General features: G+C 59.8%; 46 protein-coding genes and 2 tRNA genes (1 of these 48 running past the window's edge). 13 read left to right on the forward strand and 35 right to left on the reverse strand.

The window, feature by feature from the left end:
- Window positions 1-186: 186 nt before the first annotated feature.
- From lon to ACOYNB_RS06790, 7 genes are all read right to left on the reverse strand, one after another.
- Window positions 187-2,607 (reverse strand): endopeptidase La, encoded by a 2,421-nt coding sequence (gene lon / locus ACOYNB_RS06760; protein WP_422838355.1) that lies wholly within the window; start codon window positions 2,605-2,607, stop codon window positions 187-189.
- A 114-nt stretch (window positions 2,608-2,721) separates the two neighbouring features.
- Entirely contained in the window at window positions 2,722-3,999 is a 1,278-nt protein-coding gene (clpX, locus tag ACOYNB_RS06765) for an ATP-dependent Clp protease ATP-binding subunit ClpX (RefSeq protein ID WP_422838356.1), read from the reverse strand.
- 136 nt (window positions 4,000-4,135) lie between these two features.
- A complete protein-coding gene (clpP, locus tag ACOYNB_RS06770) occupies window positions 4,136-4,744 on the reverse strand; it encodes an ATP-dependent Clp endopeptidase proteolytic subunit ClpP (RefSeq protein WP_422838357.1) in 609 nt (202 codons plus the stop codon).
- A gap of 240 nt (window positions 4,745-4,984) precedes the next feature.
- Window positions 4,985-6,301 (reverse strand): trigger factor, encoded by a 1,317-nt coding sequence (gene tig / locus ACOYNB_RS06775; protein WP_422838358.1) that lies wholly within the window; start codon window positions 6,299-6,301, stop codon window positions 4,985-4,987.
- Window positions 6,302-6,340: 39 nt separating this feature from the next.
- Window positions 6,341-6,427, reverse strand: a tRNA-Leu gene (locus tag ACOYNB_RS06780).
- 106 nt (window positions 6,428-6,533) lie between these two features.
- A complete protein-coding gene (locus ACOYNB_RS06785) occupies window positions 6,534-9,677 on the reverse strand; it encodes an efflux RND transporter permease subunit (protein WP_422838359.1) in 3,144 nt (1,047 codons plus the stop codon).
- A gap of 21 nt (window positions 9,678-9,698) precedes the next feature.
- Window positions 9,699-10,829 (reverse strand): efflux RND transporter periplasmic adaptor subunit, encoded by a 1,131-nt coding sequence (locus tag ACOYNB_RS06790; RefSeq protein WP_422838360.1) that lies wholly within the window; start codon window positions 10,827-10,829, stop codon window positions 9,699-9,701.
- A gap of 186 nt (window positions 10,830-11,015) precedes the next feature.
- Between ACOYNB_RS06790 and ACOYNB_RS06795 the strand changes: the two genes are divergently transcribed.
- Window positions 11,016-11,945 carry a squalene/phytoene synthase family protein gene (locus ACOYNB_RS06795; protein ID WP_422838361.1) on the forward strand — a complete coding sequence of 310 codons (930 nt, stop codon included), beginning with the start codon at window positions 11,016-11,018 and terminating at the stop codon, window positions 11,943-11,945.
- Here the strand turns inward: ACOYNB_RS06795 and ACOYNB_RS06800 are convergent.
- Entirely contained in the window at window positions 11,911-13,092 is a 1,182-nt protein-coding gene (locus tag ACOYNB_RS06800; protein ID WP_422838362.1) for a TIGR03790 family protein, read from the reverse strand. The two genes, ACOYNB_RS06795 and ACOYNB_RS06800, sit on opposite strands and share 35 nt — an antisense overlap.
- A 127-nt stretch (window positions 13,093-13,219) precedes the next feature.
- Here ACOYNB_RS06800 and ACOYNB_RS06805 point away from each other — a divergent pair, with 127 nt between their 5' ends.
- Window positions 13,220-13,960 (forward strand): IclR family transcriptional regulator, encoded by a 741-nt coding sequence (locus ACOYNB_RS06805; protein WP_422838363.1) that lies wholly within the window; start codon window positions 13,220-13,222, stop codon window positions 13,958-13,960.
- 104 nt (window positions 13,961-14,064) lie between these two features.
- On the opposite strand, the gene pbpG is transcribed toward ACOYNB_RS06805, so the two are convergent.
- The 5 genes from pbpG to ACOYNB_RS06830 form a co-directional block, all read right to left on the reverse strand.
- On the reverse strand, window positions 14,065-15,324 hold the full coding sequence (gene pbpG / locus ACOYNB_RS06810; protein WP_422838364.1) for a D-alanyl-D-alanine endopeptidase: 1,260 nt from the start codon (window positions 15,322-15,324) through the stop codon (window positions 14,065-14,067).
- Between the two features lie 109 nt (window positions 15,325-15,433).
- On the reverse strand, window positions 15,434-16,975 hold the full coding sequence (locus ACOYNB_RS06815; RefSeq protein ID WP_422838365.1) for a 2-isopropylmalate synthase: 1,542 nt from the start codon (window positions 16,973-16,975) through the stop codon (window positions 15,434-15,436).
- 42 nt (window positions 16,976-17,017) lie between these two features.
- Window positions 17,018-17,866, reverse strand: a complete 849-nt coding sequence (gene pssA, locus ACOYNB_RS06820) for a CDP-diacylglycerol--serine O-phosphatidyltransferase (RefSeq protein WP_422838366.1) — start codon at window positions 17,864-17,866, stop codon at window positions 17,018-17,020.
- A gap of 33 nt (window positions 17,867-17,899) precedes the next feature.
- On the reverse strand, window positions 17,900-19,222 hold the full coding sequence (locus tag ACOYNB_RS06825) for a mechanosensitive ion channel family protein (RefSeq protein ID WP_422838367.1): 1,323 nt from the start codon (window positions 19,220-19,222) through the stop codon (window positions 17,900-17,902).
- Window positions 19,222-20,157: a histone deacetylase family protein gene (locus ACOYNB_RS06830; RefSeq protein WP_422838368.1), complete on the reverse strand. Its 936-nt coding sequence runs from the start codon at window positions 20,155-20,157 to the stop codon at window positions 19,222-19,224. The genes ACOYNB_RS06825 and ACOYNB_RS06830 overlap by 1 nt, the downstream gene beginning before the upstream one ends.
- Before the next feature lie 49 nt (window positions 20,158-20,206).
- Here ACOYNB_RS06830 and ACOYNB_RS06835 point away from each other — a divergent pair, with 49 nt between their 5' ends.
- The 5 genes from ACOYNB_RS06835 (at window position 20,207) to ACOYNB_RS06855 (ending at window position 26,147) form a co-directional block, all read left to right on the forward strand.
- The gene (locus tag ACOYNB_RS06835) at window positions 20,207-21,178 is read left to right on the forward strand and encodes an AAA family ATPase (RefSeq protein WP_422838369.1); all 972 of its coding nucleotides are present in this window, start codon (window positions 20,207-20,209) and stop codon (window positions 21,176-21,178) included.
- A complete protein-coding gene (locus tag ACOYNB_RS06840) occupies window positions 21,175-22,239 on the forward strand; it encodes a DUF58 domain-containing protein (protein WP_422838370.1) in 1,065 nt (354 codons plus the stop codon). Before ACOYNB_RS06835 ends, ACOYNB_RS06840 begins: the two co-directional genes overlap by 4 nt.
- Entirely contained in the window at window positions 22,236-24,398 is a 2,163-nt protein-coding gene (locus ACOYNB_RS06845) for a transglutaminaseTgpA domain-containing protein (RefSeq protein WP_422838371.1), read from the forward strand. The genes ACOYNB_RS06840 and ACOYNB_RS06845 overlap by 4 nt, the downstream gene beginning before the upstream one ends.
- Window positions 24,399-24,447: 49 nt before the next feature.
- Window positions 24,448-25,611, forward strand: coding sequence for a lytic murein transglycosylase B (gene mltB, locus ACOYNB_RS06850; RefSeq protein ID WP_422838372.1), 1,164 nt, complete (start codon window positions 24,448-24,450; stop codon window positions 25,609-25,611).
- 203 nt (window positions 25,612-25,814) lie between these two features.
- Window positions 25,815-26,147, forward strand: coding sequence for an H-NS family nucleoid-associated regulatory protein (locus tag ACOYNB_RS06855; protein WP_422838373.1), 333 nt, complete (start codon window positions 25,815-25,817; stop codon window positions 26,145-26,147).
- Window positions 26,148-26,211: 64 nt separating this feature from the next.
- On the opposite strand, the gene ACOYNB_RS06860 is transcribed toward ACOYNB_RS06855, so the two are convergent.
- The gene (locus ACOYNB_RS06860; protein WP_422838374.1) at window positions 26,212-28,983 is read right to left on the reverse strand and encodes a M16 family metallopeptidase; all 2,772 of its coding nucleotides are present in this window, start codon (window positions 28,981-28,983) and stop codon (window positions 26,212-26,214) included.
- A 182-nt stretch (window positions 28,984-29,165) separates the two neighbouring features.
- Here ACOYNB_RS06860 and ACOYNB_RS06865 point away from each other — a divergent pair, with 182 nt between their 5' ends.
- Genes ACOYNB_RS06865 through ACOYNB_RS06875 form a run of 3 tightly spaced genes read left to right on the forward strand, consistent with a single transcriptional unit; the run spans window position 29,166 to window position 34,173 of the window.
- On the forward strand, window positions 29,166-30,278 hold the full coding sequence (locus tag ACOYNB_RS06865; protein ID WP_422838375.1) for an HlyD family secretion protein: 1,113 nt from the start codon (window positions 29,166-29,168) through the stop codon (window positions 30,276-30,278).
- Window positions 30,275-33,034, forward strand: coding sequence for a ribosome-associated ATPase/putative transporter RbbA (gene rbbA, locus ACOYNB_RS06870; protein WP_422838376.1), 2,760 nt, complete (start codon window positions 30,275-30,277; stop codon window positions 33,032-33,034). The genes ACOYNB_RS06865 and rbbA overlap by 4 nt, the downstream gene beginning before the upstream one ends.
- Complete coding sequence (locus tag ACOYNB_RS06875; protein ID WP_422838377.1) at window positions 33,031-34,173, forward strand: ABC transporter permease; 1,143 nt, start codon at window positions 33,031-33,033, stop codon at window positions 34,171-34,173. The genes rbbA and ACOYNB_RS06875 overlap by 4 nt, the downstream gene beginning before the upstream one ends.
- Window positions 34,174-34,178: 5 nt before the next feature.
- Here the strand turns inward: ACOYNB_RS06875 and ACOYNB_RS06880 are convergent, their stop codons facing one another.
- From ACOYNB_RS06880 to ACOYNB_RS06915, 8 genes are all read right to left on the reverse strand, one after another.
- Window positions 34,179-34,667, reverse strand: coding sequence for a hypothetical protein (locus ACOYNB_RS06880; RefSeq protein ID WP_422838378.1), 489 nt, complete (start codon window positions 34,665-34,667; stop codon window positions 34,179-34,181).
- Between the two features lie 101 nt (window positions 34,668-34,768).
- Window positions 34,769-36,313, reverse strand: coding sequence for a nitrogen regulation protein NR(I) (gene ntrC / locus ACOYNB_RS06885; RefSeq protein WP_422838379.1), 1,545 nt, complete (start codon window positions 36,311-36,313; stop codon window positions 34,769-34,771).
- Window positions 36,314-36,364: 51 nt separating this feature from the next.
- Window positions 36,365-37,450: a nitrogen regulation protein NR(II) gene (gene glnL, locus ACOYNB_RS06890; RefSeq protein WP_422838380.1), complete on the reverse strand. Its 1,086-nt coding sequence runs from the start codon at window positions 37,448-37,450 to the stop codon at window positions 36,365-36,367.
- Window positions 37,451-37,517: 67 nt separating this feature from the next.
- The gene (locus ACOYNB_RS06895; protein WP_422838381.1) at window positions 37,518-38,036 is read right to left on the reverse strand and encodes a hypothetical protein; all 519 of its coding nucleotides are present in this window, start codon (window positions 38,034-38,036) and stop codon (window positions 37,518-37,520) included.
- 168 nt (window positions 38,037-38,204) lie between these two features.
- Entirely contained in the window at window positions 38,205-39,623 is a 1,419-nt protein-coding gene (glnA, locus tag ACOYNB_RS06900) for a type I glutamate--ammonia ligase (RefSeq protein WP_420817544.1), read from the reverse strand.
- A gap of 203 nt (window positions 39,624-39,826) precedes the next feature.
- Complete coding sequence (locus ACOYNB_RS06905; protein WP_422838382.1) at window positions 39,827-40,612, reverse strand: competence/damage-inducible protein A; 786 nt, start codon at window positions 40,610-40,612, stop codon at window positions 39,827-39,829.
- Complete coding sequence (locus tag ACOYNB_RS06910) at window positions 40,609-41,472, reverse strand: EI24 domain-containing protein (protein ID WP_422838383.1); 864 nt, start codon at window positions 41,470-41,472, stop codon at window positions 40,609-40,611. The genes ACOYNB_RS06905 and ACOYNB_RS06910 overlap by 4 nt, the downstream gene beginning before the upstream one ends.
- Window positions 41,473-41,482: 10 nt before the next feature.
- Window positions 41,483-42,298, reverse strand: coding sequence for a TIGR00266 family protein (locus tag ACOYNB_RS06915; RefSeq protein WP_422838384.1), 816 nt, complete (start codon window positions 42,296-42,298; stop codon window positions 41,483-41,485).
- 169 nt (window positions 42,299-42,467) lie between these two features.
- Between ACOYNB_RS06915 and ACOYNB_RS06920 the strand changes: the two genes are divergently transcribed.
- Both ACOYNB_RS06920 and ubiE read left to right on the forward strand, forming a co-directional pair.
- Window positions 42,468-43,757 carry an NAD(P)/FAD-dependent oxidoreductase gene (locus tag ACOYNB_RS06920; protein WP_422838385.1) on the forward strand — a complete coding sequence of 430 codons (1,290 nt, stop codon included), beginning with the start codon at window positions 42,468-42,470 and terminating at the stop codon, window positions 43,755-43,757.
- A gap of 19 nt (window positions 43,758-43,776) precedes the next feature.
- Window positions 43,777-44,508: a bifunctional demethylmenaquinone methyltransferase/2-methoxy-6-polyprenyl-1,4-benzoquinol methylase UbiE gene (gene ubiE, locus ACOYNB_RS06925; RefSeq protein ID WP_422838386.1), complete on the forward strand. Its 732-nt coding sequence runs from the start codon at window positions 43,777-43,779 to the stop codon at window positions 44,506-44,508.
- Between the two features lie 81 nt (window positions 44,509-44,589).
- Here the strand turns inward: ubiE and ACOYNB_RS06930 are convergent, their stop codons facing one another.
- Window positions 44,590-45,171: a chalcone isomerase family protein gene (locus tag ACOYNB_RS06930; RefSeq protein WP_422838387.1), complete on the reverse strand. Its 582-nt coding sequence runs from the start codon at window positions 45,169-45,171 to the stop codon at window positions 44,590-44,592.
- 14 nt (window positions 45,172-45,185) lie between these two features.
- On the reverse strand, window positions 45,186-46,871 hold the full coding sequence (locus tag ACOYNB_RS06935) for a long-chain-fatty-acid--CoA ligase (RefSeq protein ID WP_422838388.1): 1,686 nt from the start codon (window positions 46,869-46,871) through the stop codon (window positions 45,186-45,188).
- A gap of 120 nt (window positions 46,872-46,991) precedes the next feature.
- On the opposite strand from ACOYNB_RS06935, the gene ACOYNB_RS06940 reads away from it, so the two are divergent.
- Window positions 46,992-47,807 (forward strand): MerR family transcriptional regulator, encoded by an 816-nt coding sequence (locus ACOYNB_RS06940; RefSeq protein ID WP_422838389.1) that lies wholly within the window; start codon window positions 46,992-46,994, stop codon window positions 47,805-47,807.
- Window positions 47,808-47,822: 15 nt separating this feature from the next.
- On the opposite strand, the gene ACOYNB_RS06945 is transcribed toward ACOYNB_RS06940, so the two are convergent.
- The 11 genes from ACOYNB_RS06945 to thrS all read right to left on the reverse strand — a co-directional run.
- Window positions 47,823-48,416, reverse strand: a complete 594-nt coding sequence (locus ACOYNB_RS06945) for a flavin reductase family protein (protein WP_422838452.1) — start codon at window positions 48,414-48,416, stop codon at window positions 47,823-47,825.
- Between the two features lie 86 nt (window positions 48,417-48,502).
- Window positions 48,503-48,579: transfer RNA gene (locus ACOYNB_RS06950), tRNA-Pro, on the reverse strand.
- 63 nt (window positions 48,580-48,642) lie between these two features.
- Window positions 48,643-49,182: a MerR family transcriptional regulator gene (locus ACOYNB_RS06955; protein WP_422838390.1), complete on the reverse strand. Its 540-nt coding sequence runs from the start codon at window positions 49,180-49,182 to the stop codon at window positions 48,643-48,645.
- Window positions 49,183-49,311: 129 nt separating this feature from the next.
- Entirely contained in the window at window positions 49,312-49,671 is a 360-nt protein-coding gene (locus ACOYNB_RS06960) for an integration host factor subunit alpha (protein ID WP_422838391.1), read from the reverse strand.
- A gap of 23 nt (window positions 49,672-49,694) precedes the next feature.
- Window positions 49,695-52,124 (reverse strand): phenylalanine--tRNA ligase subunit beta, encoded by a 2,430-nt coding sequence (gene pheT / locus ACOYNB_RS06965; protein ID WP_422838392.1) that lies wholly within the window; start codon window positions 52,122-52,124, stop codon window positions 49,695-49,697.
- A 45-nt stretch (window positions 52,125-52,169) separates the two neighbouring features.
- The gene (ahr, locus tag ACOYNB_RS06970) at window positions 52,170-53,201 is read right to left on the reverse strand and encodes an NADPH-dependent aldehyde reductase Ahr (RefSeq protein ID WP_422838393.1); all 1,032 of its coding nucleotides are present in this window, start codon (window positions 53,199-53,201) and stop codon (window positions 52,170-52,172) included.
- A gap of 32 nt (window positions 53,202-53,233) precedes the next feature.
- Window positions 53,234-54,271 (reverse strand): phenylalanine--tRNA ligase subunit alpha, encoded by a 1,038-nt coding sequence (gene pheS, locus ACOYNB_RS06975; protein ID WP_422838394.1) that lies wholly within the window; start codon window positions 54,269-54,271, stop codon window positions 53,234-53,236.
- Between the two features lie 115 nt (window positions 54,272-54,386).
- Entirely contained in the window at window positions 54,387-54,746 is a 360-nt protein-coding gene (rplT, locus tag ACOYNB_RS06980; protein ID WP_374256462.1) for a 50S ribosomal protein L20, read from the reverse strand.
- 66 nt (window positions 54,747-54,812) lie between these two features.
- Window positions 54,813-55,016 carry a 50S ribosomal protein L35 gene (gene rpmI / locus ACOYNB_RS06985; RefSeq protein ID WP_028601240.1) on the reverse strand — a complete coding sequence of 68 codons (204 nt, stop codon included), beginning with the start codon at window positions 55,014-55,016 and terminating at the stop codon, window positions 54,813-54,815.
- Between the two features lie 152 nt (window positions 55,017-55,168).
- A complete protein-coding gene (infC, locus tag ACOYNB_RS06990) occupies window positions 55,169-55,717 on the reverse strand; it encodes a translation initiation factor IF-3 (RefSeq protein ID WP_422838453.1) in 549 nt (182 codons plus the stop codon).
- 122 nt (window positions 55,718-55,839) lie between these two features.
- On the reverse strand, window positions 55,840-57,671 hold the 3' portion of the coding sequence (thrS, locus tag ACOYNB_RS06995; protein ID WP_422838395.1) for a threonine--tRNA ligase. 88 nt of this gene lie beyond the right edge of the window; only the last 1,832 of its 1,920 coding nucleotides appear in the window; the start codon falls outside the window, past its right edge — the gene reads right to left on this strand; it ends in the stop codon at window positions 55,840-55,842.

Genomic DNA, 57,671 nt, shown 5'->3' on the forward strand with positions numbered 1-57,671 from the left:
TCTCGACCTATACCTTGGCAAGGTATCGCTCTACCAACTGAGCTAATCCCGCATTGATTCGCTTTACGCAGATGCTCTGGCATTGCTGCCTGCTTTGCTGCGTCGATCACCACCGGAAGCAGTGATCAGCGAAGAATTGAACTATAGCGCATTTTTGCCAGCTTCGTCAATGCGCTCGAACTTTTTTCAGTGTTTCAGCGTCTCGTTGTTCGATGCCGACACTGCTGCCGCCTCGGGCTGAGCCTCCACCTTGGCCTCTTCCTCTGGCAGGGCCTCAGGCTGACGCTCCAAGGCGACTTCCAGCACCTTATCGATCCATTTGACGGGCACGATCTCAATCGACCCCTTCACGTTTTCAGGGATCTCAGCCAGATCCTTGACGTTTTCTTCAGGGATCAGCACGGTCTTGATACCACCACGGTGCGCGGCCAGCAGCTTCTCCTTCAGGCCACCGATCGCCGTGACCTCGCCACGCAGGGTGATTTCACCCGTCATGGCCACGTCCGCACGCACCGGAATGCCTGTCAAGGCCGACACAAAGGCCGTCGTCATGGCCGCCCCCGCAGACGGACCGTCTTTGGGTGTGGCGCCATCCGGCACGTGGATGTGGATGTCGCGCTTCTCGAACAACTCGTCCTTGATGCCCAGACGGCGTGCACGGCTGCGCACCACCGAGCGAGCGGCTTCCACCGATTCCTTCATCACGTCGCCCAGTTGCCCGGTACGGATGATGTTGCCCTTGCCGGGCATGATCGCGGCTTCGATGGTCAGCAGATCGCCACCCACTTCGGTCCATGCCAAGCCCACGACCTGACCCACCTGGTTCTCCTTCGTGGCTTCGCCATAGCTGTACTTGCGCACACCCAGGAAATCATTCAGGTTCTCGTCTGTCACAACCACCTTGTCGGTGTACTGCTTGAGCGCAAAGCCCTTGACCGTCTTGCGACAGATCTTGGAAACCTCGCGTTCCAGCGAACGCACCCCTGCCTCGCGGGTGTAGTAGCGGATGATGCCGCGGATGGCGCTTTCCGCCACTTCCAACTCGCCATCCTTCACGCCGTTGTTCTTGATCTGCTTGGGCAGCAAATACGTCTGAACGATGTGCACCTTCTCGTCCTCGGTGTACCCAGCCAGACGAATCACCTCCATCCGGTCCAGCAGCGCGGGCGGGATGTTCAGCGAGTTCGATGTGGCGACGAACATCACGTCCGACAGGTCGAAATCCACTTCGATGTAGTGATCACCAAAGGTGTGGTTCTGCTCAGGGTCGAGCACCTCCAGCAGTGCCGACGAAGGGTCACCACGGAAGTCCATGCCGAGCTTGTCGATTTCGTCCAGCAAGAACAAAGGGTTACGCACACCCACCTTGCTCAGGCTCTGCAACACCTTGCCAGGCATCGAGCCGATGTAGGTGCGACGGTGACCACGGATTTCAGCCTCGTCACGCACACCACCCAAGGCCATGCGAACGAACTTTCGCCCCGTGGCGCGGGCAATCGACTGCCCCAGCGAGGTCTTGCCGACGCCGGGTGGCCCCACCAGGCACAGGATGGGCGCCTTCACCTTGTCCACGCGCTGCTGGACTGCGAGGTACTCAAGGATGCGCTCCTTGACCTTGTCGAGGCCATAGTGCTCTTCGTTCAGCACCGATTCGGCATGTGCCAGATCGTGCTTCACCTTGGACTTCTTGCTCCATGGCAGGCTCACCAAGGTGTCGATGTAGTTGCGCACCACGGTAGCCTCTGCTGACATCGGCGACATCAGCTTGAGCTTCTTCAGTTCGGCTTCAGCCTTCTTGCGTGCTTCCTTGGGCATGCGCGCGGCTTCGACCTTTTTGGTCAGCTCTTCGAGGTCTGCACCCTCTTCGCCTTCGCCCAACTCCTTCTGAATGGCCTTGACCTGTTCGTTCAGGTAGTACTCGCGCTGCGACTTCTCCATCTGGCGCTTCACGCGACCACGGATGCGCTTTTCCACTTGCAGGATGTCGACTTCGTGCTCCAGTTGCTCCAGCAACTTTTCGAGACGCTGCGACACCGAGAACAGATCCAGCACCGACTGCTTGGCTTCCAGCTTCAGAGGCAGGTGTGCCGCAATGGTGTCAGCCAGACGACCGGGATCATCAATGCCCGAAATCGACGTCAGGATTTCAGGCGGAATTTTCTTGTTGAGCTTGACGTACTGGTCAAACTGCTGCGTAACCGCACGGCGCAGGGCCTCAACCTCTGGGGTCACATCGCCTTCGGGCTGGATGGGCGACACCTCGGCGGTGAAATACTCGCCGGTGTCATCGATCGACAGTGTGTTGGCACGCTGAACGCCTTCCACGAGCACCTTGACGGTCCCGTCGGGCAGTTTCAGCAATTGCAGGATGCTGGACACGCAACCGATATCGAACATGTCCTCGGCTTTGGGCTCGTCCTTGCCTGCAGCCTTTTGAGCCACCAGCATGATCTGTCGACCCGCTTCCATCGCAGCTTCCAGGGCCTTGATGGACTTGGGGCGCCCCACGAACAGCGGGATCACCATGTGCGGGAAGACCACCACATCGCGCAGCGGCAGCAGCGGCAGCTTAATGGGGTCAGATGGAAGAATCGGATGTCCAGACATATAGGGCTCACTTTCTCTGACGCCCACTTGGGGCCTCATCGACAAAACACAAGGGCACCGCGAAAACCAAAAGACAGGTTTTCAGCGATGCCCCCTCGAGCGCTTCACGCGCGCTCAGGCACTGGCCTTGGCCTGTTCCCGATACACCAACAACGGCTTGGCGTTCTCTTCAATGGTGGACTCATCAATGACCACCTTCTGCACGCCCTCCTGTGCGGGCAGTTCGAACATCGTATCCAGCAATGACTGTTCCAGAATAGAGCGCAATCCACGAGCCCCGGTCTTGCGGGCGAGCGCCTTGCGGGCGATGGCATGCAAGGCGGCCGGGCGGATTTCGAGTTCCACACCATCCATATCCAGCAGTTGCTGGTACTGCTTGACGAGCGCATTTTTCGGCTCGGTCAGGATCTGGATCAACGCATCTTCGGTCAACTCGCCCAGGGTGGCCACGACCGGCATCCGACCGATCAGTTCGGGGATGATGCCGAACTTGATCAGGTCTTCGGGTTCCACTTCGCGGAATACCTCGGACACCTTGCGCTCTTCCTTGCTCTGGACTTCTGCTGCAAAACCGATGCCGGACTTCACGGAGCGGGCCTGAATGATCTTTTCCAGACCATCGAACGCGCCACCGCAGATGAACAAGATGTTCGTCGTGTCGATCTGCAAGAAATCCTGGTTCGGATGCTTGCGACCACCTTGGGGTGGCACCGACGCCATCGTGCCCTCGATCAGCTTGAGCAGGGCCTGCTGCACACCCTCACCCGACACGTCGCGGGTGATGGAGGGGTTGTCAGACTTGCGAGAAATCTTGTCGATTTCGTCGATGTACACAATGCCGCGCTGCGCCTTCTCCACCTCGTAGTTGCAGTTCTGGAGCAACTTCTGGATGATGTTTTCGACGTCTTCACCCACATAGCCGGCTTCGGTCAGTGTGGTCGCATCGGCGATCACAAACGGTACGTTCAGCAGGCGAGCCAGGGTCTGAGCCAGCAAGGTCTTACCCGAGCCGGTAGGGCCGATCAGCAAAATATTGCTCTTGGCCAACTCGACGTCGGGCTTCTTGCCATCGCCCTGCCCCATGTGCTTGAGGCGCTTGTAGTGGTTGTACACCGCCACCGACAGAGTACGCTTGGCAATGTCCTGCCCGATCACATACTGGTCCAGGCTGGACTTGATTTCGGAGGGCGTCGGCAGGTCACTGCGTGCGGGGCGGGAGGCCTCGGCTTCGGCCGCCACCTCGTCACGGATGATGTCATTGCACAAGTCAATGCATTCATCGCAAATGAAGACGGACGGGCCGGCGATGAGCTTTTTCACCTCATGCTGACTCTTTCCGCAGAAAGAGCAGTAAAGGATTTTTTCGCTAGAGGAGCCTTTTTTATCGGGCATAGAGCAGGCCTGTCAGAGAGTCGGCAAGAAAATCAAGGGCATCATAAGTCAAGAGCCCCCACGTCTAATCCACCAAATTGGTGCGCTGTGGCACTACTTTTACCGGACACCATTTGATGTGGTGAGGGCGAGCAACTTACTGACGCTTCTCGATCACCTTGTCGATGAGTCCGTAAGTGGCAGCTTCGGCTGCCGACATGTAGTAATCGCGTTCAGTGTCATTCTGGATCTTGTCCAGAGGCTGGCCGGAACGCTCCGCCAGAATCTTGTTGAGTTGCTCACGCGTCTTGAGAATCTCACGTGCGTGAATTTCGATGTCCGTGGCTTGACCTTGCGCACCGCCCAAAGGTTGGTGGATCATGATCTTGCTGTTCGGCAGCGCAAAGCGCTTGCCCTTGGCGCCTGCCGCCAGCAGGAAGGCCCCCATCGAAGCCGCCATGCCCATGCACAGTGTCGACACATCGGGTTTGATGAACTGCATGGTGTCGAAAATCGACATGCCAGCGCTCACACTGCCACCGGGCGAATTGATGTACAGCGAGATGTCCTTGTCAGGATTTTCGCTTTCCAGGAACAGCAACTGTGCGACGACCAAGTTGGCCGTTTGATCGTTCACCGGCCCCACCAGGAAGATCACACGCTCACGCAACAGACGGCTGTAGATGTCGTAGGCGCGCTCGCCACGACCCGATTGCTCGATCACCATGGGGACCATGCCCAGGTTCTGAATATCCAGTGCGCTCATAAGCTTCCTTCGGTGCAGCCCTGCCTGAGGGGCAAGACCCGTTTATTGAGTTTCGGACGATTATGACGTGCGAAAAGGCCGACTCTAAGGCGGGAAAAGCCGCCCTGCGCCGGCCCACGTCATTCCGTTGTATGCATGCATACAAAAGATTCGCACAAAACAAAAGGCACCTGCCCCTGAAGGGGATGCAGGTGCCTTGTCAGGCGCAACCTGTTGGCTACGCCCTGGTGCGAGACCCAATTAGCCTTGTTGGCCCATCAGTTCTTCGAAGCTCATCGGCTTGTCGGTGACCTTGGCCTTCGACAGGATGAAGTCAGCCACGTTGCCTTCGATGACAACAGCTTCCACTTCCGCCATGCGCTGACGGTCGCTCATGTACCAAGCAACGACTTGAGCGGGTTGCTCGTAGCTTTGTGCCAGTTCGTTGATGTGAGCTTGCAGTTGCTCAGGCTTGGCAGCCAGGTCATTGGCCTTCACCAGTTCAGCCACAGTCAGGCCCAAGCGCACGCGACGCTCAGCTTGAGGCTTGAACATTTCGGCAGGAATCGGAGCCTTGTCCGCGTCAGGAATGCCACGAGCCTTCAAGTCAGCGCGAGCACCTTCCAGCAGACGCTCGGTTTCAGCATCAACCAGGGCCTTAGGCAGGTCGAAGTCGACCAGCTTCAGCAGGGCTTCCATGGCGGCAGCCTTGTTGCGGGCAGCGATGCGGAACTTGACTTCGCGCTCGAGGTTGCGCTTGATGTCGGAACGCAGGGTATCGATGGAGCCATCGGCCAGGCCCAGGCTCTTGATGAACTCTTCGTTGAGTTCGGGCAGGTTCTGGGCTTCAACCTTCTTGACGGTGACCAGGAAATCCGCTTCCTTGCCAGCGACATCCTTGCCGTGGTAGTCCTCGGGGAAGGCCAGAGGGAAAGTCTTGGACTCACCAGCCTTCATGCCGCGGACAGCCTTCTCGAACGCTTCGAGCATTTGGCCTTCGCCCACCAGGAACTGGAAGCCTTCAGCCTTGCCGCCGTCGAAAGGCACGCCGTCGATCTTGCCTTCGAAGTCGATGGTCACGCGGTCGCCGTCAGCAGCGCCTTCGGAGGCCGGACGCTGAGCGAACGTGCGACGTTGCTTGCGCAGGATCTCAACGGTACGGTCGATGGCAGCGTCGTTGACTTCAGCAGTCGCGCGCTCGACTTCGGCCGAAGCCAGATCGCCGATGGCCACTTCAGGATAGACCTCGAAGGTGGCGTCGAACTGCAGTTGACCTTCAGCTGCATCACCCTCCTTCTCGGAGATGGTGGGCTGACCAGCCACGCGCAAACCGGCTTCGTGAGCAGCCTTGGCGAAGGCAACGCCCAGTTGGTCGTTCACGACTTCGTACTGCACGGAATAGCCGTAGCGCTGGGCCACAACATTCATCGGCACCTTGCCAGGGCGGAAGCCGTCGGCCTTGGTGGTGCGCTGCAGCTTCTTGAGGCGAGCGTCGACTTCGTTTTTGAGGGCGTCGGCTGCCAGCGACAGCGTGATGCGGCGCTCCAGCTTGTCGAGGGTCTCCACGGTGATAGCCATGTTTTGAACTCGCAGAATGAGTATTTAAGAAAAATCGTCTGGTGCGCGGGGGGGGACTCGAACCCCCACACCATTGCTGGCGTCAGGACCTAAACCTGGTGCGTCTACCAATTTCGCCACCCGCGCGCTGACTTAGAAAGTTTGCCCGGCGAGCCGGACGAGCCGACCACCGAACATAGCAATTTGGTCCAAACCGTAGATTCTAGCGCGGCTCAGACCAAGTTTTGAGCACTCAAGCGGGTGTCGAACCCTCTCGTCGCACTCGGAACCAAGCCGCGTACATGGCCGGCAATGCCAGCAGGGTCAGCGCCGTCGCCACGATCAGGCCACCCATGATGGCCACAGCCATCGGGCCCCAGAAGGTGCTGCGGCTCAGCGGAATCATGGCGAGGACTGCCGCAGCTGCCGTCAGGACGATGGGGCGGAAACGACGCACCGCAGCATCCACGATGGCATCCCAAGCGGCCACGCCCAGCGCACGATCCTGCTCGATCTGGTCGATCAGGATCACCGAGTTGCGCATGATCATGCCCATCAAGGCGATCACGCCGAGCAGTGCCACGAAGCCGAAGGGGCGATCCAAAGCCAGCAAGGCCATCGCCACGCCCGCGATCCCCATGGGCCCGGTCAGGAAGACCAACAGCGCGCGCGAGAAGCTCTGCAACTGCAGCATCAGCAGCGTGAAGATGATGAACAGCATGGTGGGAAGGTTGGCCATGATCGAGCCCTGCCCCTTGCTGCTCTCTTCGGTCGTCCCCGCGACCGCTACGCGATAGCCTGCCGGCATGCGTTGCTGCAGTTCCTGCATCTTGGGCCACAAGGCAGTGGTCACTGTCGGGCCTTGCACGCCATCGCGCACGTCCCCTTGCACGGTGACGGCAAACAAGCGGCCTTCACGCCACAGCACGCCGGGCTCCCAAACCAGCTGAGGCTTGGCCACCTGCAACAAGGGAATCATGCGACCGGTGGCAGAAGGCACATAGGCGCTGTCCAGCGACTCCAGGGTCACACGCTCGGATTGCGGCGCACGCAACTCGATGTCGATCAGGCGATCGCTCTCGCGATATTGGCCCACGATCGTGCCGGAGGTCTGCGTGCGCAAAGCCTGGGAAATCGACTGCGTGGTCACACCCAAGGCACGGGCCTTGTCCTGATCCACTTCCAGACGCAGGGATTTGACCGACTCGTTCCAGTTGTCGTTGATGCCATGCATGTCTTTGTGAGCCCGCATGATGGCCTTGGCCTCGTCTGCAAAGCGGCGCAAGGTCACAACGTCAGGCCCCTCCAGGCGGAACTGAACCGGATAGGCCACTGGTGGCCCGTTCGGCAACAGCTTTACCCGGGCACGCAACTCCGGAAACTCCTCAGCCATCACCGTCACCAAGCGATGACGCAACGCCTCACGAGCCGCAAAACTTTCCGGCAACACGACCGCCTGGCTGACGTTGGTTTGCGGGAAGATTTGATCCAGCGGCAGATAGAAGCGCGGCAGACCTGAGCCCACCCAGGTGCTGACCGACTTGACGCCCGGCTCCTTCAGGAGACGTGCCTCAAATCGCCGAGCCATGTCTTCGGTAGCCTGGAAGCTGCTGCCTTCCGGCAGCCACAGATCCACCAGAATTTCCGGACGGTTGGAGTCCGGGAAAAACTGCTGCTGCACCTTCCCCATCCCCATGACACCCAGAACCAATGCCCCGATCGTCAAGCCAATGGTGATCCAGCGGTGTTCCACACACCAGTTCACCAGCTTTTTGAAACGGCTGTAGAACGGGGTGTCGTACAGATCTTCGTCGCTGCCATGCGCGATCTTGGGCTTGGTTCGCAGCAGTTGCTGCCCCAAGTAAGGCACAAAGTACACCGACACCAGCCAGGAGATGACCAAGGCCGCAGCAGTCACCGCAAAAATGGCAAAGGTGTATTCACCTGTCGCTGAATTGGCCATCCCGATGGGGAGAAAACCAGCGGCGGTGATCAACGTGCCGGTCAGCATGGGCATGGCCGTCAGGTTGTAAGCCGCCGTCGCGGCGTGCACCTTGTCATAGCCTTCTTCCAGCTTGTGGACCATCATTTCCACGGCGATGATGGCGTCATCCACGAGCAGGCCCAGCGCGATGATGAGCGCCCCAAGCGAGATCTTGTGCAGCCCCACGCCCCAGAACTTCATCACCAGGAAGGTCAAGGCGAGCACCAAAGGAATGGTGATGGCCACGATCAACCCAGGCCACACGTCCAGGCGCCAGGGCTTGGTATGCAGGCCCAGACTGAGGAAGCTCACACCCAGCACCACCACCACAGCCTCAATCAGCACTTTGACAAACTCGCCCACCGAACTCGACACTGTGGCGGGCTGGTTTTGAATCTGATCCAGTTCGATACCGGCGGGCAGATCGTGGCGAATGTGTTCAGTCGCTTCGGACAAACTCTTGCCCAGCGCAATGATGTCCCCGCCCTTGGCCATGGAAACACCCAGCGCGATCACTTCTTTGCCTTGATGGCGAACCTTGGTCGCTGGCGGATCCTGGTAGGCACGCGTAACCGTTGCGATGTCACCCAGCTTGACGCTGCGAGCTTGGCCAGTAACCGGATTCATCACGCGGATCGGCAACACACGCAGTTGATCGACCGACTGGAATGCGCCATTGACGCGCATCTGCACATTGGCCTGCTCGCCAGCATAGACCCCACCGCCTTCGACGGCGTTTTGAGCATTCAGCTGCGCAATCACCTGGTTCATGTCGATGCCCAGCTCAGCCAGGCGGCGCTGAGGAATCTCGATGAAAACCTTTTCCGGCTGCACGCCCCACAACTCGACCTTCGCGACGTTGGGAATACGCAGCATGTCGGAGCGCACACGCTCGGCAAATTGACGCAACTCTTCATGCGAGAAGCCGTCTGCCGAGATCGCATAAATCGACCCGTACACATCCCCGAATTCGTCATTGAAGAACGGCCCCATCACGCCTTGCGGCAAGGTGTAGCGCATGTCGCCGACCTTCTTTCGCACCTGATACCAAAGATTGGGAATCTCCTTGGGGGGCGAACTGTCCTTGACCATCATGATGGTCAAGGATTCACCCGGCTTGGTGTAAGAGCGGATTTTGTCGGCGTACGGCACTTCCTGGAGCGTGCGCTCGATCTTGTCCGTCACCTGCTCAGCCACTTGCTGAGCGGTGGCGCCGGGCCAGTAGGTTCGCACCACCATGGCGCGAAACGCAAAGGGAGGATCTTCGTCCTGACCCAAAGTAAAGTAAGCCGCAACCCCCAAAACCATCAGAACGATCATCAGATAGCGGGTCAGCGCCGGGTGTTCCAACGCCCACAACGAGATGTTGAAGCGCTGCTTGCCAGACCAGGACGTGTTCGTACCGTTACTCACCGGTGTTTCTCCGTGCGCTGGTTATTTGGATGCCGCAGAAGCTGGCACCGAAGCGGGCGTGACAGCATCTGGTTGGTAGCGGCGCACCTTTTGACCCTCGGTCAACACATGCACGCCGGCGGTCACCACTTCCTGACCAGGATTCAGGCCTTTGCTCACCAGAATCACATTGCCGCTGATGTCTGCAGTCACCACGGGCACGGTCTTCACGGTCATGGATTGCCCATCAAGCACCCACACCGCTGAATGTCCGCCCTTCTCGACCAGTGCGTTGAGGGGAACACGCAAGCCACCGTTGGCTCGCACCGTGGTGTTGAGCATGACCGTCGCCGTCTGACCCAGGCCGAAATGATCGCTGCCCACATCCGCCTTCGCCAGGTAGGTGCGTGTGACCGGATCCGCTGCGGCCGCCATTTCCCGCAGGGTCACCGGCGCCCAATCGGCGCTGCCCCAACGGCGAACTTTCAAGGCACCGGGCTTGCCAATCAGCGCGCGCACCGCTGCCCCCATGTCTTCCGGCACGGAAAACACCGCATCACGGGCACCATCATGAGCCAAGGTGAGCACCGGCTGGCCGGCAGCGACAACTTGGCCAGGCTCCAGATCCACAGAGGTGATGACACCCGCTGCGTCTGCCACCAATGCCGAATAATTGGCCTGATTGGTCTGGACACCGGCCTGGGCGCGTGCCTGCTGCAAGCTGGCTTGTGCCGCACGGTTGGCGGTTTCGTGACGCTCAAGCTCTGCCGAGCTGATGAAGCCTTGTGCGCGCAATTCGGTGAAACGCTTCAGATTGGAGGCCGAGAGTGCCGCATTGGCCTCTGCAGCTGCCACACCTGCACGGGCCGCATCCTGAACAAGACGCAAATCCTGCGGATCAAGCTGCGCCAGTACCTGCCCTGCCTTGACGGCTTGCCCCAGAACCACCGCACGCTGCACCACCTTGCCCCCCACGCGGAACCCCAGTCGGGACTCATGTCGCGCACGGATGTCTGCCGCGAACTCACGCTCCAGCACGCCCCCCGCGTCGGTCAGAACCATGGTGCGCACAGCGCGCACCGGCGCCTCAGTTGGCTGCGGCTTGCTACAAGCAACCAGCAAACTCAGGCAAAGGGGCATCACAACACAGGCAGAGGCCTTGGTCCAGCGCATGGTGTTCATTCTTGTCGTCATAGAAAAATGGGGCCGGAAAGCTGCCTGGCTCACGCCCTCGGCATGCCTCTTCCCGACATCACAGGCCGCCATAGTAACTGACTCGCGGGTCAGTAAGAAATTTAAGGTCTTCCTTTGCCTGCTTCCCGACACATGGACAATAGGGCCCGCAGCAGACTTTGAGCCATGACCGACCGTTCACAACCGCCCTCAGCCCCCTCTCCCGCAACCGACGCGCCCCCCCAGGACGCTCGGCCGGAGCGGCTCGCACACACCTTCCCTCGCCCCGGCAGCAGTCTTTATCACGCACTGAAGGTGGTGCCAGCACAACAGCGCGCCCCCCTCGAAACCTGGCTGACGTGGTGGCACGAGACCGCCCTCATTCCTTATGAGGTGCGAGACCCCGGTGTTGCCGAGCAAAAGCTGACTTGGTGGCTGAGTGAACTCAAGCGTGTCGAGCAAGGGCAAGCGCAACACCCGCTGTTGCAGCGCATCAAGGCCTTCGCCCTGCTGCCAAACTCCCCGACATGGCCGGAGTGGCCTCTGTGGTCACAACAGATCGAGGGTCTGATTCAGTTGGTCCATCAAACACGCTGGCTGGACGATGGCAGCCTGCAGCGACATGCACGACAAACCACCGGTGCTGCGGCAGAAAGTGCTGCGGTCCTGCTGGGCGCCACGAGCGACGCTGCCCGCTCGGCAGCCAATCTGTTGGGCGTCGGCTTGCGTCAAGCCCATCAACTGGGTCGATTGGGACAGGATGCACGCGCAGGTTGGGTCAATGTGGCCATTGATGTCTTGCAGACCCACGACGTCAAGGCTCACCAACTTACCCGACCGGACGCCCAACAAGTGCCCGCGGGCTGGTCCGCCCTGCTGGGGCATTTGCACGCACAGGCCCATGCAAGCCTCGATCAGGGGCTGTCAGCCATTCGAGCACTGCCACGCTCCGAGCAGCGCGCGTTGAGACCCCTGATGGTGTTGGCCCACATTCAATTGGCGCAAATGGCGGCAGTCGCCAATGGTGGCGATCTGGTGTTGCATCAGCGCATCGTCCTCACCCCACTCATGAAGAGCTGGATCAGTCAGAAGGTCCGCTGGGGACTGTTGAAGTAGGCCCTGTCACCCGTCGGGCGAATGGCGCAGCCAGAGGCTCACCGACAAACAGTCCTTGCTGCGGCCACAGAACGCTTTTCCAGTAGGCCTCAATGGCCGTGGCGCCCTGCAAATAAAACAGCAGCAAGGCCTGAGGGTGGGGAAACTTCTGCAAATGGGCACACGGCTCACTGGCAGTGCCATAGCTGGCCGTTGCACCAGCATCGATCCACGACAGTGCCGTCATTTGCCCGTGAGGTTTGTCGAGCACACCGCCAAACGACGTCAGATGATCCGCCAGCGCACCGGGCAGGAAATGCACGGTCTCCAGATGGTCGACCATGGTTCGCCCTGTCAGATAGATGAGTACACGGTCGGCATCGCGCAAGGCGTCAGCCTGATCCAGTACAACGTCGACCCCCAATTTAGGCTGGAGTCCCGCAGGCGGAAACAAGCTTCTGCGACGACTTCTCACTTCATCGCTGGTGGTGACAAAGTGGGCTGCCACCGGCAAACCGCCCCGAAGTCCCAAAGTGCCATCAGCGCTGACACCTCGGTCAATCAAGGCTTTGGCTGCCGGAATGTCTTTGGAGGCCAGCAGCATACTCAAACGCATGTGATGCTCTGAATAGGGGCGAGATGACGCCGAGCCGAAATAAGAAGATGGACGTGTCGGTGCGCAGGTGTTGCTGCAGACCTTGGGATCAAAACCCATTGCAAGCGCCCCCGTGATGGCATTGCACTCGACGGCGTAAGGCAAGCGCCAGATCAAAGCGAGCGCCTGAACCCGCTCCCCGAAGTGCGAGTCGATTTTCTTGCGCAGCTCCTCAAATTCCGCTGACGTCAAGGTGCCTTTGACCGGCAAGCGCACGTGCAAGACCTGGCCTTCAGGAATATGACGAGCCTTGAGGTAGTAGGCCCCCACCTGCACGGAATAAGGATCGTCATCGTTGATGACCACCCCCAGGTCCTTGGACTGAAGCTGCCCATACACACGGGGCACCGTCATCCACCGTCGAGCGGGCTGAGCTTGAGACGCAGGCGTGGCACCGCTGGCGGCTGCAGCCGGCGAGTCAGGCACAGCCAAGCTCTGCCCGGCGCCAAGCAAGCAGAGACACCACAGCACAAGCACGCCTCGCATGGCGCCGAAGAAGCGGGAAAAGTACATGAATGTCATGAGAACCCGAACATTCGCACCAAGAAGGTTCGTAAAACAGCTCAAGCCCAGGATTATTTCGCCGATTGAGGGTAGATCCCATGTTTCGAAACCTGGTTCCCAAGAGGATGCCCCCCAGATGAGCGACACCCCACACAACTCGACGTCCATCCAAGTGCTCAGCCGAATGTTTTCGCTGCTGGACACACTGGCGCAGGAAGGCGATGCTGTCTCGCTTAAGGTCATCAGCGAGAGGACCAGCCTTCACCCATCCACCGCGCACCGGATCTTGAACGATTTGGCCGTGGGAGGCATGGTGGAGCGTTGCGGCCCGGGCAGCTACCGACTGGGCATGCGCTTGCTGGAGCTTGGCAACCTCGTCAAGGCTCGGCTGGATGTGCGCGAACTGGCTGTCAGACCCATGCAAGACCTCCATCGACTGACTGGGCAGCCCATTGCCTTGTTTGTCAGACAAGATGACGAGGCTTTGTGCGTCGAGCGAACCGTGAGTGAACGCGCTGGGGTACAGGTCACCCGCGTGATGGGCCTGAGACTGCCGCTCATTTCAAGCGCAGCGGGCAAGGTTTTGCTGCTGAACGACTCGGCCAGCAGCTTGCAAGCCTTGGTCCCGATCGGCACGCGCCCGGATCTGTTGCAACTGGAGCTTCAGCAAATTCGCCAAAGCGGTTTGGCACAAGACCGAGATGCCCGCGATGCTGGTGGCTACAGTGCGGCCGTGCCCGTGCTCGATGACATGGGGCACATTTGTGCAAGCCTGAGCCTGACCAGTGCCAACCAACCCCTTCAGCCTGAGTGGCTGGATGCTCTGCGCGGCTGTGCGCAGAGGGTGTCAAACTCTTTAGGCTGGCAGCACAGTTGAGCACACACCCATCCAAAAAGAAAACCGCGCCCCAAATTGGGAGGCGCCGTTTTCGTTTGGGATGGATGCCAGCACCACTACTTGTCGGCGCTTTGCACAACGCATCAAGAAGCGTTGTTGACCTGCGCTGAGGCGCTCACGGTGCGACGAGTCTGCCCACCATTTTCAATCCAGCGACGGACACGCTCGGCGTCAGCCTGGCGAGAGTACTTGCCGGTAGAGTCCAGAAACACCATGATGAACTTGCGGCCAGCCATCCGGGCCTGCATCACCAAGCAGCGGCCTGCCTCAACGATGTAGCCCGTTTTCTGCAAACCGATGTCCCACGAAGGATTACGCACCAAGCTGTTGGTGTTACGGAACTGAACCTGCCGCGCGCCAAGGCGAACTGCATACTCAGGCGATGTCGACAACTCGCGGATCAAAGGTTGCTGATACGCCGATCGAACCAGCGACGCCAGATCACGAGCGCTCGACTGGTTACGGCTGCTGAGGCCAGTGGGGTCGACATAACGGGTGTCATGCATGCCCAAGGCACGAGCCTTCGTATTCATCGCATTGACAAACGCCCCCAGACCACCCGGGTAGGTCCGGCCCAAGGCGTGTGCCGCGCGGTTCTCTGAGGACATCAAAGCCAAATGCAGAGCCTCACCACGGGTCAAGGTGGTGCCAACCGCCAAGCGCGAACTGCTGTTCTTCTCGGTGTCGACATCGTCGGCCGTGATGGAAATTTCTTCATCCAAAGGCTGATGCGCGTCAACCACCACCGTGGCCGTCATCAACTTGGTCAGCGATGCGATGGGCAGCACAGCGTTGGAGTTCTTGTCGAACACCACCTCGTTGGTATCCTGATCCAGGACCAAGGCAACGCTGGACTTCAGATCGAGGGGATCCGGCGTGTGGTGTAAGCCGTACAGCTGACCGAACGAAGCGCCCGATGCGCTGGATGCCGCAGCCACGTTGGCCATGCCGGCCACCGGCATGTGGGTCGTCGACTGACGCAGGACCACAGGCTTCACTGGCGCGACGGCTGCGACGCGAGGTGCGCGCTGCTCTGCGCGAGCCTGACGAGACTCGGCCTTGCTACCGCGGGCACGACGATCTGCCACCTTTTCGGCTTTGCGCTTGCTCGCAGACGCAACCTTCTTGGTCTTGTCCGACTTGCTGGCCACGTCCCGCTTTTCGGCGGCATTTTTCTTGCCCTTGCTCGATGCAACAGCCTTGGACTTTGTCGCTGCAACGGCCTTCGTCTTGGCTGAGGCAACCTTCTTGGTCGCAGCCTGAGCCGAGACACCCAGGGACAAAGACAGCACCCCGGCGAGCGCCAAGATCAACCAGTTTTGCTTCCAGTTTGTGCGAGTCACAGTACAACCCTTTCGTCTTACCTAAAGTGTAAATAAAAAACGCGCAAGATCAAAGACTTACGCGTCCTTTATCAAGTAACCCGCAAAAGCAGGCCACTCACGCCTTGGTTCAGCCTTGGGCTGCGACGCGTTCGGCGTTGCTGTGCAACTTGTTCAGGGCCGACAAATAGGCCTTGGCCGAGGCCACCACGATGTCCGGGTCTGCACCCACCCCGTTCACCACGCGACCGCCCAATTGCAGTCGCACGGTCACCTCACCTTGAGATTCTGTGCTTCCCGACGTGATGGCATTCACCGAGTAAAGTTGAATTTCCGCGCCACTTTTCACAACGGATTCAATCGCCTTGACGCTGGCATCGACCGGGCCGTTGCCTTGGCTTTCGGCGCTGTGCTCGACATTGCCAGCCGCGAACACAACCCGGGCGTGGGGGCGTTCGCCCGTTTCGGAGCCTTGCGACAAGGCCACCAGGCGATAGTGCTCTTGCTCGCTGGTCACGCTTTCGTCGCCCACCAGAGCAATGATGTCCTCGTCAAAAATCTCGCTCTTGCGGTCAGCCAGTTCCTTGAACTTGGCGAACGCGGCATTGACTTCGGCTTCCGAGTCCAGATCGATGCCCAACTCTTGCAGACGTTGTTTGAACGCATTGCGCCCCGACAACTTGCCCAGCACGATCTTGTTGGCGGCCCAGCCCACGTCTTCGGCACGCATGATTTCATAGGTGTCGCGCGCCTTGAGCACGCCGTCCTGGTGAATACCGGATGCGTGCGCGAACGCGTTGGCGCCGACCACGGCCTTGTTGGGTTGCACCACGAAGCCCGTCGTCTGAGACACCAGACGGGACGCCGGCATGATTTGACGGGTGTCGACCCCGACATCCAGACCGAAGTAGTCACGACGCGTTTTGATCGCCATGACGATTTCTTCCATGGCGCAGTTGCCGGCGCGCTCGCCCAGACCGTTGATCGTGCACTCCACCTGACGGGCACCACCAATCTTCACGCCAGCCAGGGAATTGGCCACGGCCATGCCTAGGTCGTTGTGGCAATGCACCGACCAGATCGCCTTGTCGGAGTTGGGCACTTTTTGACGCAGTTCGCGGATGAAGTTGCCGTACAACTCGGGGATGCCATAGCCCACCGTGTCAGGGATGTTGATGGTGGTGGCCCCTTCGGCGATCACGGCTTCGCAGACGCGCGCCAGGAAATCGAGTTCAGAGCGGTAACCGTCTTCAGCAGAAAACTCCACGTCCGAGGTCAGGTTACGGGCGAAACGCACGGCCAACTTGGCCTGCTCCAGCACCTGCTCGGGCGACATACGGAGTTTTTTCTCCATGTGCAATGGGCTGGTGGCAATGAAGGTGTGAATCCGCCAGGAATTGGCACCCTTCAGGGCCTCAGCCGCACGACTGATGTCGCGGTCGTTGGCACGGGCCAACGAGCACACCGTCGAATCCTTGATGACGTCGGCGATGGCCTTGATGGCCTCAAAGTCGCCATTGGACGACGCGGCAAAACCCGCCTCCATGACGTCCACCTTCATGCGCTCGAGCTGGCGTGCGATGCGCAGCTTTTCCTCGCGGGTCATCGAAGCGCCGGGCGACTGTTCGCCGTCACGCAAGGTGGTGTCGAAAATGATCAGCTTGTCGGTCATGGTGTGCCTCCGGGGGCAGAAAGTCGTTCAGGCTGCTCGCGCTCAGCGATGCAAGCCGGCTTCGTCAGGCTCGTCGGTCGAGGTGGAAATGACGCTGACGGGCTTGCCCTTCATGCGCTTCCAGATGTAGACGCCGTACCCCGACAGGCCGTACACCACGAACACACCAAACAGCACGATGGGCGGATGGATGGTGATGACTGCGATGCCGAGTGCAATGGCCACCACGGCAATGAACGGTACCGTGCGGCGGAAATTGACGTCCTTGAAGCTGTAGAAAGGCACGTTCGTCACCATGGTCAAGCCGGCGTAAAGGGTGAACGCACAAGCCAGCCAGACCATCCAGGGCAAGGAGGTGGCGTTTTCACCCATGTCGGTCACGACCCAGATCAGGCCCATGACCAGCGCGGCGGCTGCAGGGCTGGGCAGGCCTTGGAAGAAGCGCTTGTCGACCACGGCAATGTTGGTATTGAAGCGCGCCAGACGCAGAGCAGCGCCAGAACAATAGACAAAGGCGGCGATCCAGCCCAGTTTGCCCATGTCCTTGAGCGCCCATTCGTAGACGATCAGCGCCGGTGCGGCGCCAAACGACACCATGTCAGACAGGCTGTCCATTTGCTCGCCAAACGCGCTTTGCGTATTGGTCATGCGAGCGACACGGCCATCCAGGCTGTCGAGCACCATGGCACAGAACACGCCAATGGCCGCCTGCTCAAACTGACCATTCATGGCCATGACGATGGCGTAGAACCCACCGAACAGGGCGGCCAAGGTGAACAGATTAGGAAGAATGTAGATGCCCTTGCGACGCGGACGCGGTGCGTCATCCACGTCATCGGCGACGTCCACAACGAGATCGTCGGCCTTGGGCGATTGGGAAGATTGGGTCATGCGGTGGCCAGCCCGCCGAAGCAGGCAGAAAACTCAGGTTGCGCTGGAGGATACCTCATTGGGATGAGGGATCTGGTGAACGACGCGCTGGGGAAACGGAATCTCGACCCCCAACTCGTTCAGGGTCCGCAAGATCGCCAGATTGACCGCAGATCGGGCTGCCAATTGGCCGTTTTCCGGATCACGAATCCAGAACGTGACGGTTAATTCCAAGCCATCGGAGGCAAAGTTGGAGAGGAACACCGTCGGTGCAGGATCAGGCAGCACGCGATCCACCCGCCGGATGGCTTCGAGGAGTTGCGGCATGAGCCAGTCCATGTCCGTGCCGTATGCCACCTGCACCAGGGTCGTCATGGCCATTTTGGTGTCGGCCAGCGACGCGTTTTCCACGCGCTGGGTGATCAACAACTCGTTGGGCACCACCGACTCGCGTCCGTTCGAAGCACGCAGCACGGTGTACCGGGTGTTGATGTCGGTGATGCGGCCTTCAAAGTTGTCCACCCGCACCAGGTCGCCTATGCGCAGACTGCGCTCGGCCAGGATCACGAAACCACTGACGTAGTTGGCCGCCAATTTTTGCAAGCCGAAACCCAGACCGACGCCCACCGCACCACCGAGCACCGACAGCGCCGTCAGGTCGATGCCAGCGGTCGACATGGCCAGGATGAGGCCCACAACCAGCAGCAAGGCCCGGATGGCATTGGCGGCAATCTTGCGCAGCGACAGGTTGTCGGTCGCCCCCTTGAGCAGGCGCGCCTCGATGGCAGACGACAGCGACAAGGACAGGATCAGCACGAGCACCGCGCTGAGCGAACCTTCGACCAGGCTGCGCAGGGTGACCCGAGCCGCACCGATCTTCCAGTGCACGTCCTCCATCTCGTCGAGGATGATGGGCAACACCCCGGTGATCCACATCACAGTGGCCAACCAGGCCAGCCAAGATACGGTCCGCTCGACCACGCGCACGGCCTGAGAGTCGGGGAACACGGCTCGCAACACTTTGACGGTCAATCGGATGACCGTGAGCGACATCAGCACCGGCAGCGCGACCCGGAAGACGACCATGGGCAGGTCGCCCAGGAACAAGCGGCGCGCGCCCAGCGCCAGCAACAGCGCCAGCACCGGAAACAGCACCCCGTCGATGATGCGGCGCCCGAACCAGATGGACTTGGGATCGACGTGACGACCGCGCCAGAGGCGAACCAGCGCCCAAGACAAGCCCAGGCACCCCAGCAGCACACCCATTTCAGCCCACGCGGGGGCCTCGCCCAACTGGCCGATCAGGTGTTCAAGTTCGGTCGCGGTCAGAGGGTGGGTGGCGGTGACGGAACTGGACGGATTCATGGAAACAGACATCAATACTCAAGCAGCGTGCGAACGTGGGTGGCAGCGCTGCGCGCCAGCGAGTCCAGGTTGTAGCCCCCTTCCAGGCAGGACACCACGCGGCCTTGGCAATAGCGTTGCGCCAAATCCAGAATTTTTTGGGTAATCCAGGCGTAGTCAGCCTCGACCAAACCCAGCCCCCCCATTTCGTCTTCACGGTGCGCATCGAAACCGGCCGAGATGAAAATCATGTCGGGCTTGAAGTCTTCAATGCGGTAGAGCCAGTAACTTTCGACCACATCGCGGATGGTGGAGCCGTTGCTGCGAGAAGGCACGGGCACGTTCACCATGTTGCCTGCGCGACTCTCGGCCCCGCAGTATGGATAGGCGGGGTGCATGAAAAAACCGAGCATCAGCACGCGATCGTCGCCTGCGAGGATGTCTTCGGTGCCGTTGCCGTGGTGCAGGTCAAAGTCAACGATGGCCACGCGCTGCAGGCCTCGGACGTCGAGCGCATGCCGCGCGGCCACGGCCACATTGTTGAAGAAGCAGAAACCCATGGTCTGCCCACGCAACGCGTGGTGTCCGGGCGGACGAATGGCACAGAAAGCGTTGTTGACCGACCTGTCGATCACTGCGTCGGTTGCTGCGATGGCGGCACCCGCGGCGCGCCAGGCGGCAGACCGGGTGCCGGGGCAAGCCCAGGTGTCCGGGTCCAGTGCACGGGTGTCGCCCGTGGCTTCCAGTTGCTGCAGGAAATCGTCCAGCGTCAGGACGTAATTCATTTCATGGGCCAGCGCCAGGTCGCTGTTGTCCGCCATGGGAACGTCGCGATGGTCGAGGCGAGCATCGAGGCCCTCTTCTTTCAGTCGGGCCTCGATGGCTTCGATCCGTTGCGGACACTCCGGGTGCCCCTCCCCCATGTCATGGAACAGACAGTCGGGATGGGAAAAGTAGCCGGTCGTCATGATTCAGTCCTGCTCTGCACGTCAGACGGGTTTCAGGTAATGTGGCGGCATGCTCCGCAACGACAAAAACCCTCTTCAGGCGCACACGGGGGGCGCCACTTCGGCCAGTCCATCGCAGGTCACGCAGCTAATCGATCAGGTTAGCACGATCATCGTGGGCAAGCGAGAGCAGGTCACGCTGAGCGTGATCTGTCTGTTGGCTGGCGGCCATTTGCTAATTGAAGACGTACCCGGTGTGGGCAAGACCACCTTGTCGCAATCATTGGCCCATTGCCTGGGGTTGACGCACGCGCGCATCCAGTTCACAGCCGATTTGCTGCCCTCAGACTTGATCGGGGTCAGCGTGTACGAGCGGCAAAAGGAGGCGTTTGTCTTCCATCCAGGGCCGGTGTTTGCGCAGGTGCTCCTGGCCGATGAAATCAACCGGGCCGGACCACGGACCCAAAGTGCGCTGCTGGAGGCCATGGAGGAGCGGCAGGTGTCGGCCGATGGCGAGACCCGCCCCCTGCCCTCACCGTTTTTTGTGATCGCCACGCAAAATCCATCGGATCAGTTGGGCACCCACCCTCTGCCCGAGTCTCAACTGGATCGGTTTGCCATGCGTTTATCGCTGGGCTACCCCTCTCAGGAAGCGGAGCGAGCCCTGCTGACGGGCGCAGATCGGCGCGGCCTTCTGGCAAGCCTGCTGCCCGTGATGCAGCCAGAACAATGGCTGTCGTTACAACGGGCCATTGAGTCGGTGCATATTTCGGACGGGTTGCTGGACTATCTGCAAGCGTTGATCAGCGCCACGCGCGATGGGCGCTGGTTTGCCTTGGGTTTGAGTCCCAGAGCAGGCTTGTCGCTGCTGCGACTGGCGCGCGCGCGCGCGCTGGTCTTGGGTCGGGGCCACGTCTCCCCAGAAGACATTCAGGCACTGTGGGTGCCAGCCGTTGCCCATCGCCTGCAGGTCTTGCCGCAGTCCAACCGCAGCAGTGCGGCGCAAGCGCGTGCATTGCTGGAAGCGACGCCCGTTCCATGACGTTGCTGCATCGCTGGCGTGACAGTTGGTCGGCTCGTTGGCAAGCCTGGTGGAGCGCACGGCTGCCCCGCAAAGACGATCTTCGACTGACGCAACGCAACGTCTACATCCTGCCGACCCGTGCAGGCTGGGGCTTTGCCGCCGTCATCCTGATCTTGCTGGCGGCGTCCATCAATGAGCAAATCAATCTGGGTTACGCGCTGACATTTCTGCTGGCGGGCACAGGCTTGGCCGTGATGTACCAAACGCACAGCAACCTGCAGGGATTGCGGATGAGTTTGCTGGCGCCTCATGGCGTCCATGCCGGTCAAGCGGTACGACTGACGGTGCTGGCTCACAATGATCAGGGGCGCAAGCATCGGTTAGGCCTGCGCCTGGGTTTCAGTGCGCGCTTCCTGGCTGACAAACAGACCTCTGTGTTGCAGGACCTGACACCCTTTGAGGTGACGGCGGGCGGAGACACCACCGTTGAGCTTGAAACGCCCGCAACTCGTCGCGGCTGGATGGACATGCCCACGGTGGTCATTGAAACGGGCTTCCCCATGGGCTTTTTCAGAGTTTGGGCCTATTGGCGCCCTCACAGTCGGGTGCTGATTTGGCCGGCGCTGGAGCCTCACCCTCCCGCACTCCCCGAGAGCGCCCCAGATCAGAATCAGGCCGTGATGCCCAGTGCAGCGCAGCGGCATGCAGACATTCCGGATGGATTGCGTGACTACCGCCGAGGCGATCCATTGCGGTGGATTGCATGGAAGAAGTCCAGCCACGCCTTGGCCTCCGGCACAGGCCTTGTGACGCGCGAGCCGGTTCGCGGGCGCTCCCCTGACCTGTGGCTAGATTTCGATGCCTCGCCTGGCATGCAAGGATTGGCGCTGGAATCGCGCCTGTCGCGCTTGGCCACGTGGCTGGTGATCGCAGAACAGGTCGCTTGCGACACGGGTGGCCGCTACGGCCTTCGTTTGCCGGGTGTGCAAGTGGACTGCGACAGCGGCCCGCATCACCTGAAGACTTGCCTGGACGCATTGGGAACGTGGGCCACTCCGCCTGCGGAGCGTCACGCATGACCGCGCATCTCCGCCTGCTGTGGTCGACAACAAGGCTCAGTCGAGAGGGACGTGACACGCTGTGGCTACTGGCTGCGTTACTTATGACCGTGGCCCCTCACTTGCCTCGCCTGCCCTGGTGGTGCGCCAGTGGCGTGGTGCTGGCCATCGCCTGGCGAGCCCAACTTGCTTGGCGAGATGCCCCATTGCCGCCTCGGTGGGTCAATTGGCTTGCGCTGGCTGCGTGCCTGGCTCTCACTTGGCGCACCCATCACTCGCTGATGGGGCGTGAGGCTGGCATCACCCTGGTCACCGTGCTGGCGGCACTGAAAACACTGGAATTGCGCGCTCGGCGCGATGCGCTGGTCATCACCTGCCTGGGTTTTTTCCTGGTACTGACGCAGTTTCTGTACTCGCAAAGCATCGTCATTGCAGCGCTCATGTTGCTGGCCACAGTGGCTTGGCTGATTTCATTGATCTTGGCGCAGCGCCCCATTGGGCGCCCCTCCATCTGGTCAGCCTGGCGTACAGCATGCCTCAGCATGCTCCTCGGGTTGCCTCTGATGGTGATGCTGTTCCTGTTTTTCCCGCGGTTTGGACCACTGTGGCGCTTGCCCGGTGACGCCGGGCCAAGAACGGGACTTTCAGACGACATGAAGCTCGGCCACGTTGCCGAATTGGCGCTGGACGACTCGATTGCCATGCGCGTGCGCTTTGCGTCCGCGCTGCCTCCGCCGCAAAAGCTGTATTTCCGAGGGCCTGTGCTAGAGCAGTTTGATGGCCAGACTTGGACACAAGCACCCCGGGACAGCACCCGGATGGATGCACTCCAAACCGGGCCAGAGCGATCCCCCCAAGGCACCTCGCCATTGAATAACAGCGTGAGCTATCAGGCCACCATCGAGCCCACCCGTTTGCGCAGCATTGCCTTGTTGGAAGGCACATTCCAGGCGAGCCCCGCCCCGCCCCTAAATGAGCCTAAATTGGTTCGACTCGGACGCAACTGGTTGGCTGTGCAGCCGCTGACAGAACGCGCGCAGATCAATGCCAAAGCCAATTTGATGGAATCTGAGGAGGATGTGAGCCTGACTGATGCGGATCGGCTCCGGCTCGTCGCACTACCCCAGGGTTTCAACCCCCGCACGATGGTCTGGACGCGAGATTTCTCCACACGGGCCGGCCTGGTCTCAGCCAGTGCGGACCAGAAGGTTCTGGCCGTGTTGCGCTACATCCGCCAGGAAAACTTTCGCTACACCTTGTCCCCTGACGCCGATTTGCCACCGGGAGCATCCCCATCCCCACACCAAATCGATCGGTTCTGGTTGGATCAGCGGGCAGGATTTTGCGAGCACTTCGCCAGTGCCATGGTGGTGGTGCTGCGCAACATGGGGGTGCCCGCGCGCATCGTGACGGGTTACCAAGGGGCAGAGAAAAATCCCTTTGACGACTGGCTGGTGGTCCGCAACAGCGATGCACATGCTTGGGCCGAATACTGGTCTGACACGCACGGGTGGGTTCGCGTCGACCCGACCGCCGCCGTGGCACCTGAACGCATCGAACGCCCCCGACGCTTTGACACAAGGGCGCGCAACGTCAATGACACCCTGCCCGGTCTTGATGCGGCCTACTGGCACACCGCGAGAGCCTATCTGGAGGCTGCCAACCACCGTTGGAACATGTGGGTGCAAAGCTATTCACGTCAACAGCAGTTGGCCATGCTCAAGGGGTGGGGCATCAGCGAGCCAGACTGGCAAGATCTGTTGCGACTCAGTGCTGCTGGCTTGGTGTTGAGCAGCGTCGTGGGTGGCATTTGGCTATGGTGGCAACGCCCTGTCCGACGCCAATCGCCATGGCATAAGCGGATGTGGCAGTTGCACCAGACCATGCTTAAACTGTCTGGCCGAGCGCCCCCGCAGATGCCCTATCCAGCACCGGCACTCGCTTGGGCTCGGCTCATCGAAGGCCTGAAAACGGATCCGACCACGCAGGGCATTCAATGCGAGCTGGTCGATCGGCTGCATGAGTTGGATCGACTCCGTTACGCCCGCTTACCCCACCTGTCTGCGCAACAATCGCAGAAGGCCGCGCAAGCCGAAATTCGATCCATCGGCAAACTGGTCAAATCGTGGCGAGCGCACGCCAATACGGCCCCGTCGCGCCGCGCAGATCAGGCACACTGACAACCAAGCCGGTTGCCACCGGCATCGCGAGTCTTTCGAGTTCCGTCTCATGTTTCGTATTGTTCAGCGTGCAACCATGCGCGCCATCCTGGGCACTGCACTGGCCTGCCTGGTCCTGCATCAGTTAAGTGGCTGCTCGACCCCGCCAGTTCAGCAAGCGTCAGCCCCCACGGCATCCCCCCTGCCCGCCGTCCCGCCCCAGGCTTCGACCGACGCCCTTCAGCAGCCGCAGAGCAACCTGGCGCTCAACAACGCTGCACCAGCTGACAGCTACGCACGACGCAACGATGCACGTGAACTGGCCCAGGCACTCGCCGCAGAACATCAACTGGACCCTCAATGGGTTTGGGCCGCCCTGTCGGAAGCGCGCCTGAAAGAAAGCGTGGCCAAGTTGATGATGCCGCCGCCCGCAGCCACCGGCAAAAACTGGGCGCTTTATCGCAGCCGCTTTGTCGAACCCATCCGCATCAAAGCCGGCGTGACTTTTTGGCGCCAACACGCGACCACCTTGCAACGAGCCGAACAGATCTACGGTGTGCCGGCGCACATCATCGCGGGCGTCTTAGGCGTTGAAACCATTTATGGACGTCAGATGGGCAATTTCCGGGTACTTGATGCGCTGACCACCTTGAGCCTCGATTTTCCGAAGGGGCGCAGCGATCGCAGCGTCTTCTTCCGATCAGAGTTAGGGCAATTCTTGACCCTTTGCCACGAGCAAAATGTGGCACCAGCCAGCGTGCTGGGGTCTTACGCGGGCGCCATCGGCCTGCCTCAGTTCATGCCCAGCTCCATCCGGAAGTGGGGCGTAGACTTCGATGGCGACGGCAAGGTCGATTTGCGCAACAGCCCGGTCGATGCCATCGGCAGTGTTGCACATTACCTGGCCGAGCACGGATGGCGCGCCGAGTGGCCCAGCTATTTCGATATCACGCCGCCGGAAGACACCTGGGCGCTGAACAAACTGCTGGCGCCAGATATCCGCCCCAGCTTCTCTGCTGAAGATATGCAAGCACTGGGGGCAACTTTGGCCGAGCCAGCCTTGAATCACCCGGGCAAGTTGGCATTGGTGAAATTGGAGAACGGCGGCGCAACGGCCACATTGATCGCGGGCACCGCCAATTTCTATGCGATTACTCGATACAACCAGTCCAGCTATTACGCGCTCGCCGTCATCAAGCTGGGTGAGGCCGTCAAACGGGACGCGTCGCGCTAAATGTGGGCAAGGCCCGTTGCGCATGCAATATCACCGGTGTTAAATTGACCCAAATCACCTGATTTGCACGGTCAATTATTTCGTGTTTAGAATTCGTTCCCTGACCGAATGACTCATCATTCGGCTGTTATGCCTTAACGCTGCCGACCTGGCAGAAACGTGATAATTATTAAGCCCTCACAACCGGGCCTCAAAGGAACGCCATGAGCAATCTGCAAGAACTCCTCGCTCAACAATCTGCCCTTATCAAGCAAGCCGCCGAACTGGAAAAGCAAGTCGCTGAAGCCCGCCGTGCCGAGCGCGCCAACGTGATCGCCCAGATCAAGACACTGCTGGCTGAAAACGGTCTGACCGTGGCAGACCTGGGCGTGAAGGCTGGTGGCAAGACGGGTGGCAGCAGTGCTGCTGGTCAAAAGGTTGCCCCCAAGTACCGTAACGCCGCTACGGGCGAAACCTGGACCGGGCGCGGCCTGAAGCCAAAGTGGATTCAAGCCGCCATCGCTGCCGGCAAGACTCTGGAAGACTTTGCCATCTGATCGCTTTTGATCCAATCAAAAAACCGACGCACACTGCGTCGGTTTTTTTATGGCCGATCACCGGTCATTTGCTGGCTTTGAAATCCCCCGCCACGCCCATCACAAACTGATCCGGCTTCAAATAGCGGCGTAAAGCATCATTGACCTGTTGCACGGTCAGCTTCTCGAGCGCGGCATCCACTTGCGCCGAGAGTGCATAAGTTCTGTCAAGGAACAAGTTGTTCACCCAACCGGCAGCCAGCCTTGCATCCTGTGCACGACCCAATCTGCGGAAATTGAGCAAACCGCGCCGACCAGCCTCAAACTCCGCCTGAGTAAAACCTTTCTCCAAGGCCCGTTGTACCTCTTCTTTGAATGCCGCCAGCACTCGGTCTTTGTTTTGGGGCGCAAAGATGGCCCCCGCCGACCACACAGAATGCGCCTCGTGCGGATTCCACTGCACGGCGCTGAAAACGTTATAGGACAGGCCTTCCTTCTCACGGATGCGATTCCACAAGCGCGAATCCCCGCCAGAGCCCAACAGGTGATTGGCCAGCATGAGCGCCGGGTAATCCGGATCCTGGTCATTCAACGCCAAAGGCTGCACGACCGACAGGGTCGCATTTTGCTTGTCGGGCGTGATCAACTGGATCTGAGCGGGCGGTATCGACACGAGAGGCGAAGGGACTCGCTCATAGGCCGTTGCGCTGCGCCATGAACCAAACCTATCCTCCAGTACCTTTTGCGTTGCGGCACGGTCCACGTCACCCACGAGCGCCAACTGCCCGTGCTCACTTCCCAAAAATTGCTGGTGATAGGCCCGAACGCGATCAAGCTGGACGGCCTTCAGGTCGGCCTCAGACTCGTCAAATGTCTCGGCATAGCGAACATCCCCCTTGGGATACGGGTTGCCATGACGCGCCATGGCCTCCGCCAGCACGGCTTCTGGCTCCTTTCGCTGCTCGTCCAAGCCTGCCAGAGCCTGCCTTCGCACCTCTTCCAGCGCGTCAGCCGGGAATGCCGGGTGCTGCAACATGTCTGCCAGCAACGCCAGGACGGCAGTCACATGTGCTCGACGCGTGGCGAACTGGGCCGTGAGGGTGCCCGCCCCGGATGAGAAGGCCACCTCAGCTTGCAGCCCATCCAGTTTGTCTTGCACCTGCTGACGAGACAACGTGGTGGTTCCCTTGTCCAGTAGTGCCGCCATCATGCCGGGGACACTGCCCCAATTGGTCAAACTTTGGACATTGCCGAAGTGCAGGGTCAAAGCGCCCTTCACGGCTTCCCCCCGTGTCGGCTTGCTCAGCAATGCCACCTGCATGCCCGAAGACAACTTAAACCGCTCGGTCGAGGCGTCAATGTTGGCCGGGCTGGCATCAAATGCCGCAACCTTGCTCTGCGCACGCTGAGCTTGAAAGTCCTTCATGGCCTCCGACACATTCACGCGCGCCGGCGCATCTGCCCGCACAGGTGCAGCGGTCGGCACGTACTCCCCGGTCGTGCGATTGGATGCCAGCAAAACATGCTCAGCCACTCGTTGCACATCAGACAAGGCAATGGCTTTGACACGATCGCGGGTCAGGAAAAACAGCCGCCAATCACCCAGGGCCACGGCCTCGGACAAGGCCACCCCGACATGCTGAGGATCGGAGAAGCCTTGCTCCCAGGCATTGAGCCATTTGGCTTTGGCCCGATCCAGCTCTTCTGCCGTGATGGGTTGACGCGCGATCGACTCTGCCGCATCCAGCATGGCCTTCTTTGCGGCCTCGGCATCCTGCCCCGAACCCAGCTGCGCCCCCATCAGCAGGAAACCCGGATCGGCCAACCCTGGTGCAAACGCAAACACCGAGGCGGCCAATTGCTTTTCCGTCAACTGCTTATGCAAACGCCCTGATGGGGCATCACCCAAAATGATGGAGAGCAACTCCACCGCCGCAAAGTCGCGATGGGCGCCAGGCATCACGTGATAACCGGCATACAGAAGCGGTACGCCCCCAACGCGACGAAGGGTGACGCTGCGCTCACCATCCTGCACCGGGTCCAGCGTATACAAAGGTGGCAACGCCCGTTTGGGCTTGGGCAAGACACCAAAGTAGCGTTGCACCCAGGCAAGCACCTTGGACTCATCAAACTTGCCTGACACGATCAGGGTTGCGTTATCGGGCTGGTAATACCGTTTGTAAAAAGCCTGCAAGTGACTGATGTCGACACCCTCAACATCCGCTCGTGCACCAATGGTGGACTTGCCATAGTTGTGCCACTGGTACATGGCGGCCAAAGTCTTGTCCATCAAGATGCGATCAGGGCTGTTCTCGCCCATTTCCATCTCATTTCGGACCACCGTCATCTCACTATCAAGGTCCTTGCGCGCAATGAAACTGTTGACCATGGCATCGGCCTGCCACGCCAGATACCAGCGGAGGTTTTCCTCGTTGGCCGCGAAGCTCGCAAAGTAGTTGGTTCGGTCATACCAAGTGCTGCCATTGGCACTGAAACCGCGCTTGTTGAAGTCTGCCCACACCTGTGGATGCCGGGGCGTTCCCTTGAACAGCATGTGCTCCAACAAATGCGCCATGCCCGTTTCGCCATAACTTTCGTGGCGCGATCCCACGCGATAGGTCATGTTGACCGTTGTGGTGGGCTTGGCATCATCTGGAATCAACAGAACCTGCAAACCATTGGGCAAACGGTACTCGTGAATGCCCTCGACATCCGCGTGCATCGACAGCACTGTCGCGGCGACCTGCTGGGTGCGTAGTGGACCGCCCGAGGGCGTTGCCGCCCAGACCGGCACACAAAACGCCGAAACCACCAAAAACGAGACAACGGAGCGAGAGAAACGTTGAGATGAACGCATGAATGACTCAGTAGGTTCCACGGCACACGCTGCCATCATCGGGCAGCAACCGATCGGATTGAGTGTCTGGCGCAACAAAAAAGGTTCCCTATTACGCCTGCGGCTTTACCTTGATCAACGCACAGGTACCCGCATGAGCAACGTGGTACAAACACTAAGACGCTGTTGTGACCAAGGACGCCATGAGCACACCCACTCCAACCACAGGTTTTCAGACTCGCCGGACTTTGGTGTGGGGGCTCTGCGCCGCTGTAGCCATCGGGGCTGTCGTGGGCTGGAACAAGCTGAAGCCGCAAGGTCTGCCCAGCAGCATCAGCAGTGGCAACGGTCGATTGGAAGCCACGGACATTGACGTGGCAACCAAATCTGGTGGCCGCATCAAAGCCATCTTGGTCAAAGAAGGTGATGACGTACAGCAAGATCAGGTTGTCGCCATCATGGACACGGCCACGCTGGATGCGGACCTGGTTCGGGCTCAAGCACAGACACGACAAGCGCAGCAGGCACGCCATACGGTGGACGCCTTGCTAGCGCAAAGGCATCAAGCTGTGAGCACAGCCTCTGCCCTGGTCGCTCAACGCCAAGCCGAACTGGCGCTGGCCCAAAAGCAGTATCAGCGCACCGATGAACTGGTCATCAAAGGCTTCCTCCCTCCCCAAAAACTGGACGAAGCACAGGCCCAACTTCAAAGCGTGAGGGCAGGCCTCAGCGCAGCGCAGTCTCAGGTGGCAGAAGCTCGGGCCGCGATCACGGCGACGGAATCGCAACGCATTGAGGCGCAATCCGCCATTGAGACCGCTGAAGCGTCTGTCAAGCGGATTCAGGCTGACATCAGCGACGCGACGCTGCACTCACCCCGATCCGGACGGGTGCAATTGCGTGCCGCACAACCTGGCGAAGTGCTGGGCGGTGGCGGCCGGGTGCTGTCGTTGGTGGATCTCAGCGACGTCTACATGACCTTCTTCCTCCCCGAAGCGTCCGCTGGCCGGGTTGCGATCGGCGCCGAGGCCCGACTGGTGCTGGACGCGGCCCCTCAGTTCGTGATTCCTGCCAAGGTGTCTTACGTGGCCGATGTCGCGCAATTCACGCCCAAAACGGTTGAAACCACCGCAGAACGACAAAAGCTGGTCTTCAAAGTTCGCGCTCAGGTTGACGCGGCGCTGCTCGCCAAATACCGCAGTCATGTGAAGACCGGCATGCCCGGCATGGCATACGTCAAAACAGACGCCGCCGCGACTTGGCCCGACAAGCTGCAAGTGAAGCTGCCGGCATCCCCAGCAGCCTCTCAGCCGTGACAACCTCGGTCATCCACATCCGTTCGCTGAGTCACCGCTACAAGCGCGTGACGGCGCTGGATGACGTCTCGCTGGACATTCCCCAGGGCGGCATGATCGGGCTCATTGGGCCCGACGGCGTAGGCAAGTCCACCCTGCTGGCATTGATCTCTGGGGCAAGGCGCCTCCAGACTGGGCAACTGGACGTCCTGGGAGGAGACATGCGATCGGCAGCGCATCGAAGGCTGGTCTGCCCTCGCATTGCCTACATGCCCCAAGGACTGGGCAAGAACCTCTACGCCACACTGTCCGTCTGGGAAAACGTCGATTTCTTTGGCCGTTTGTTCGGCCACAGCGAAGCGGAACGTCGACAGCGTATCGCCGAGTTGTTGCACAGCACCGGGCTGTCCCGCTTTGCCGATCGCCCGGCAGGCAAACTCTCCGGCGGCATGAAGCAAAAGCTGGGGTTGTGCTGTGCACTCATCCACGACCCTGACTTGTTGATTCTGGATGAGCCCACCACCGGCGTAGATCCGCTGTCACGCCGCCAGTTCTGGGAACTGATCGACCATATCCGCACCCGACGCCCGGGCATGAGCGTGCTGGTCGCAACCGCCTACATGGAAGAAGCCGAGCGGTTCGAGCATCTGGTGGCCATGGATGATGGACGTGTGCTGGCCACCGGAAGCCCGCAGATGCTCCGCCAGCAAACGGGCTGCGACACATTGGAAGCCGCTTTCATCGCGCTCTTGCCCGAACAACGCCGCACCGGACACCAGGCACTGGTCGTACCGCCACGCACGACCGGGTATGACGTCATTGCCATCGAGGCCCAAGATCTGACCTGCAGGTTTGGTGACTTCACGGCGGTCGATCACGTCAACCTGTCCATCCAGCGTGGCGAGATCTTCGGCTTTCTGGGCTCCAACGGTTGCGGCAAGACCACCACCATGAAGATGTTGACCGGTTTGCTGCCCCCGACGGAAGGGCAAGCCTCGCTGTTCGGCAGCCCAGTCGATGCACAAGACCTGAGCGTGCGCAGACGCGTGGGCTACATGTCGCAAGGCTTCTCGCTGTACGGCGAACTCACCGTGCGGCAAAACCTGGAATTGCACGCCAAGATTTTCCACGTGGCTGCCGAGCGCATTCCGGCGCGTGTGCACGACATGCTTCAGCGCTTCGACCTGCTCGGTGTCGAAAACGAACTGCCCGACAAACTGCCTCTGGGTGTGAGACAACGCCTGTCGCTGGCCGTGGCCGTCGTGCATGGCCCCGACATGCTGATCCTCGACGAACCCACCTCGGGCGTGGATCCGATTGCGCGTGACCGGTTCTGGGAGTTGATGATCGAGCTGTCACGCAAAGACGGCGTGACCCTGTTCATCTCGACGCACTTCATGAACGAGGCACAGCGTTGTGACCGCATCTCGCTGATGCACGCAGGCCGGGTGCTCGACAGCGACACCCCGGATCGCCTGATGCAACGCCATGGCCACACCAGCTTGGAAGACACCTTCATTGCCCTATTGGAAGCGGCGCAGCAAGACAGCGACGCGCCCCCCTTTGTACCCACCACCACACCAGAGGACGTAGCGGAAACTCGTTCCCCCGCCACACCCAGCGCGCCCCTGCCTTCGCCTCGCCAGGTCCATTCGCGCTTCAGTTGGTCGCGCCTGCTCAGCTACGCACACCGTGAATCGCTGGAATTGCGGCGCGACCCCATCCGCCTGACGCTGGCCCTGATCGGAACGGCCCTGCTCATGATCATCATGGGCTATGGCATCAGCATGGACGTTCAAGACCTGCGCTTTGCCGTGCTCGACCGCGACCAAAGCAGCGTCAGCCGAGACTATGTGCTCAACATCTCAGGCTCACCGTACTTCCTTGAGCAAGCCCCCATCCAGAGCGAAGCCGAGATGGACCGCCGACTGCGCAATGGCGACGTCAGCGTGGCACTGGAAATCCCCCCCAACTTCGCGGCCGACCTGCGCCGCGGCCGCCCGACCACCATTGGCGTATGGGTCGATGGCGCCATGCCTCAGCGCGCGGAGACCATCTCCGGCTACATCCAGGGCTTGCACGCCACGTACCTGCAAGAGCAATTCACCCGGCTTGGTATGAGCACCCCATCCCCTGCCACGGTGGAAATCCGTTACCGCTACAACCCGGACGTCAAAAGCCTGAACGCCATGGTGCCCGCAGTGATCCCCATCCTGCTGATCTTCATCCCCGCCATGCTCACGGCCCTGGGCGTGGTGCGTGAAAAGGAGTTGGGCTCCATCATCAACCTGTATGTCACGCCGGTCACCAAGCTGGAGTTTCTGCTCGGCAAGCAGTTGCCCTACATCGGCACGGCCATGATCAACTATGCGTTGATGACCGTGATGGCCATCTGGCTGTTTGGCGTCCCCCTCAAAGGCAGCTTCCTGACGCTCACGCTGGGCGCCCTGGCCTACTCGGCGGCATCGACGGCGCTGGGGTTGCTGATGTCTACCTTCGTGTCCAGCCAGATTGCGGCCATCTTCGGCACCTCGCTGGCCACCATGCTGCCAGCCATTCAGTTCTCGGGGATCATCAACCCGGTGTCCTCGCTCGAAGGGCCTGCCTCCCTGATTGGCCGCATCTACCCCACCGGCCCCTTCCTGCTCATCAGCCGAGGCACCTACTCCAAAGCCCTGGGCATGAACGACCTGTGGCCCTACTTCATCCCGTTGCTGCTCATCATTCCGGTGCTGACCATGCTGTGTGTGATTCTTCTGAAAAAGCAAGACACATGAAGCGCCACAGCCTCCCCTCCATCAGCCAGGTCTGGACGCTGGGCATCAAGGAATTGCGCAGTTTGTGGCGTGACCGTCTGCTGCTGCTCTTCGTCATCTGGGCGTTTTCGGGGGCGCTGTACACCGCCGCCAAAGGTGCCCCCGACCGCCTGCACCGTGCGCCCATTGCTGTGGTGGACGAAGACCAGTCCATGCTGTCGCAGCGGATCGTCAGCGCCTTCTACCCCCCTACGTTCAAACTGCCAGACGCCATCAGCCTAACCGACGTCGACCCGGCCATGGATGCCGGGCGCTACACCTTCGTGATGGACATCCCGCCGGACTTCCAGCGCGATGTACTGGCCGGAAAGTCACCTGCCATCCAGCTGAACGTCGATGCAACACAACTCAGCCAGGCCTTTCTGGGATCGGGCTACGTGCAAAGCATGGCACTGGGCGAGGTCAACGAATTTCTGCAGCGAGAACGCGTCAACACCACGATGCCCATCGAATTGGCGATGCGCATGCGCTTCAACCCATCGCTGGACAACACCTGGTTCATGGGCGTGATGGAGTTGATCAACAACGTCACCATGCTCTCCATCGTGTTGACGGGGGCAGCGCTGATCCGTGAACGTGAGCACGGCACCATCGAACACTTGCTGGTGCTGCCCCTCAAACCCTCGGAGATCATGCTGGCCAAGATCTGGTCCATGGGGGCTGTGGTGATGTTGGCCACCGCACTGGCCTTGCAATTTGTGTTGCGAGACGCCCTGGCCATGCCGGTAACAGGCTCGGTCAGCCTGTTTCTGACCGGGTGTGCGCTGCATCTGTTTGCCACCACATCCATGGGCATCTACATGGGCACCGTGGCGCGCTCCATGCCGCAACTGGGGCTGCTGATGATTCTGGTTTTGCTGCCCCTGAACATCCTGTCAGGCGGCATGACCCCGCGCGAAAGCATGCCCGACATCGTGCGCTGGGTGATGAACGCCGCGCCCACCACACACTTTGTGAGCTTTGCTCAGGCCATCCTCTACCGAGGTGCCGACCTGAGCATCGTGTGGCCACAATTTGCGGCCATTGCCGTCATTGGCGCGGTGTTTTATACCGGTGCGCTGCGGCACTTCCGTACCGCCGTCAACACCATGCAAGCCTGATCACATCAGGGCTTGGTCACTTTCGGTGCCAACATCACACGGGTCTTGCCGCCGGTGGTCACCAAAATGACGGCATCACCCGGGTTGAAGGTTTCATTGCCCTTGGCCTGAACGATGGCTCGGCGCTCACCATTGGACAGTTGCAGCAGGATTTCAACCGCATCTTCGCGGGTGCCGAAACGCTCCACGGCATTCCCCACCACGGCACCGACCACTGCACCGGCCACACCTGCCATGGCTGAGCCGCGGCTGTTACCCGTCGAACCGGCCCCGGCGATGCCACCGATGACCGCACCCGTGGCACCACCAGCACCGCTCTGGCTACCTTCGACCACCACAGGACGCACGTTCAGCACCACCGCATCCTGAACTTGGGACATGCGCTGTGCATCACCCGGCTTGATGACGTCAGGACTGGTGGTTGAGCACGCCGCCAACACACACAAAGACAGGACGGTCAGCCCCTTGGCTGCCAGTTGCATCGCTTGCTTCATTCTCGAAAACCTCTTGCTTAAGGCTCACCACCACCTCACCCATGAAGTGGTGGCTGTCATCTTTGACACTTTAGCCCAGAGCCAAGTTCCCTGAAGCGCTTTTACTCATCTATACCGAGTTCCTGGATCTTGCGTGTAATCGTGTTGCGGCCAATGCCCAGCTTCTGAGCCGCTTCGATGCGACGCCCACGCGTCAAATCCAGTGCTGTGTGAATCAGGCTGGCTTCGAACTGTCGAGTCAGCGCGTCCCACACATCCGTCTGCCCGGCTTCCAGTCGGCTGCGAGCCTCACGCTCCAGGTCCTGCAACCAAGAGGCCGACGCCCCATCCGCAACGACGGATGTTGTCGACGCATCATGCTGCGCACCACTCAAACCTGCAAAGACAGGTTGTGAAACGGGTGCGGAGACGTCTGGGGCATGCGCCGGCTCGGGCTCAGTATGGGCGACCACAGGCGCCGCCTCTGGTGCAGCGTAGGAAGTCGCCGCCACCTTGCCCTCCAGCAGTTCAGGCGGCAAGTCCTTGCTCTCGATCACCTGCGCAGGCGCCATCACGGTCAGCCAGTGGCAGATGTTTTCAAGCTGGCGAACGTTGCCAGGGAAGTCAAACATGGTCAACTTGGCCAACGCTGGATCCGAAATCCGCTTGGCCTCCACCCCCAACTCCTTGGCACTCTTCTGCAAGAAGAACTTGGCCAGGGTCGGAATGTCTTCACGGCGCTCGCGCAACGGTGGCAAGCGCAGACGGATCACGTTCAAGCGGTGGAACAAGTCCTCACGGAAGCCACCCAAACGCACCCGCTCTTCCAGATTCTGGTGCGTCGCGGCAATAACGCGCACATTGCTCTTGATGGGGTGATGACCGCCGACCCGATAGAACTGCCCATCGCTGAGCACACGCAGCAAGCGCGTCTGCAAATCGAACGGCATGTCGCCAATTTCATCGAGGAACAAGGTGCCGCCATCGGCCTGCTCAAAGCGTCCCCGTCGCATGGTCTGCGCACCCGTGAACGCCCCGCGCTCGTGACCAAACAACTCCGATTCCAGCAGATCCTTGGGAATCGCCGCCGTGTTGATCGCCACAAACGGGCCATTGCCTCGCGGGCTGTGCTTGTGCAGTGCGCGTGCCACCAACTCCTTGCCAGCCCCCGACTCACCAGTGATCAAGACCGTGACGTTACTCTGGCTCAGGCGCCCGATGGCGCGGAACACGTCCTGCATGGCAGGCGCCTGCCCCAACATCTCGGGCATCTGCGTCACGCGCTCGTCGTTGACCTCCTCGCGCACGCTCTCTTCGACCGCACGGCGGATCAACTCGACCGCCTTGGGCAAATCGAATGGCTTGGGCAGGTATTCGAACGCGCCGCCCTGGAAGGCCGACACGGCGCTGTCCAAGTCAGAGTACGCCGTCATGATGATGACGGGCAAACCAGGCAGGCGCGCCTTGACCTTGCTGAGCAAGTCAATGCCGGAGCCACCGGGCATGCGAATGTCGGAAACAAGCACCTGAGGCTCGTCTTCATCCAACGCCGCCAGCACATCGCGGGGATTGGTGAAGCTGCGAACCGGCAGGTTCTCACGTGCCAGTGCCTTCTCAAGCACAAAGCGGATGGATTGGTCGTCGTCAACGATCCAGATGGGTTTCATGCTGGCCTACTGTGTGTGGCACCCATCCGCCTGCGCCGCGCGACCTCGCCTTCACAGCAGGGGCAACAAGATCCTGAAGACCGTCCGCCCCGGTTCGCTTTCGCATTCGATGGTGCCTTGGTGCTGTTGAACGAAAGTTTGCGCCAAAGTCAGACCCAGACCAGAGCCACCGTCCCGCCCCGACACCAGCGGGTAAAAAATGCGATCACGGATGGACTCCGGGATTCCCGGGCCGTTGTCCTCAATATGCAAGACCAGTGCCAACCTGTGCAGTTGCCGGTTGATCGTGACGCGCCGGGCCACCCGAGTTCGGAAAATCAACAAGGCGTCGCCCGACGCCATGCGATCGACCAAGGCCTGCGCCGCGTTGTGCGCGATGTTCAACACCGTCTGAATCAACTGCTCACGATCACCCCGGAAATCCGGCAGCGACGTGTCGTAGTCACGCTGGACACGAATGCCTTTGGGAAACTCCGCCAGGATCAGCGAGCGCACACGCTCACACACCTCGTGGATGTTCACATCACTGACCACATGCGGCCGTCGATGTGGCGCCAGCAGACGATCCACCAGCAACTGCAACCGATCCGCTTCATGGATGATGACCTGGGTATATTCAGTCAGACTGGGCGACTCCAAGTCCATTTCCAGCAACTGCGCCGCACCACGAATCCCCCCCAGAGGGTTCTTGATCTCGTGGGCCAAGTTGCGAATCAATTCCTTGTTGGCCTGCGCCTGGTCGAGCACACGCTCTTCGCGCTCCTGACGGGTCTGTTGTTCGACTTCGACCAACTCCACCAAGATCAGATCACCGTGATTCAAATGTGTCACGATGACCTGAACCGGCAAGGGGTCGCCCGCCGTCACATGGGGGTGCCGCTTCAACTCAGCATGCACACGGCTTGTGGCGTAAGCCTTTTGCATCACACCCGCCACAACGTCTCGCATGGTGGGTTGATCCACAAACCAGTCATACAAGGACACCCCCTGCACTGACCGGCGAGAGGCGCCAACAACCTCTTCAAATGCTGCATTGGCGAAGCGGCAACGACCCACTTCGTCCACCACCAGCACCATGGTGCCCAAGTAATCGAACGCGTCGATGCCCGGCGGCAAGCCATCGCGGCCATCACTCATCTCTATTTCTGCGTTCGAAGCTTTCACAGCGCTCATATTGGGTACTACCTGTGTCGCGAGTGTGAAATCAAGGGGCCACACCAAACTTCGCCAACTCTCGCTTCAAGGCTGCCACATCGGCTTCCTTGCGTGTCACGGATGCCTTCATGGCTTCCACTCGCTCTTGGTATTTTTGATAGTTGCGCTCATCGCCCTTGCGCTCGGGTTGTCCGTTGTTGTATTCCTTCTTGAGAGCAGCCAAGGCTTCCTCTTCCTTGCGCAACTCAGCTTCCAGAATACGACGAGCATCGGCGTCACGCGCCTTCTGATCTTCCGACTGCACCTTGGATTCGCTGCCAGCACCGGAGGTCTTTGCAGGCGCCGCCCCACGCGGAACGACCGACTGAATCACCGTGATGGGTGCACCATCCAATGTCTTGCAGCCTTTCGCCGAGGCCTCTTTGGGAGACAGGGCATCGGTATACAGGTTGCCAGGACAACGGTACACCTGCTTGTCTTGTTGCGCATGAACAGGCACAACAACCAAAGAAGCCAGTGCGCACACGGCTTGAATACCCCAACGAAGAGACTTCTTCGACGACTTCATTTTGATGCGTTCCTGTACTGCACGGATGCAGCGTCTACTGACGGTTTTGGCAGTATGCCCCACCCCTTGCAGGCACATGAGGCGAGAAACAAACGACAACAAAAAAAGGGCGACTCGCGTCGCCCTTTTGTGAGTTCGAATGAACCCGATCCGAAATCCCAAGAAGGATTACAGAGCGTAGTACATGTCGAATTCGACGGGGTGAGTCGCCATACGGAAGCGAGTCACTTCTTGCATCTTCAGATCGATGTAAGCGTCGATGTATTCGTTGGTGAACACACCACCCTTGGTCAGGAACGCACGGTCCTTGTCCAGGTATTCCAGAGCCTGATCCAGGCTGTGGCAGACGGTTGGCACCAGCGCATCTTCCTCGGGAGGCAGATGGTACAGGTCCTTCGTAGCGGCTTCGCCCGGATGGATCTTGTTTTCCACGCCGTCCAGACCAGCCATCATCAGTGCAGCGAAGGCCAGGTAGGGGTTAGCGGAAGGATCGGGGAAGCGAGCTTCGATACGGCGGCCCTTGGGGTTAGCCACGTAAGGAATACGGATCGAGGCCGAGCGGTTCTTGGCCGAGTAAGCCAGCTTCACAGGGGCTTCGAAGCCAGGCACCAGACGCTTGTACGAGTTCGTACCAGGGTTGGTGATGGCATTCAGAGCACGAGCGTGCTTGATGATACCGCCGATGTAGTACAGAGCGAATTCGCTCAGACCAGCATAGCCGTCGCCAGCGAACAGGTTCTTGCCGTCCTTCCAGATGGACTGGTGAACGTGCATGCCGGAACCGTTGTCACCCACGATAGGCTTAGGCATGAAGGTCGCAGTCTTGCCGTAAGCGTGAGCCACGTTGGTGATCACGTACTTTTGCAGCTGCAGCCAGTCAGCGCGCTCGGTCAGCGTGCTGAACTTGGTGCCGATTTCCATTTGACCAGCGTTGGCCACTTCGTGGTGGTGCACTTCAACTGGAATGCCCAGGCTTTCCAGGATCAGGCACATTTCCGAGCGCATGTCTTGGCCGGAATCAACGGGAGGAACGGGGAAGTAGCCACCCTTGACGGTAGGACGGTAACCGGAGTTGCCGTGCTCGTACTTGGTGCCCGTGTTCCAAGCGCCTTCTTCAGAGTCGATCTTGAAGAAGCTGCCCGACATTTCGTTGCCCCAACGGACCGAGTCGAACACGAAGAATTCGGGCTCTGGACCGAAGTAAGCGGTGTCACCCAGACCGGAAGCCTTCAGGTAGGCTTCAGCGCGCTTGGCCAGCGAGCGAGGATCGCGCTCGTAAGGCTTGCCGTCATGGGGATCGATGACATCGCAAGTCAGGATCAGGGTCGGCTCTTCGAAGAAGGGGTCGATGTTGGCGGTATTGGGATCCGGCATCAGCAGCATGTCGGATGCTTCGATACCCTTCCAGCCTGCGATGGACGAACCGTCGAAGGCGTGGCCCGAAGTGAACTTGTCTTCGTCGAAGTGGGAAACGGGCACGGAAACGTGCTGCTCTTTGCCACGGGTGTCGGTGAAGCGGAAATCAACGAACTTGACTTCGTTGTCCTTCACCAGCTTCATCACGTCGGCGACGGTCTTGTTGGCCATCAGTTGCTCCTAGCCAGAGGCTTAATGGTGTAAGTGCAAAAAAATGTCTGTTTCCAGATCAGAAACAGCCGACAGTTTACTAGCAGAAAGCGTGCCGCCTACCGATGTCAGGTCAATGTCGCTGCAGGAAACCGAAATAAAGACATTCAAACACCCGCCCGCACAACAATGGTGCACAAAAAGCTTAACAAAATAATGCGCACTTACTTGGTGCGTATGCTTGCACCAATTTTGTTCAACCCTTCGATGAGTGCGGCAAAGGCGTGCTCGACGTCGCCCGCGGCACCTTTGACGCCCAAGTCGATGTGTCGGCCAAGCTCCGGGTGATCCACACTGGGCAGGCTGAAGACCTTCACTGGTGCGTAGCGAGCCTCAATCTCGAGCATCAATGGCGTCAGGTGAGACTCCATGGCACCTTGAACGATCACAGAGCGCTCTTCCAATCGACCTTGGCCGTGTAACGCTGCATGCCAGTGATCCAACACCCAGGCCATCATGGGCCAAGCCATCACCGGGAAGCCAGGAAGAAAGTGAACCCGCCCAGCCAAGCTGAAGCCCGGAATCTGGTTGTAGGGGTTGGGAATGATGTCGGCGCCAACCGGTATCACCCCCATCTCCAGACGACGCAATGTGTCTGCGGAGGCCGGATCAAATTCAACGCCCTCTTCTCGGGCGATGGCTTGGCAACGACCAAGAATCAGTTCCTTGGCTTGCGGATGCAACGCCAGTTCGACGCCAGCGGCACGTCCGGCGCATGCGCGCGTGTGGTCATCGGGTGTCGCCCCGATGCCGCCGAACGAAAACACCACATCGCCACTATTGAGTGCTGCGCTCAACTCCGCCGTGATGCGATCCGGGTCGTCCCCGACATACCTTGCCCAACTCAAGGCCATCCCACGCTCGGACAACAATTCGATGGCCTTCACGAGATGCTTGTCCTGACGACGTCCACTGAGGATTTCATCGCCAATGATGATGAGTCCAATCATGTCTCCACCTTCGAATAATCAAGATCCAGGCGCACACCCGACACCACGCCGCCATCGCGACGAACAACATCCAGCGCCGACAACAAATAGTGAGCAAACCAGGCCGCACCCAACGCAAAGACCAAGGTGTAGAGCCAAATAGAGATCAGCATCAGGATCGGTGCGAACACCACAGCCAATGCCCCAATGGCCCACAGCGCACCAGGCACTGCCCCCAACGCACCACATGCCACCCCAATGACCAGCAACACGCGACGGTGCTCCGCGAGGATTTGCTGCCGCTCACTGTCTGCAGCCCAGTCTGCCAGAACATCAAATGCCATCACCCGGTAGGTCAGCCACCCCCATATCAACGGCGGCAACAGCACGGCGATCATCGGGACAAACCAAAGTGGCAGCGTGAGCACCAGCGCGAAACAGGCGATCAGCGTGGCCTTGGCAGACCAGAGCACGCTTTGCCAGACCGTCACCGCGTGCTGCGCTTGCAGGTGAGGAAACCGTCGATCCCGCACCAAGGCTGTGATCGCGGGGACCATGAAGGCCGATACCAGCAACATGCACACCATGACCACTACCGGGACTGCCACCAGCACCAACACCATGGGCGCCACAACGGACCTCAAGTGGGTCCACCCCATGGCGTCCAACCACGACAAAAGGTGCGCAGACAGGGACCAGTGATCCAGCAAGGCACGCACACCCGCGACGGCATCCGTCCATCCCCACCAGACCAAGCCCCCCAACACGCCCGCAGCCAGCAACAACGGCATCAGGGAGAGCAGCATCACCCTCGGCAACAGACAATAGGCCAGCGCACGCCAAAACGACGACACCAACAAAGCCAATGGGCTCGCGATCATCACGTCTCGCTTATTCGTCGTCAGCGCCCAGGAAACCACCCAACAGCGAACCGCCGGCCACACCGCTCATGAGCGAACTCTCGTCACGCGAGCGCCCACCCGCCTGAGGTGCCGCAGCGAAAATACGAGACGCCATTCTGGAAAACGGCAGACTTTGTAACCACACCTGTCCCGGCCCGCTCAGACGAGCCAGGAACAAGCCCTCGCCGCCAAACAGCGCCGTTTTGATCTTGCCTACATACTGGATATCGAAATCGACACCCGCGGTGTAAGCCACCACGCACCCGGTGTCCACCAGCAAGGTTTCACCTGCCTGCAACTCGCGGCGCACAACCGTGCCGCCGGCATGCACGAAGGCCAACCCGTCGCCTTCCAGCTTCTGCATGATGAAGCCTTCACCGCCGAAAAAGCCTGTCCCCAGCTTGCGCTGAAATGCAATCCCGAGGGAAACCCCGCGCGCCGCGCACAAGAATGAGTCTTTCTGACAAATCAACGTCCCACCCAGTTTGCTGAGTTCCATCGGAAGGAGCTTGCCCGGATACGGGGCAGCAAACGCAACACGCTTCTTGCCCGAACCTTGATTTGTGTAAATGGTCGTGAAAAGACTCTCGCCCGTAATCAACCGCTTGCCCGCCCCCAGCAACTTGCCAAACAAGCCGCCCTCCTGGCGCGAACCATCGCCAAATACCGTGTCCATTTCGATGCCGGACTCCATGAACATCATCGAACCCGCCTCGCCGATGGCCGCCTCGCCGGGATCTAGCTCGACCTCCACAAACTGCATCTCGGAGCCTTTGATTTCGTAGTCCACCACGTCCATGGCCATGATCTGTTTCCTTCTGAAGAGTGATGCAGTTACTCACTCAACCAGCCGCCACACAACGCCAGTCGATTGAATACACCGCGAGATTCGATCAAAGGCATTGTGGACGAGTTCCCCTGCGCATGGCCCACCACACGCCAGAAACCCAAGCGCGTCAGCGACAATTCAACCCATGTCTTCCATCTTCGATGTCGTGGTGATTGGCGCTGGCGCCGCTGGTCTGTTTTGTGCGGGTGCAGCTGGCCAGCGAGGCTTGCGCGTGCTCGTGCTGGATCATTCCGCCAAAGTGGCCGAAAAAATTCGGATCTCTGGCGGCGGACGGTGCAACTTCACGAATCGAGAAGTCACACCAGCCAATTTCATCAGCGAGAACCCACATTTCTGTCGCTCGGCTCTGGCCAGCTTTACCCCTCAGGACTTTCTGGCACTGATTGAAAAGCATCGGATTGCCTGGCACGAGAAGCACAAAGGCCAGCTGTTTTGCGATCGCAGTGCCAACGACATCGTGCAGATGCTGTTGAGTGAGTGTGATGCTGGTGGTGTCACGCGCTGGCAGCCTTGTGCCGTGCATGATGTCCGCCACCATGTTGACGCAGTCGAAAGGAAGGCTCGGTTTTGCGTTGACACTGACCGAGGCCTGATCGAAGCACACCAGGTTGTGATCGCAACAGGCGGACTGTCCATCCCCAAAATCGGCGCCACAGACTTTGGACAGCGCCTGGCTACGCGATTGGGACACACACTTGTGCCACTGCGCCCCGCCCTGGTGCCACTCACATTCAGCCCGGAGTCGTGGGCAGCATTTGTGCCGATGGCCGGCATCTCGCTGGAGGTGGACGTCTCCACCAACCACGAGGCCCCCGGCAAGCGCAAAAAGACCACCACCACGCACTTTCTGGAAGACCTGCTGTTCACCCACCGAGGATTGAGCGGCCCCGCCGTTCTTCAGATTTCCAGTTACTGGCAGCCGGGCACGCCCATCACATTGAACATTGCGCCTGGCCGCGATTTGGCTGCCGCACTGAAATCTGCCAAGGTCGGTTCACGCAAGCAGCTCTCGACGGAGTGGGGGCACGCTTTGGGAAGTGACGTCCCCCAACGCTTGGCTCAAACATGGCTTGACCACATTCAGCAGGCCACACCGAGTCTGCGCACCGATGCGGCCATCGCCGAGCTGAGAGACAAGGATCTGGAGTCACTGGGGCAGTCCGCCAATGCCTGGCACATCACCCCTAGCGGCACAGAAGGCTATGCCAAGGCAGAAGTCACCGCTGGCGGTGTGAGCACGGCCGAACTGAGCTCGCAAACGATGGAGAGCAAGAAGGTCCCCGGCCTGTATTTCATTGGTGAAGTCGTCGACGTCACCGGCTGGTTGGGCGGATACAACTTCCAATGGGCCTGGTCCAGCGCCATGGCCTGCGCGCGTGCGCTGACACCCGTGTCAGACAGTGACGCACTTTGAGCAAGGGTAAGATGACACCATGAGCACCACGCATTTCGGTTTCAAGCAGGTTGACGAGACAAAAAAAGCACAGCACGTTCGTGGTGTGTTTGACTCGGTTGCCAACAAATACGACATCATGAACGACCTGATGTCGATGGGCCTTCACCGCATCTGGAAGGCCTACACCATCGCCGCCAGTGGCGTGCGCGAAGGCCATAAAGTGCTGGACATCGCAGGCGGTACAGGGGATCTGTCCGAAGCATTTTTGAAGCGCGTTGGCACGTCAGGCACGGTGGTCCACACCGACATCAACGAGGCAATGCTGAGCACGGGCCGAGACCGCCTGCTCAACAGCGGCATTGCCCTGCCGACCACACTGTGCGACGCCGAGAAACTGCCCTTCCCGACCGATACATTCGACATCGTCACGGTCGCATTTGGCCTGCGCAACATGACCCACAAGGACATCGCACTGAAAGAGATGTGCCGCGTCCTGAAGCCTGGCGGACGACTCTTGGTTTTGGAGTTCTCCAAAGTGGCCAAGCCTCTGGAAAAGGCTTACGACTGGTACTCGTTCAAGATCCTGCCCAAACTGGGGCAACTCGTTGCAGGCGATGCTGAGAGTTATCAGTACTTGGCTGAATCGATCCGCATGCACCCTGATCAGGCCACCCTCAAGGCCATGATGAAGGAAGCTGGATTCGGCCATGTGGACGTCCACAACATGACCGGCGGAGTGGTGGCCCTGCATCTGGGCATCAAGTGCTGAGCAGTCTGTCCCCATGAAAAAGGCCGGTCAGTGACCGGCCTTTTTAGTTGCGCACGCCATAGTAGGCGTGGTCGCAAGCAATCACGACGTACCCAACAGGCCGCGCTTCAGATCCTTGTCACTGGGACGGTCGCCCAACCAGATGCGCAACAGCGCACGGTAGAAATCATCACCGGCGATATTACGCCCCATGGGCTTGCCCGCCACGGTGATGCGAGTCCCTTGCATCGGCACATAGTCCAGCTGAATCACAGACCCACGACGCACCTCGCCAACTTGCATCATGGCCGCCTCCAACTCGTCCACACGAGCGCGCAACGTAGCCATTTCTGCCGTGGACGTGTTATCGGTGATACCCGTGATCAATCCCTCGACCAACTGATTGGCCGACACATCACGCAGCATGACGATGCGGATGGACTTTGGCCCCACCTGATTCATCAGGTTGGCCGGCAAGGTGTCGCGGCGGGGCGTATACAGACCCATCGCATACACCTTGATGATCATCTTGACGCGCAGGCCCACACCATTGAGCTGCAAAGGCTGATCTGCGAGAGTGACCTGATCCTCAAACTGGACACCCGCCACCTCACGGGCAGCATGAGCCGCCATCGATGCTGTCAACACAGCAACCGACAGCGCTGCCGCCGCCCACTTTTTCATACCGTGAATCATTCTTAAGCCGCCTTCTTCTGGTCCGCATCGCGCAGTTCGCGTCGCAGAATCTTACCTACATTCGACTTCGGCAGCTCATCACGGAATTCGATGTACTTGGGACGTTTGTAACCAGTCAATTGCTGCTTACAGAATTCAGCCACGTCTTCCACGGTCAAGTCAGGGTCGCGCTTGACGATGAACAGCTTGACCGCTTCGCCAGAATGCTTGTCTGGCACGCCGATCACCGCAGCCTCCAACACACCCGGGTGCTGCACGGCCACGTCTTCGACTTCGTTGGGATAAACGTTGAAGCCAGACACGAGCACCATGTCCTTCTTGCGGTCCACGATCTTCACGAAGCCATGTTCGTCCATGACGCCCACGTCGCCTGTCTTGAAGAAGCCGTCGTCGGTCATGACCTTCGCCGTTTCCTCAGGGCGACGCCAGTAGCCGGCCATCACTTGCGGACCACGAATGCAGATCTCGCCAGACTGTCCCAGTTCGACGTCTTTGCCGTCGTCATCGCGGATGGCCACTTCGGTAGAAGGCAGTGGCATACCAATCGAGCCGGTGTAGCAATCAATGTTGTTGGGATTGCAGGTGGCCACCGGAGAGGTTTCAGACAGGCCGTAACCCTCGATGATGGGGGTGCCTGTGACCGCCTTCCAGCGCTCTGCAACAGCCTTTTGAACCGCCATGCCGCCACCGATGGTGACCAGCAGACTGGAGAAGTCCAGCTTGGCAAAGTCGGGGTTGTTCATCAGACCGCTGTACAGCGTGTTGACGGCCGGGAACATGTGGAAGCGGAAGCTCGACAATTCCTTGATGAACCCAGCGATATCGCGCGGGTTAGGAATCAGCAGCATGCAAGCGCCGTTACGGATGCCCATCAGACAGCAAACCGTCAAGGCAAAGATGTGATACAGCGGCAAGGCGCACACCACGTTCAGCTGCTGGATCTTGCTGGTATCCAGGCCGTTAGTCAGCCAGGCTTCGCACTGCAACACGTTAGACAGCAGGTTGCGCTGCAGCAGCGTCGCCCCCTTGGACACACCCGTGGTGCCACCTGTGTATTGCAGGAAGGCCACATCGTCCAGACCAATTTGCTGGGGCGTGTAAGGCTTGGCTGCACCCTTGCTCAGCACGCTGTTAAACGACACGTGACCGGGCAAGGACCAAGCAGGCACCATCTTGCGCACACGACGCACCACGAAGTTGGTCAACGCCCCCTTCAGGGTACCCATCAGGTCACCCATGGACGCCACCACGACGTGCTTCAGGTGACCGCGAGCCTGCACAGCCTGCAACGTGCTGGCGAAGTTCTCCAGAATAATGATGGCTTCTGCACCGCTGTCGTGAAGTTGATGCTCCAACTCACGGGGGGTGTACATCGGATTGACGTTGACCACCACGCACCCGGCACGCAGGATACCGGCCACAGCGACCGGGTATTGCAGGATGTTGGGCATCATCACGGCAACACGAGCGCCCTTGGTCAGGCCTTGCGCCTGCAACCACGATGCCAGATTGGCGGACTGACGATCCATCTCGCCATAAGTCAGGCTCGCCCCCATGCAACGGAAAGCCACGCGGTCAGCATACTGACGCATGGCCTCATCCAGCAACTGCACCAGCGACGAATACTGAGTCGCATCGATCTCCTGCGGCATGTTGGCAGGGTAATTCTTCAACCAGATCTTTTCCATGGGGTCCTTCAGGCGACCCCACACCTGCAGTGCAGAGCCGCATCAACACAACAGCGGGATGTTACATTAACTCTGCAAGATGCCCGCCGGTATCATGCGAGGCATTCAGTGTCAGTCACGATGATGTCCAGCTCATCCGCCAAAAAATCCCGCCCCAAAGTCAGCACCAGCCACACGGAGGTTGAACTGACAGTGGAGGATTTGTCCAAGCAAGCCGGCGTCAGCGTACGCAACATCCGCGCGTACCAGACGGCAGGGCTCATGCCCCCTCCCCGACTCAAAGGGCGGCTGGGCATTTACGATCACGAGCACCTTGGCAAACTTGAGCTGATCCGCGACCTGCGTCAGCAGGGTTTCAGGCTGGAGGCCATCAAGGACATGCTGGACAAAACTCCGGAAGGAGCCTGGTCCGAGTACTCCTTGATCAGCGACCTTTTTTCCACCACGTTTTTCACGGTGGAGGCCCCCAAACGCAAAGCGCTGTCGGAAATGGCCGCGCACTGGCAAACGTCAGCCACCCCGGAACAGAAAGAGCGACTGTCACGCAACGGCCTTTACCGTCGAATTGGCCCAGACGAAGTCGAAATGCTCAGCCCGGCGCTGGAGCGCATCGGCATTCAACTGGCAGAACTCAATGTCCCGCTGGACACGGTACTGGACCTGCAAGACGAACTCATCAAACACACCCGCATCATTGCGCGGGCCTATGTCGAGCAGTTGTTTCTGACTCTGGCAGAAGGCATTGCAGCAGCCGAAGCCGAAGCCAAGGCCAAGGGCATCCCGGTTGATCCGGCAGCCATCGCACCGCTAACCGCCATGTTCGAGCGACTGCGTCCACTGGCGGTCGGCTCGATCAGCGCCGCCTTTCCTGTCGTGCTGCAGCAAGAATTTGATCAAGCCATCCAGCAGCAACTCAAGCGCAGCCACACCGGCTGATCGCACAACACACGCTCATCCTCGTAAGGGCTTGCCGGTCGCAAAAAATGCTCCGCCGGCAACATGATGCAGGCTGCGCAGGTTGGGGCTGGCGCCAGCCTCGTCCGAGGCACCGAACAACCATCGCCCGTCCTTGAACGCGCGCGGATCGGCCCAAGCCGCAACCACCTCTGCAAGAAACAGGTCGTACCGCTGCGCCATGGCCTCTTCCGGCAGCACCTTGCAGACCAACCAGGCCGCACAACCGGCAATCAAAGGCGCAGGTGTTTGCGGCACAGACAGCGCTTCCAAGCCACATTGATCGAACTTATTGACCTCTCGGCCAGACTGCGTCCCCACAGCCATCACGGTCGACAGCATGTCCACCGTCGGCACCTGAAGCACGAATTCGCCAGAAGCCTCGACCAAACCGCGCGTGAACGTTGCCTTGTCGATCACCACGGCAACTTTGGGTGGATTGAAGTCGAGTGGCATGTTCCAGGCAACAGCCATGACATTGCGCTGCCCCGCATGGGCTGCACTGATCAACACGGTTGGACCGTGGTTGATCAACCGGTACGCCTTGGCGAGCTCAACAGGCACCAAGTGAGCGGATGGGTCGATTTGCATCATGTGTGAATCCATGTGGATGGCGTGAATCACATCTGAAATGACAAAAGCCCAGTAGCTTTCGCTACTGGGCTCGATGTCGTTCTTGGTCGGGGCGGCGGGATTCGAACTCGCGACCCCTTGCACCCCATGCAAGTGCGCTACCAGGCTGCGCTACGCCCCGACAAGAATTAAATTATGGCACACATTGGAGCTGTTTTGCAAGCCGACTCGCTTTTTGACAACATCAAACAAGCAAGTCGCGGATAGACAACAAAGCCTCTCGCAACGAAGCCGCAGCGTCGCCATTCAAAGATTGCAGAGCACGAACATCAGGTCCTGCCCACGCAGCGTCCAGCACCGCAACAGGAGAGCTGGCCTGCAGCGCTCGTGTCACCGAGGTTGCGGTCAAGGCCGCTTGCGAAGCAAGTACCCCCGGATGCACACCAGCACCAAATCCGTTGCCAGCCGCCATGCCATCCAGCGCATCGTCGTCTTCACATTCGACTTGCGAAGATTGCGCCCCCATCTCACTGAGACGATTGCGCGCGCCACTGATCGTGAAGCCTTGTTCATACAGCAGCTCACGAATGCGACGAATCAGCAGCACTTCATGGTGCTGGTAATAGCGGCGGTTACCGCGGCGTTTCATAGGCTTGAGTTGAACGAACTCTTGCTCCCAGTAACGCAACACATATGGCTTGACCAGGCACAGTTCACTCACCTCACCGATGGTGAAGTAGCGTTTGGCGGGAATTGGCGGCAAAGCGCTATCAACGCGTTCCATGTTGTCCTGACGTCTTTTTCAACGATGCGGTGACCATGGCCCCGATCGTCTCCCCTTCTGCGTGGCAGCCGCACGAAACTGGCTGCATGCCCTCACCTGCAAAGTGACAGCTGGCAAGGGTTTGAGACTTTACTCCAAGTCCTCTTCGGTGGGAATGTCGCCCTGCACCATCCCTTTGAGTTTCTGACTGGCGTGGAACGTCACCACCTGCCGAGCATTGATGGGAATCACCTCCCCGGTACGGGGATTTCGGCCTGGCCGTGACGCCTTCTGCCTGATCTGGAAGTTGCCGAAACCAGACAATTTCACATCACTGCCCGAGATCAGGCTGTCGTGAACCAGCTCGAAAAACGCTTCAACCATGTCCTTCGACTCACGCTTGTTGAGCCCGAGTCGCTCGAACAGCATCTCGGACAACTCTGCTTTGGTCAGCGTTGGTGTTTCGATGGTTGGCAGCAAGACCGTCAGGTCTCGGATCTTGTCGTTCATGTTGCTGGCCCTCCCAAAGGGTCTTATCCGCGCACCCGTGCACCGACGCGCTCAGCCAAAGAGGCCAACACGGCCTGCATGGCTGTCTCGATGCGCTCGTCGGTCAGGGTCTGTTCGTCGTCGCGCAACTCCACGCGCACAGCCAGGCTGCGCTCGTTGTCTGCGATACCGGCTACCGCAGACTTGGGCTTGTAGATGTCGAACAGGCGGGCACCGCGCACCAGCCCATCGGTCGGGGCTTGGGTGATGGCAGCGATCAGGGCGTCATGGGCTGTCGACTCGGTCACCACCAGGGCCAGATCGCGGTACACCGACTGCATCTTGGGCACCGAGGTGAACGCAGGCACCACACGTTGCGTCAGTGCATCGGCATCCAGCTCAAACAGCACAGGGGCCTGAGGCAGATCGTAAGACTGGCGCCACTTGGGATGCAGTTCACCCACAAAGCCCACAGCGTTGCCGTCGATCACCACCTGAGCGCAACGGCCTGGGTGGAACGCAGGATGCTCGGTGGCAACGAAGCTGGGTTGACGAGGCGCCAACAGCGCTTCCACGTCACCCTTGACGTCAAAGAAGTCGACGTTGCGCGAGGCCGAGCCCCACTGCAGTGCATCGGCGGGGCCATAAGCCAGGCCCGCCACACGAACCGGTTGATGGAAGCCGCCCACGGTTTGGTCGCCGTCGACCACCGACGCATCGCGCAGGAACACCCGGCCCACCTCAAACAGGCGCACGCGCTCGGCTTTGCGCGCCAAGTTGTTCTTGAGGATGTCGACCAGGCTGCCCACGATTGACGAGCGCATCACCGCCAGAGGGCTGGCAATAGGATTGAGCACGCGGATGGGGTTGGTATTGCCCGCCAACTCAGCTTCCCAACGCTCTTCCACGAAGCTGAAGGTGATGACTTCCTGGTAGCCGCGTGCAGCCACACCGCGACGAACAGCGTAGAGGCTCTTGCGACCTTCCGGACGCACCAAGGGAGTGACCGGCGCTTTGGGGGCGCGCTTGGGCAGCTTGTCAAAGCCCACCACGCGCACGATTTCTTCGATCAGGTCTTCTTCGATCTGCAAATCGAAACGCCAGCTCGGCGGCGTCACCACGAAATGCACATCGCCTTGCACTTCCAGCACCTCAAACGGCAAGGCCAGACGCTGGAACACGGTTTCGCATTCGCCTTGCGTCACCGGCATGCCGATCACGCGCTGCGCACGCGTCAGTCGCAGGGTCACGGGCGTACGTGCAGGCTGCTGAATGATCTGGTCATCGACGGGACCGGCTTCACCGCCGCAGATCTCCAGGATCAGTTGCGTGATGCGCTCCAGATACTGCGCCGTGGGCGCTGCATCCACGCCACGCTCGAAACGGTGCGACGCATCGGTCGAGAAGTTGTAGCGACGTGCGCGACCGGCAATCGCCTTGGGCCACCAGAACGCGGCCTCCAGGTACACATTGCGGGTGTCGTCACCCACGGCGGTCGCGTCACCGCCCATGATGCCCGCCAGAGATTCCACCTGCTGACCATCCGCGATCACGCCCACCTGCTCGTCCAACGTCACCGTGTTGCCGTTGAGCAGCTTCAAGGTTTCGCCGGCCTTGGCCCAACGCACTTGCAGATCGCCCTGGATCTTGTCCAGATCGAAGACATGCGAGGGCTGACCCAGTTCGAACATCACGTAGTTGGAGATGTCCACCAACGCCGACACGGCACGCTGACCACAACGGGCCAAGCGCTCCACCATCCAGTCGGGCGTCTTGGCTTGCGGGTTCACGCCACAGATGACGCGGCCGGCGAAACGGCCACACAGATCCGGCGACTGCACCGCGACTTTCAAGGCAGCATCCACCGTCGGCTTGACCGGCTCAATGGCGGGCAAGGTGAACGGCGCCCCGGTCAGGGCGGACACTTCACGCGCGATGCCCGCCACGCTCAAGCAGTGCGCGAGGTTGGGTGTGAGCTTGAGCGTGAACAGCGTATCGTCGAGGCGCAGGTGCTCGCGGATGTTTTGACCGACAGGTGCATCGTCCGCCAGGATGTGCAAGCCGTTGGACTCTTCTGACACCCCCAGCTCTTTGGCCGAGCACAGCATGCCGTGGCTCTCGACACCGCGCAGCTTGCCCTTCTTGATGACAAACACCTTGCCGTCCGGGCCAGGGGGCAACTCGGCACCGATCGTGGCACAAGGCACCTTGATGCCTGGACGCACATTGGGTGCGCCGCACACGATCTGCAGCACCTCGCCCGTGCCAGCATCCACCTTGCAGACGTTCAAACGGTCAGCATCCGGGTGCTTGGCCACTTCCAGCACATGCGCCACAACCACACCGGTAAACGGTGGGGCCACCGGATCCAACTCCTCCACCTCCAGACCGGCCATGGTCAACAGGTCAGCCAGTTGCTGGCTGGTGAGGTCAGGGTTGCAGAAACGACGCAGCCAGGACTCGGGGAATTGCATGTCTTAGATCCTTGGAATCAGATATTCGGTGTGACGTGGTGGGTCTCAGGCCTGATCGAAATCGGCGTCCAACACCACGCGGTAACGAGCCTTGCCGGCGCGGACATGGTCCAGCGCCTCATTAATGCGGCTCATTGGGAAATGTTCGGTCTGCGGCTCAATGCCGTGGCGAGCAGCAAACTCCAGCATCGTGTCGATGTCTTGTCGAGAACCCGTGGGCGAGCCCGACACACTGCGCAACCCGCTGATCAGCGGCAAGGCATCCACCTCCATGGGTTGCGGCAGCACGCCCACCAAGTGCAGATGCCCCTTCGGTGCCAGCGTGCTCATCAGCGCCTTCCAGTTCAGCATGACATTCACCGTCACCAGAACCAGATCCAAGCGGCCACGAATGGCCTTCATGGCATCCGGATCCACGCTGGAGACCACACGGTGCGCCCCCATCTGCAGGGCTTCATCCCGCTTGGCATCGCTCGATGTGAACGCCGTGACCTCGCAGCCCCAAGCCCGCGCGAACTTGAGGGCCAGGTGCCCTAGCCCGCCGATACCCACCACCCCCACGCGATGCGTAGGCTTGATGTCCAGATTGAGGAAGGGAGAAAACACCGTCACGCCACCGCACAACAGCGGGCCCGCCTTGGCTGCGCTCAGCCCATCGGGGATCGGGCACGCCCACAGCCAATGGGCACGCGCCCGCTCGGCAAAGCCGCCGTGGTGACCCATGATGGTCGGTTGCGCCACACGGCACAATTGCGGCTGACCGCCCAAGCAATTTGGGCAGCTCATGCAACTGCTGCAGTTCCAGCCCAAGCCCACACGCTGCCCCAGGCGCAAACCTCGCGCTTGAGCACCCGTGGCGACCACTGTACCAATGATCTCGTGGCCACCCACGGTCGGATACGCTGCAGGCCCCCATTCGCTGTCGATGACCGACAGGTCAGAGTGACACACCCCGCAGTGCTCGACACGGATTTCCACCTCTTCAGCGCCCAAAGGGCCAGGTTCATACGAAAACGGCACCAGTGGTTTGTGGGCCGCTTGCGCCGCCCAAGCACGAATGGATGTGGCAGTGGTCATGTCGATCCTCCAGCAGGATGATTCAGTGCCCGTTACTGAAATTGCTGCAGAAAACGCAGATCGCCTTCAAAGAACAGGCGCAGGTCGTTGACGCCGTAGCGCAGCATCGTCAGTCGATCCGGGCCCAAACCGAACGCAAAGCCGATGTACCGCTCGGGGTCGAGCCCGAAGTTGCGGACCACGTTCGGGTGCACCTGACCGGCGCCACCCACTTCCAGCCAGCGCCCCTTCAGCGGACCTGACGAAAAGGCGATGTCCACTTCGGCAGAAGGTTCGGTGAAGGGGAAGAACGACGGACGGAAACGGATGTCCAAGTCGTCGGTCTCGAAGAAGGTGCTGAAGAAATTCCCCAGCACAGACTTCAGGTCTGTAAAGCTGACGCTCTCGCCAATCCACAGGCCTTCGCACTGGTGGAACATGGGCGAGTGCGTGGCATCGCTGTCCACACGGTAGGTGCGACCGGGAGCGATCACGCGGATTTCCGGCATGCGCTCGCCCTTGGCCAGCAACTCGGCGTGACGCTTGACGTGCTGGACGGCATAACGCACCTGCATCGGGCTGGTGTGCGTACGCAGCAAATGACCGCCTTCCACATAGAAGGTGTCGTGCATGGAGCGGGCGGGATGGTCTTCCGGCGTATTCAGGGCCGTGAAGTTGAACCAGTCCGCTTCGATTTCGGGACCATCGGCCACATCGAACCCCATGGAGCCGAAGATGCCTTCAATGCGCTCAATGCTCAGAGACACAGGATGCAAACCACCCTCGCCTCGACGGCGACCGGGCAAGGTCACATCCAGGCTCTCGGCGCGCAGTTGTTGCGCCAGCTCGGCATCGGCCAACGCCTGGCGACGCTCGTTCAAAGCAGCCTCGACGCGCTGCTTGGCCTGGTTGATGGCCGCACCACGAGTTTTCTTTTCTTCGGGGCTCAGGGCACCCATGCCCTTGAGCAACTCGGTCACGCTGCCGGACTTGCCCAAAAATCGGGCCTTGGCGTTTTCCAGGTCTGCGGGGGTAGCGGCGGCTGCGAAGGCCTCTTGGGCCGACAGCACCAGTGCGTCGAGATCGTTCATGGTCTTATGTCGAAAAAAAAGGCCAACAAACTGTTGGCCTTTAGATCACCAGCCTGCCGCCACGGGCAAACCGTTGCAGCATGGCTGGCGCAGCATCTTGCTGCCCGCTTAAATATTAAGCAGCCAGTTGAGCCTTGGCCTTTTCAACGATGCCAGCAAAAGCGGCAGGGTCGTTGACGGCGAGGTCAGCCAGCACCTTGCGGTCGATTTCGATCGATGCCTTCTTGATGCCAGCCATGAACTTGCTGTAGGTCAGACCCAGAGCACGGCTAGCGGCATTGATACGAGCGATCCACAGACGGCGGAATTCGCGCTTCTTGGCACGGCGGTCACGGTAGGCGTATTGGCCTGCCTTCATGACTGCCTGTTTGGCGATGCGGTATACGTTCTTGCGGCGACCACGGAAACCCTTGGCCAGGGCGAGAACTTTCTTATGACGAGCGCGGGCTGTTACACCACGTTTGACGCGAGGCATGTGTGACTCCTTCGGCGTTGACTATCTAAACCAGATTCGAGACTTACTGTTCTTTTGCGTAGCCGATTACAGGCCAGCGAAAGGCAGCATCTGAGCCATGTGGCCCATGTTGGTCTCATGCACGTTCACAGCGCCGCGGAGCTGACGCTTGTTCTTCGTGGTCTTCTTGGTCAGGATGTGACGCTTGAAGGCTTGACCGCGCTTGACGGTGCCACCTGGACGCACGCGAAAACGCTTCTTCGCACTGCTCTTGGTCTTCATTTTGGGCATGTTCTGCTCCTTTTACGTTGTTCCTGCCAGGCGCCACGGATACCACTTCCGTGTCTTGATAGCCTGCAGGCACTTGGTCCGTGAGTAGCGGCGACCAAACCACCACCCCGGTTGTCGCCTCGTTTGACCGAAGCGGCATTCTCTCAGAAGAATTACTTCTTCTTTTTCGGGCCGAGCACCATGATCATCTGGCGCCCTTCCAGTTTCGGCATGTTCTCGACGACCGAGCAATCAGCCAGATCATCGCGCACACGCTCCAGCAATTTCATCCCCAGTTCCTGGTGCGTGATTTCACGGCCACGGAAACGGAGGGTCACTTTGCCCTTGTCGCCCTCTTCAAGGAAGCGACGCAGGTTGCGAACCTTGATGTTGTAGTCGCCATCGTCAGTACCGGGACGGAACTTGATTTCCTTGACTTCGATGACCTTCTGCTTGAGCTTGGCGTCGTGAGCCTTCTTCTGTTCCTGATACTTGAACTTGCCGTAGTCCATCAGGCGACACACAGGCGGATCGGCCTGGGCAGCCACCTCAACCAAGTCCACGTCGTGTTCGGCGGACAGGCGCAGGGCTTCCTGAATGCTGACGATACCGAGGGGCTCGTTCTCGGGTCCGTTCAGACGGACTTCGGGAGCAGTGATTTCACGATTCAGCCGATGCTTGCGCTCATCATTGCGCGTACGGCGGTCAAAAAAGTTAGCGATGTCAAATTCCTTCAGGCCACGGCGCCCACTGGGCCACCGCACCGGTTAACCATGAATCCGCGCTCAAACAACCCAGCACAAAAGCGCCCTGACTGCGAATGCAGTACAAAGCGCTTCATGCGTCAGGCCTTGCTGGCGATGTCCTGTGCGATCTTCGCGGAGAAGTCTGCCAGCGACATCACGCCGAGGTTTTGGTTGCCCCGAGCGCGCACGGCGACGGTGCCATCGGCCTTCTCCTTGTCACCGACAACGATGAAGTACGGCACCTTCTGCAACGAGTGCTCGCGGATTTTATACGTGATTTTTTCGTTGCGCAAATCCAGCTGGACTCTAAGTCCTTGTTTCTGGAGCGTTTTGGCAATTTCTTGCGCGTAATCAGCCTGCGCATCGGTGATATTGAGCACCACAGCCTGCACAGGCGACAACCAAACGGGCAGCGAACCCGCGTGCTGCTCGATCAGAATCCCGATGAAACGCTCCAACGAACCCAGGATGGCGCGGTGCAGCATGACGGGATGCTTGCGTTCACTGGTGTCCGCCACGTACTCGGCATTCAGGCGTTGAGGCATGGAGAAGTCCACCTGGATGGTGCCGCACTGCCAGTGGCGACCCAGGGCATCCTTCAAGGTGTACTCGATCTTCGGTCCATAGAACGCACCATCACCCGGCGCAATCGTGAACTCACTACCCGTGGCTCGCAGCGACTCCATCAAGGCGTTTTCAGCCTTGTCCCAGATCTCGTCCGAGCCAATACGCGCCTCGGGGCGGGTCGCCACTTTGTAGATGATGTCGGTGAAGCCGAAATCCTGGTAGACCTTCTGCAGCAAGGCCGTGAAGTCCACGCACTCTTGCAAGATCTGATCTTCGGTACAGAAGATGTGGCCGTCATCCTGCGTGAAGCCACGCACGCGCATGATGCCGTGCAGACCGCCAGTGGGTTCATTGCGATGGCACTGACCGAACTCACCGTAACGCAGCGGCAGGTCACGGTAGCTCTTGATGCCTTGATTGAAGATCAGGATGTGGCCCGGGCAGTTCATCGGCTTGAGCGCGTAGTCACGCTTTTCCGACTCGGTGGTGAACATGTTGTCACGGTACTTGTCCCAGTGACCGGTCTTCTCCCACAGCGTCTTGTCGATGATCTGGGGACCCTTGACCTCGTCGTAACCGTTGTCACGGTAAACCTGACGCATGTATTGCTCGACCGCCTGCCACACGGTCCAGCCCTTGGGGTGCCAGAACACCACACCAGGCGCATGGTCGTCAATGTGGAACAGATCCAATTCACGACCCAGCTTGCGGTGATCTCGCTTTTCAGCCTCTTCCAGGCGATGCAGGTACTGAGCCAGATCGTCCTTGGACGTCCAGGCCGTGCCGTAGACGCGTTGCAACTGCTCGTTGCGATGATCGCCACGCCAGTAGGCGCCCGCCACCTTCATCAGCTTGAAATGCTTGAGCTTGCCCGTGCTCGGCACGTGGGGGCCGCGACACAGATCGGTGAATGCACCCTCGCTGTAGAGGGACACATCCTGGTCTGCCGGAATGCTTTCGATGATCTCGGCCTTGTAGTGCTCGCCCAACCCCTTGAAGTAGGCCACGGCCTCATCACGCGGCAAGACTTTGCGCTCGACCTTTTCATCCTTCTTCGCCAACTCAGCCATCTTCTTTTCGATGGCCTCCAGATCTTCCGGCGTGAAGGGGCGCTTGTAAGCGAAGTCGTAATAGAAGCCGTCTTCGATGGTTGGGCCAATGGTGACCTGCGCATCCGGGAACAACTCTTTCACCGCATAAGCCAACAAGTGGGCCGTCGAGTGACGAATGATGTCCAGACCGTCCGCATCCTTCTCGGTGATGATGGCCAGAGGCGTGTCAGCCTCAATCAGAAAACTGGTATCCACCAGACGAGCACCATCGCCCTGCCCCACGCGACCTGCGAGCGCGGCTTTAGCCAGAC

Source organism: Aquabacterium sp., from assembly GCF_049317225.1.
GTDB lineage: Bacteria > Pseudomonadota > Gammaproteobacteria > Burkholderiales > Burkholderiaceae_C > Aquabacterium.

What these genes read in the sequence shown, in the direction of transcription:
- lon (WP_422838355.1), bottom strand. Translation starts at nt 2,607, where the DNA reads ATGTCTGGACATCCGATTCTTCCATCTGACCCCATTAAGCTGCCGCTG.
- clpX (WP_422838356.1), bottom strand. Translation starts at nt 3,999, where the DNA reads ATGCCCGATAAAAAAGGCTCCTCTAGCGAAAAAATCCTTTACTGCTCT.
- clpP (WP_422838357.1), bottom strand. Translation starts at nt 4,744, where the DNA reads ATGAGCGCACTGGATATTCAGAACCTGGGCATGGTCCCCATGGTGATC.
- tig (WP_422838358.1), bottom strand. Translation starts at nt 6,301, where the DNA reads ATGGCTATCACCGTGGAGACCCTCGACAAGCTGGAGCGCCGCATCACG.
- ACOYNB_RS06790 (WP_422838360.1), bottom strand. Translation starts at nt 10,829, where the DNA reads ATGCGCTGGACCAAGGCCTCTGCCTGTGTTGTGATGCCCCTTTGCCTG.
- ACOYNB_RS06795 (WP_422838361.1), top strand. Translation starts at nt 11,016, where the DNA reads ATGACCGACCGTTCACAACCGCCCTCAGCCCCCTCTCCCGCAACCGAC.
- ACOYNB_RS06800 (WP_422838362.1), bottom strand. Translation starts at nt 13,092, where the DNA reads ATGTACTTTTCCCGCTTCTTCGGCGCCATGCGAGGCGTGCTTGTGCTG.
- ACOYNB_RS06805 (WP_422838363.1), top strand. Translation starts at nt 13,220, where the DNA reads ATGAGCGACACCCCACACAACTCGACGTCCATCCAAGTGCTCAGCCGA.
- ACOYNB_RS06815 (WP_422838365.1), bottom strand. Translation starts at nt 16,975, where the DNA reads ATGACCGACAAGCTGATCATTTTCGACACCACCTTGCGTGACGGCGAA.
- pssA (WP_422838366.1), bottom strand. Translation starts at nt 17,866, where the DNA reads ATGACCCAATCTTCCCAATCGCCCAAGGCCGACGATCTCGTTGTGGAC.
- ACOYNB_RS06825 (WP_422838367.1), bottom strand. Translation starts at nt 19,222, where the DNA reads ATGTCTGTTTCCATGAATCCGTCCAGTTCCGTCACCGCCACCCACCCT.
- ACOYNB_RS06830 (WP_422838368.1), bottom strand. Translation starts at nt 20,157, where the DNA reads ATGACGACCGGCTACTTTTCCCATCCCGACTGTCTGTTCCATGACATG.
- ACOYNB_RS06835 (WP_422838369.1), top strand. Translation starts at nt 20,207, where the DNA reads ATGCTCCGCAACGACAAAAACCCTCTTCAGGCGCACACGGGGGGCGCC.
- ACOYNB_RS06840 (WP_422838370.1), top strand. Translation starts at nt 21,175, where the DNA reads ATGACGTTGCTGCATCGCTGGCGTGACAGTTGGTCGGCTCGTTGGCAA.
- ACOYNB_RS06845 (WP_422838371.1), top strand. Translation starts at nt 22,236, where the DNA reads ATGACCGCGCATCTCCGCCTGCTGTGGTCGACAACAAGGCTCAGTCGA.
- mltB (WP_422838372.1), top strand. Translation starts at nt 24,448, where the DNA reads ATGTTTCGTATTGTTCAGCGTGCAACCATGCGCGCCATCCTGGGCACT.
- ACOYNB_RS06855 (WP_422838373.1), top strand. Translation starts at nt 25,815, where the DNA reads ATGAGCAATCTGCAAGAACTCCTCGCTCAACAATCTGCCCTTATCAAG.
- ACOYNB_RS06860 (WP_422838374.1), bottom strand. Translation starts at nt 28,983, where the DNA reads ATGCGTTCATCTCAACGTTTCTCTCGCTCCGTTGTCTCGTTTTTGGTG.
- ACOYNB_RS06865 (WP_422838375.1), top strand. Translation starts at nt 29,166, where the DNA reads ATGAGCACACCCACTCCAACCACAGGTTTTCAGACTCGCCGGACTTTG.
- ACOYNB_RS06875 (WP_422838377.1), top strand. Translation starts at nt 33,031, where the DNA reads ATGAAGCGCCACAGCCTCCCCTCCATCAGCCAGGTCTGGACGCTGGGC.
- ACOYNB_RS06880 (WP_422838378.1), bottom strand. Translation starts at nt 34,667, where the DNA reads ATGAAGCAAGCGATGCAACTGGCAGCCAAGGGGCTGACCGTCCTGTCT.
- ntrC (WP_422838379.1), bottom strand. Translation starts at nt 36,313, where the DNA reads ATGAAACCCATCTGGATCGTTGACGACGACCAATCCATCCGCTTTGTG.
- glnL (WP_422838380.1), bottom strand. Translation starts at nt 37,450, where the DNA reads ATGAGTGATGGCCGCGATGGCTTGCCGCCGGGCATCGACGCGTTCGAT.
- ACOYNB_RS06895 (WP_422838381.1), bottom strand. Translation starts at nt 38,036, where the DNA reads ATGAAGTCGTCGAAGAAGTCTCTTCGTTGGGGTATTCAAGCCGTGTGC.
- glnA (WP_420817544.1), bottom strand. Translation starts at nt 39,623, where the DNA reads ATGGCCAACAAGACCGTCGCCGACGTGATGAAGCTGGTGAAGGACAAC.
- ACOYNB_RS06905 (WP_422838382.1), bottom strand. Translation starts at nt 40,612, where the DNA reads ATGATTGGACTCATCATCATTGGCGATGAAATCCTCAGTGGACGTCGT.
- ACOYNB_RS06910 (WP_422838383.1), bottom strand. Translation starts at nt 41,472, where the DNA reads ATGATCGCGAGCCCATTGGCTTTGTTGGTGTCGTCGTTTTGGCGTGCG.
- ACOYNB_RS06915 (WP_422838384.1), bottom strand. Translation starts at nt 42,298, where the DNA reads ATGGCCATGGACGTGGTGGACTACGAAATCAAAGGCTCCGAGATGCAG.
- ACOYNB_RS06920 (WP_422838385.1), top strand. Translation starts at nt 42,468, where the DNA reads ATGTCTTCCATCTTCGATGTCGTGGTGATTGGCGCTGGCGCCGCTGGT.
- ubiE (WP_422838386.1), top strand. Translation starts at nt 43,777, where the DNA reads ATGAGCACCACGCATTTCGGTTTCAAGCAGGTTGACGAGACAAAAAAA.
- ACOYNB_RS06930 (WP_422838387.1), bottom strand. Translation starts at nt 45,171, where the DNA reads ATGAAAAAGTGGGCGGCGGCAGCGCTGTCGGTTGCTGTGTTGACAGCA.
- ACOYNB_RS06935 (WP_422838388.1), bottom strand. Translation starts at nt 46,871, where the DNA reads ATGGAAAAGATCTGGTTGAAGAATTACCCTGCCAACATGCCGCAGGAG.
- ACOYNB_RS06940 (WP_422838389.1), top strand. Translation starts at nt 46,992, where the DNA reads ATGATGTCCAGCTCATCCGCCAAAAAATCCCGCCCCAAAGTCAGCACC.
- ACOYNB_RS06945 (WP_422838452.1), bottom strand. Translation starts at nt 48,416, where the DNA reads ATGCAAATCGACCCATCCGCTCACTTGGTGCCTGTTGAGCTCGCCAAG.
- ACOYNB_RS06955 (WP_422838390.1), bottom strand. Translation starts at nt 49,182, where the DNA reads ATGGAACGCGTTGATAGCGCTTTGCCGCCAATTCCCGCCAAACGCTAC.
- ACOYNB_RS06960 (WP_422838391.1), bottom strand. Translation starts at nt 49,671, where the DNA reads ATGAACGACAAGATCCGAGACCTGACGGTCTTGCTGCCAACCATCGAA.
- pheT (WP_422838392.1), bottom strand. Translation starts at nt 52,124, where the DNA reads ATGCAATTCCCCGAGTCCTGGCTGCGTCGTTTCTGCAACCCTGACCTC.
- ahr (WP_422838393.1), bottom strand. Translation starts at nt 53,201, where the DNA reads ATGACCACTGCCACATCCATTCGTGCTTGGGCGGCGCAAGCGGCCCAC.
- pheS (WP_422838394.1), bottom strand. Translation starts at nt 54,271, where the DNA reads ATGAACGATCTCGACGCACTGGTGCTGTCGGCCCAAGAGGCCTTCGCA.
- rplT (WP_374256462.1), bottom strand. Translation starts at nt 54,746, where the DNA reads ATGCCTCGCGTCAAACGTGGTGTAACAGCCCGCGCTCGTCATAAGAAA.
- rpmI (WP_028601240.1), bottom strand. Translation starts at nt 55,016, where the DNA reads ATGCCCAAAATGAAGACCAAGAGCAGTGCGAAGAAGCGTTTTCGCGTG.